Origin of the sequence: Streptomyces sp. NPDC051636 (assembly GCF_044453765.1) — a bacterium.
Classification (GTDB): domain Bacteria; phylum Actinomycetota; class Actinomycetes; order Streptomycetales; family Streptomycetaceae; genus Streptomyces.
Genome location: NZ_JBITDA010000010.1, coordinates 164,431 through 221,378, shown reverse-complemented (window position 1 = coordinate 221,378; position 56,948 = coordinate 164,431). Strand labels below are relative to the sequence as shown.

49 protein-coding genes, 1 tRNA gene, 2 pseudogenes and 1 riboswitch (2 of these 53 only partly in view) are annotated in these 56,948 nt (G+C 70.8%); of the genes and pseudogenes, 24 read left to right on the top strand and 28 right to left on the bottom strand.

Going from position 1 to position 56,948, the window contains the following annotated elements:
- From ACIBBH_RS20220 to ACIBBH_RS20165, 12 genes and pseudogenes are all read right to left on the bottom strand, one after another.
- Window positions 1-518, bottom strand: partial view of a DUF501 domain-containing protein gene (locus tag ACIBBH_RS20220; protein WP_399406407.1) — the 5' portion only. Its footprint begins 7 nt before the window's first position; the window shows 518 of its 525 coding nt (coding positions 1-518); it begins with the start codon at window positions 516-518; its stop codon lies beyond the left edge, outside the window.
- A gap of 26 nt (window positions 519-544) precedes the next feature.
- A complete protein-coding gene (locus ACIBBH_RS20215) occupies window positions 545-1,021 on the bottom strand; it encodes a septum formation initiator family protein (protein WP_399406405.1) in 477 nt (158 codons plus the stop codon).
- 119 nt (window positions 1,022-1,140) lie between these two features.
- Window positions 1,141-2,442, bottom strand: a complete 1,302-nt coding sequence (gene eno, locus ACIBBH_RS20210) for a phosphopyruvate hydratase (protein WP_399406403.1) — start codon at window positions 2,440-2,442, stop codon at window positions 1,141-1,143.
- Window positions 2,443-2,753: 311 nt separating this feature from the next.
- A complete protein-coding gene (locus tag ACIBBH_RS20205) occupies window positions 2,754-3,434 on the bottom strand; it encodes a transglycosylase family protein (protein WP_399406401.1) in 681 nt (226 codons plus the stop codon).
- A 4-nt stretch (window positions 3,435-3,438) separates the two neighbouring features.
- Window positions 3,439-3,623: riboswitch (cyclic di-AMP (ydaO/yuaA leader) on the bottom strand.
- 182 nt (window positions 3,624-3,805) lie between these two features.
- The gene (locus ACIBBH_RS20200; RefSeq protein ID WP_399406399.1) at window positions 3,806-4,822 is read right to left on the bottom strand and encodes a transglycosylase family protein; all 1,017 of its coding nucleotides are present in this window, start codon (window positions 4,820-4,822) and stop codon (window positions 3,806-3,808) included.
- Between the two features lie 180 nt (window positions 4,823-5,002).
- A complete protein-coding gene (locus tag ACIBBH_RS20195) occupies window positions 5,003-6,286 on the bottom strand; it encodes a cytochrome P450 (RefSeq protein WP_399406397.1) in 1,284 nt (427 codons plus the stop codon).
- Window positions 6,287-6,384: 98 nt separating this feature from the next.
- Complete coding sequence (locus ACIBBH_RS20190; protein ID WP_399406395.1) at window positions 6,385-7,404, bottom strand: nucleoside triphosphate pyrophosphohydrolase; 1,020 nt, start codon at window positions 7,402-7,404, stop codon at window positions 6,385-6,387.
- Between the two features lie 63 nt (window positions 7,405-7,467).
- Complete coding sequence (locus ACIBBH_RS20185; RefSeq protein ID WP_399406393.1) at window positions 7,468-8,115, bottom strand: SurA N-terminal domain-containing protein; 648 nt, start codon at window positions 8,113-8,115, stop codon at window positions 7,468-7,470.
- A 145-nt stretch (window positions 8,116-8,260) separates the two neighbouring features.
- Window positions 8,261-9,088: pseudogene (locus ACIBBH_RS20180) on the bottom strand (glycoside hydrolase domain-containing protein).
- A 136-nt stretch (window positions 9,089-9,224) separates the two neighbouring features.
- Complete coding sequence (locus ACIBBH_RS20175; protein ID WP_399406459.1) at window positions 9,225-10,718, bottom strand: protein kinase; 1,494 nt, start codon at window positions 10,716-10,718, stop codon at window positions 9,225-9,227.
- Between the two features lie 38 nt (window positions 10,719-10,756).
- On the bottom strand, window positions 10,757-11,368 hold the full coding sequence (locus ACIBBH_RS20170) for a hypothetical protein (protein ID WP_399406391.1): 612 nt from the start codon (window positions 11,366-11,368) through the stop codon (window positions 10,757-10,759).
- 191 nt (window positions 11,369-11,559) lie between these two features.
- The gene (locus tag ACIBBH_RS20165; protein ID WP_399406389.1) at window positions 11,560-13,740 is read right to left on the bottom strand and encodes an N-6 DNA methylase; all 2,181 of its coding nucleotides are present in this window, start codon (window positions 13,738-13,740) and stop codon (window positions 11,560-11,562) included.
- A gap of 192 nt (window positions 13,741-13,932) precedes the next feature.
- Here ACIBBH_RS20165 and ACIBBH_RS20160 point away from each other — a divergent pair, with 192 nt between their 5' ends.
- Together ACIBBH_RS20160 and ACIBBH_RS20155 are read left to right on the top strand one after the other, a co-directional pair.
- Entirely contained in the window at window positions 13,933-14,619 is a 687-nt protein-coding gene (locus ACIBBH_RS20160) for a hypothetical protein (RefSeq protein WP_399406387.1), read from the top strand.
- Between the two features lie 186 nt (window positions 14,620-14,805).
- Window positions 14,806-15,555 carry a hypothetical protein gene (locus ACIBBH_RS20155; protein WP_399406385.1) on the top strand — a complete coding sequence of 250 codons (750 nt, stop codon included), beginning with the start codon at window positions 14,806-14,808 and terminating at the stop codon, window positions 15,553-15,555.
- Window positions 15,556-15,573: 18 nt separating this feature from the next.
- Here ACIBBH_RS20155 and ACIBBH_RS20150 read toward each other — a convergent pair whose 3' ends face one another.
- The 3 genes from ACIBBH_RS20150 to mfd form a co-directional block, all read right to left on the bottom strand.
- Window positions 15,574-16,317: an N-acetyltransferase gene (locus ACIBBH_RS20150; RefSeq protein WP_399406383.1), complete on the bottom strand. Its 744-nt coding sequence runs from the start codon at window positions 16,315-16,317 to the stop codon at window positions 15,574-15,576.
- A gap of 95 nt (window positions 16,318-16,412) precedes the next feature.
- Window positions 16,413-17,129, bottom strand: coding sequence for an HNH endonuclease family protein (locus ACIBBH_RS20145; protein WP_399406381.1), 717 nt, complete (start codon window positions 17,127-17,129; stop codon window positions 16,413-16,415).
- 375 nt (window positions 17,130-17,504) lie between these two features.
- On the bottom strand, window positions 17,505-21,062 hold the full coding sequence (mfd, locus tag ACIBBH_RS20140; protein WP_399406379.1) for a transcription-repair coupling factor: 3,558 nt from the start codon (window positions 21,060-21,062) through the stop codon (window positions 17,505-17,507).
- Between the two features lie 187 nt (window positions 21,063-21,249).
- Here mfd and ACIBBH_RS20135 point away from each other — a divergent pair, with 187 nt between their 5' ends.
- Both ACIBBH_RS20135 and ACIBBH_RS20130 read left to right on the top strand, forming a co-directional pair.
- Complete coding sequence (locus ACIBBH_RS20135) at window positions 21,250-21,501, top strand: type II toxin-antitoxin system Phd/YefM family antitoxin (protein ID WP_399406377.1); 252 nt, start codon at window positions 21,250-21,252, stop codon at window positions 21,499-21,501.
- Between the two features lie 7 nt (window positions 21,502-21,508).
- On the top strand, window positions 21,509-21,883 hold the full coding sequence (locus ACIBBH_RS20130; protein WP_399406375.1) for a type II toxin-antitoxin system VapC family toxin: 375 nt from the start codon (window positions 21,509-21,511) through the stop codon (window positions 21,881-21,883).
- Window positions 21,884-21,968: 85 nt separating this feature from the next.
- Here ACIBBH_RS20130 and ACIBBH_RS20125 read toward each other — a convergent pair whose 3' ends face one another.
- Both ACIBBH_RS20125 and ACIBBH_RS20120 read right to left on the bottom strand, forming a co-directional pair.
- Complete coding sequence (locus ACIBBH_RS20125) at window positions 21,969-24,548, bottom strand: ABC transporter permease (protein ID WP_399406373.1); 2,580 nt, start codon at window positions 24,546-24,548, stop codon at window positions 21,969-21,971.
- Entirely contained in the window at window positions 24,545-25,333 is a 789-nt protein-coding gene (locus ACIBBH_RS20120) for an ABC transporter ATP-binding protein (RefSeq protein WP_399406371.1), read from the bottom strand. The genes ACIBBH_RS20125 and ACIBBH_RS20120 overlap by 4 nt, the downstream gene beginning before the upstream one ends.
- A gap of 445 nt (window positions 25,334-25,778) precedes the next feature.
- On the opposite strand from ACIBBH_RS20120, the gene ACIBBH_RS20115 reads away from it, so the two are divergent.
- From ACIBBH_RS20115 to ACIBBH_RS20105, 3 genes are all read left to right on the top strand, one after another.
- On the top strand, window positions 25,779-27,275 hold the full coding sequence (locus ACIBBH_RS20115; protein ID WP_399406369.1) for an MFS transporter: 1,497 nt from the start codon (window positions 25,779-25,781) through the stop codon (window positions 27,273-27,275).
- Window positions 27,276-27,605: 330 nt separating this feature from the next.
- Window positions 27,606-28,010, top strand: coding sequence for a DUF485 domain-containing protein (locus ACIBBH_RS20110; protein WP_399406367.1), 405 nt, complete (start codon window positions 27,606-27,608; stop codon window positions 28,008-28,010).
- Window positions 28,007-29,638, top strand: a complete 1,632-nt coding sequence (locus ACIBBH_RS20105) for a cation acetate symporter (protein WP_399406365.1) — start codon at window positions 28,007-28,009, stop codon at window positions 29,636-29,638. The genes ACIBBH_RS20110 and ACIBBH_RS20105 overlap by 4 nt, the downstream gene beginning before the upstream one ends.
- A 91-nt stretch (window positions 29,639-29,729) precedes the next feature.
- On the opposite strand, the gene ACIBBH_RS20100 is transcribed toward ACIBBH_RS20105, so the two are convergent.
- From ACIBBH_RS20100 to ACIBBH_RS20090, 3 genes are all read right to left on the bottom strand, one after another.
- Entirely contained in the window at window positions 29,730-30,614 is an 885-nt protein-coding gene (locus tag ACIBBH_RS20100) for a cellulose-binding protein (protein WP_399406363.1), read from the bottom strand.
- Between the two features lie 178 nt (window positions 30,615-30,792).
- Window positions 30,793-33,393: an SUKH-4 family immunity protein gene (locus tag ACIBBH_RS20095; protein WP_399406361.1), complete on the bottom strand. Its 2,601-nt coding sequence runs from the start codon at window positions 33,391-33,393 to the stop codon at window positions 30,793-30,795.
- Between the two features lie 9 nt (window positions 33,394-33,402).
- On the bottom strand, window positions 33,403-34,392 hold the full coding sequence (locus tag ACIBBH_RS20090) for an SMI1/KNR4 family protein (RefSeq protein ID WP_399406359.1): 990 nt from the start codon (window positions 34,390-34,392) through the stop codon (window positions 33,403-33,405).
- Window positions 34,393-34,619: 227 nt separating this feature from the next.
- On the opposite strand from ACIBBH_RS20090, the gene ACIBBH_RS20085 reads away from it, so the two are divergent.
- Together ACIBBH_RS20085 and ACIBBH_RS20080 are read left to right on the top strand one after the other, a co-directional pair.
- Window positions 34,620-35,147: a YwqJ-related putative deaminase gene (locus tag ACIBBH_RS20085; protein ID WP_399406356.1), complete on the top strand. Its 528-nt coding sequence runs from the start codon at window positions 34,620-34,622 to the stop codon at window positions 35,145-35,147.
- 59 nt (window positions 35,148-35,206) lie between these two features.
- A complete protein-coding gene (locus tag ACIBBH_RS20080; protein ID WP_399406354.1) occupies window positions 35,207-35,701 on the top strand; it encodes an SUKH-3 domain-containing protein in 495 nt (164 codons plus the stop codon).
- A 15-nt stretch (window positions 35,702-35,716) separates the two neighbouring features.
- On the opposite strand, the gene ACIBBH_RS20075 is transcribed toward ACIBBH_RS20080, so the two are convergent.
- Entirely contained in the window at window positions 35,717-37,018 is a 1,302-nt protein-coding gene (locus ACIBBH_RS20075; RefSeq protein ID WP_399406352.1) for a sensor histidine kinase, read from the bottom strand.
- 194 nt (window positions 37,019-37,212) lie between these two features.
- Between ACIBBH_RS20075 and ACIBBH_RS20070 the strand changes: the two are divergent.
- The 8 genes and pseudogenes from ACIBBH_RS20070 to ACIBBH_RS20035 all read left to right on the top strand — a co-directional run.
- Window positions 37,213-37,902: pseudogene (locus ACIBBH_RS20070) on the top strand (hypothetical protein); the annotation flags it as partial.
- A 29-nt stretch (window positions 37,903-37,931) separates the two neighbouring features.
- A tRNA-Gln gene (locus ACIBBH_RS20065) sits at window positions 37,932-38,002 on the top strand.
- A 115-nt stretch (window positions 38,003-38,117) separates the two neighbouring features.
- Window positions 38,118-39,566 (top strand): bifunctional UDP-N-acetylglucosamine diphosphorylase/glucosamine-1-phosphate N-acetyltransferase GlmU, encoded by a 1,449-nt coding sequence (gene glmU / locus ACIBBH_RS20060; RefSeq protein ID WP_399406350.1) that lies wholly within the window; start codon window positions 38,118-38,120, stop codon window positions 39,564-39,566.
- A gap of 86 nt (window positions 39,567-39,652) precedes the next feature.
- Window positions 39,653-40,633, top strand: a complete 981-nt coding sequence (locus tag ACIBBH_RS20055; RefSeq protein ID WP_399406348.1) for a ribose-phosphate diphosphokinase — start codon at window positions 39,653-39,655, stop codon at window positions 40,631-40,633.
- Window positions 40,634-40,829: 196 nt separating this feature from the next.
- On the top strand, window positions 40,830-41,426 hold the full coding sequence (locus ACIBBH_RS20050; RefSeq protein WP_399406346.1) for a 50S ribosomal protein L25/general stress protein Ctc: 597 nt from the start codon (window positions 40,830-40,832) through the stop codon (window positions 41,424-41,426).
- A 74-nt stretch (window positions 41,427-41,500) separates the two neighbouring features.
- Window positions 41,501-42,103, top strand: coding sequence for an aminoacyl-tRNA hydrolase (gene pth / locus ACIBBH_RS20045; RefSeq protein ID WP_399406344.1), 603 nt, complete (start codon window positions 41,501-41,503; stop codon window positions 42,101-42,103).
- A 52-nt stretch (window positions 42,104-42,155) separates the two neighbouring features.
- Window positions 42,156-42,659 (top strand): hypothetical protein, encoded by a 504-nt coding sequence (locus tag ACIBBH_RS20040; RefSeq protein ID WP_399406342.1) that lies wholly within the window; start codon window positions 42,156-42,158, stop codon window positions 42,657-42,659.
- Window positions 42,660-42,797: 138 nt separating this feature from the next.
- Complete coding sequence (locus tag ACIBBH_RS20035) at window positions 42,798-43,484, top strand: hypothetical protein (RefSeq protein ID WP_399406340.1); 687 nt, start codon at window positions 42,798-42,800, stop codon at window positions 43,482-43,484.
- A gap of 62 nt (window positions 43,485-43,546) precedes the next feature.
- Here ACIBBH_RS20035 and ppc read toward each other — a convergent pair whose 3' ends face one another.
- Window positions 43,547-46,288 carry a phosphoenolpyruvate carboxylase gene (ppc, locus tag ACIBBH_RS20030; RefSeq protein WP_399406338.1) on the bottom strand — a complete coding sequence of 914 codons (2,742 nt, stop codon included), beginning with the start codon at window positions 46,286-46,288 and terminating at the stop codon, window positions 43,547-43,549.
- Between the two features lie 308 nt (window positions 46,289-46,596).
- Between ppc and ACIBBH_RS20025 the strand changes: the two genes are divergently transcribed.
- Genes ACIBBH_RS20025 through ACIBBH_RS20010 form a run of 4 tightly spaced genes read left to right on the top strand, consistent with a single transcriptional unit; the run spans window position 46,597 to window position 48,833 of the window.
- Window positions 46,597-47,604, top strand: a complete 1,008-nt coding sequence (locus tag ACIBBH_RS20025) for an acyl-CoA desaturase (protein ID WP_399406336.1) — start codon at window positions 46,597-46,599, stop codon at window positions 47,602-47,604.
- The gene (locus ACIBBH_RS20020) at window positions 47,601-48,278 is read left to right on the top strand and encodes a TetR family transcriptional regulator (RefSeq protein ID WP_399406334.1); all 678 of its coding nucleotides are present in this window, start codon (window positions 47,601-47,603) and stop codon (window positions 48,276-48,278) included. Before ACIBBH_RS20025 ends, ACIBBH_RS20020 begins: the two co-directional genes overlap by 4 nt.
- Before the next feature lie 58 nt (window positions 48,279-48,336).
- Entirely contained in the window at window positions 48,337-48,588 is a 252-nt protein-coding gene (locus ACIBBH_RS20015; RefSeq protein ID WP_399406332.1) for a type II toxin-antitoxin system Phd/YefM family antitoxin, read from the top strand.
- Entirely contained in the window at window positions 48,585-48,833 is a 249-nt protein-coding gene (locus tag ACIBBH_RS20010) for a type II toxin-antitoxin system RelE/ParE family toxin (RefSeq protein ID WP_399406330.1), read from the top strand. Before ACIBBH_RS20015 ends, ACIBBH_RS20010 begins: the two co-directional genes overlap by 4 nt.
- Here the strand turns inward: ACIBBH_RS20010 and ACIBBH_RS20005 are convergent.
- Entirely contained in the window at window positions 48,808-49,212 is a 405-nt protein-coding gene (locus tag ACIBBH_RS20005) for a VOC family protein (RefSeq protein WP_399406328.1), read from the bottom strand. The two genes, ACIBBH_RS20010 and ACIBBH_RS20005, sit on opposite strands and share 26 nt — an antisense overlap.
- The gene (locus ACIBBH_RS20000; protein ID WP_399406326.1) at window positions 49,212-50,024 is read right to left on the bottom strand and encodes a trans-aconitate 2-methyltransferase; all 813 of its coding nucleotides are present in this window, start codon (window positions 50,022-50,024) and stop codon (window positions 49,212-49,214) included. Before ACIBBH_RS20000 ends, ACIBBH_RS20005 begins: the two co-directional genes overlap by 1 nt.
- 89 nt (window positions 50,025-50,113) lie before the next feature.
- Here ACIBBH_RS20000 and tamR point away from each other — a divergent pair, with 89 nt between their 5' ends.
- Complete coding sequence (tamR, locus tag ACIBBH_RS19995) at window positions 50,114-50,611, top strand: MarR family transcriptional regulator TamR (protein WP_399406324.1); 498 nt, start codon at window positions 50,114-50,116, stop codon at window positions 50,609-50,611.
- A 36-nt stretch (window positions 50,612-50,647) separates the two neighbouring features.
- On the opposite strand, the gene ACIBBH_RS19990 is transcribed toward tamR, so the two are convergent.
- Entirely contained in the window at window positions 50,648-51,421 is a 774-nt protein-coding gene (locus tag ACIBBH_RS19990; RefSeq protein WP_399406322.1) for a LuxR C-terminal-related transcriptional regulator, read from the bottom strand.
- A 232-nt stretch (window positions 51,422-51,653) separates the two neighbouring features.
- Between ACIBBH_RS19990 and ACIBBH_RS19985 the strand changes: the two genes are divergently transcribed.
- Window positions 51,654-52,109 carry a GNAT family N-acetyltransferase gene (locus tag ACIBBH_RS19985; protein WP_399406320.1) on the top strand — a complete coding sequence of 152 codons (456 nt, stop codon included), beginning with the start codon at window positions 51,654-51,656 and terminating at the stop codon, window positions 52,107-52,109.
- Between the two features lie 249 nt (window positions 52,110-52,358).
- Here the strand turns inward: ACIBBH_RS19985 and galK are convergent, their stop codons facing one another.
- Genes galK through galT form a run of 3 tightly spaced genes read right to left on the bottom strand, consistent with a single transcriptional unit; the run spans window position 52,359 to window position 55,539 of the window.
- Complete coding sequence (gene galK, locus ACIBBH_RS19980; RefSeq protein WP_399406318.1) at window positions 52,359-53,513, bottom strand: galactokinase; 1,155 nt, start codon at window positions 53,511-53,513, stop codon at window positions 52,359-52,361.
- On the bottom strand, window positions 53,513-54,481 hold the full coding sequence (gene galE / locus ACIBBH_RS19975; protein WP_399406316.1) for a UDP-glucose 4-epimerase GalE: 969 nt from the start codon (window positions 54,479-54,481) through the stop codon (window positions 53,513-53,515). The genes galK and galE overlap by 1 nt, the downstream gene beginning before the upstream one ends.
- Entirely contained in the window at window positions 54,478-55,539 is a 1,062-nt protein-coding gene (gene galT / locus ACIBBH_RS19970) for a galactose-1-phosphate uridylyltransferase (protein WP_399406314.1), read from the bottom strand. The genes galE and galT overlap by 4 nt, the downstream gene beginning before the upstream one ends.
- Before the next feature lie 121 nt (window positions 55,540-55,660).
- Between galT and ACIBBH_RS19965 the strand changes: the two genes are divergently transcribed.
- Window positions 55,661-56,948, top strand: the 5' portion of a protein-coding gene (locus ACIBBH_RS19965) for a sodium:solute symporter family protein (protein WP_399406312.1). It continues 392 nt past the right edge of the window; only the first 1,288 of its 1,680 coding nucleotides appear in the window; its start codon is at window positions 55,661-55,663; its stop codon lies off the right edge, out of view.

The window sequence follows — 56,948 nt, the reverse complement described above, 5'->3', positions numbered from 1 at the left end:
TCGGCGGCCGGAACGACGCACGGCCCCTTGCGCCACCACTCCGGCAGCATCGCCAGCGCCTCGTCGCCCAGCGGGTTGACGCCCGGGCCGGCGGCCAGTGAGTGGGCGACGAGGACGTGCAGGCACTTCACCCGGTCCGGCATGCCGCCCGCACTGGGGAAGCCCGTCAGCTCCTCGATCTCGTCCCGGCGCCGGATGTAGTCCTCGTGGGCGGCGCGGTAGGCGGCCGCGAGCTCCGGGTCGGTGGCCAGCCGCTCCGTCATCTCCTTCATCACGCCGTCGGCCTCGAGCGTGCCGATGGCCGACGCGGCGCGCGGGCACGTCAGGTAGTACAGCGTCGGGAAGGGCGTGCCGTCGGGCAGCCGGGGGGCCGTCTCGACGACGTCCGGCTGCCCGCAGGGGCACCGGTGCGCGATCGCGCGCAGTCCGCGCGGCGGCCTCCCGAGCTGCTGCTTGAAGGCCTCGACGTCCGCCTCGGTGGGTTCGGTGCGCGGGGTGTGGGGCGGGGGCGTTTCCATGCCTGTACGAAAGTCTCTCTGTGGGTTCACTGGTCGGAGGCGTCGGACTTGTCGACCCCGTCCCAGACGTTCGCGTACCAGGGGCGGTCGGCCGCCACCAGGTCGGCGCGCGCCTGCTTGGCCGCGTCCGGGTCGATCACGACGTATCCGGTCTCCCCCGGCATCACATAGTGCAGCCGCCGCCGGATCTGCTGCTCGGCGTACGCGTCGTCCCGCCAGCGTGCCTTGAGATCGCGCAGCTGCTCGACCCGTTCGCCGGCCTGCTTCTTCTGCCGCTCCAGGTCGGCGATCTGGGCGCGCTGGGAGACGTACTGCCGCATCGGGTAGGCCAGGGCCACCACCAGCGAGCAGACCACGAGGGCGAGCAGCGCGGCCCGGCTGGTGAGCCGGGAGCGGCGGGCCTGCCGTTTGGTCTGGGAGCGGTAGACCCGGGCCGCCGTCTGCTCGCCGAGCAGCCGGATCCTGGTCGCGGTGGAGAAACGGTCCCGTTCCTTCGCGGCCATCTGGCTCTCCGCCTCCCCTGCGTGCTTCCTACGTGCGTACGTCCCCGGACACGGTACGGGACCGGGTACGGGGACGTACGTACGACTGGCTAGGCCCTACTCGGGCCTGACCGGTTGGGTCAGCCCTTGGAGACCTCTTCGTAGCCCCTGAAGCGCGGGAAGGCGCTGCGGCCCGCGTACACCGCCGCGTCGTCGAGGATCTCCTCGATGCGCAGCAGCTGGTTGTACTTGGCGACGCGCTCGGAGCGGGCCGGGGCGCCGGTCTTGATCTGGCCGCAGTTGGTGGCGACGGCCAGGTCGGCGATGGTGACGTCCTCGGTCTCGCCGGAACGGTGCGACATCATGCACTTGTAGCCGTTGCGCTGGGCCAGCTCGACGGCGTCCAGGGTCTCGGTCAGCGAGCCGATCTGGTTGACCTTGACCAGCAGGGCGTTGGCGGCGCCGTCCTCGATGCCGCGCTGCAGGCGCTCGGGGTTGGTGACGAACAGGTCGTCCCCGACGAGCTGGACCTTGTCACCGAGCTTGGCGGTGATGGTCTTCCAGCCCTCCCAGTCGTCCTCGAACAGCGGGTCCTCGATGGAGACGAGCGGGTACGCCTCGACGAGCTCGGCGTAGTACTCCGTCATCTCGGCGGCGGAGCGCTCCTTGCCCTCGAAGACGTAGACGCCGTCCTTGTAGAACTCGGACGCGGCGACGTCGAGGGCGAGGGCGATCTGCTCGCCGGGGGCGTAACCGGCCTCCTTGATGGCCTCGAGGATGAGGTCGAGAGCCTCGCGGTTGGAGCCGAGGTTCGGGGCGAAGCCGCCCTCGTCGCCGAGGCCGGTGGCCAGGCCCTTGTTCTTCAGGACCTTCTTCAGGGTGTGGTAGACCTCGGCGCCCCAGCGCAGCGCCTCGGAGAAGGACTCCGCGCCGATCGGGGCGATCATGAACTCCTGGATGTCCACGTTGGAGTCGGCGTGCGAGCCGCCGTTCAGGATGTTCATCATCGGCACCGGCAGCAGGTGCGCGTTCGGGCCGCCCAGGTAGCGGAAGAGGGGGAGGTCGCTGGCCTCGGAGGCGGCGTGGGCGACGGCGAGGGAGACGCCGAGGATGGCGTTGGCGCCGAGGGAGCCCTTGTTGTCGGTGGCGTCCAGATCGAACATCGCCTGGTCGATCAGACGCTGCTCGGTGGCGTCGTAGCCGACCAGCTCCGGGCCGATCTGCTCGATGACGGCGAGGACGGCCTTCTCGACGCCCTTGCCCAGGTAGCGGTTCGGGTCACCGTCGCGGAGCTCGATGGCCTCGAAGGCGCCCGTCGAGGCGCCGGACGGAACGGCGGCACGCCCCGTGCTGCCGTCGTCGAGGCCGACCTCGACCTCGACCGTGGGGTTGCCTCGGGAGTCCAGGATTTCCCGGGCTACGACGACGTCGATGGACGGCACGAGCATCTCCTTCTTGGATGTGACGCTGAAAGTGCGGGGCTGTGTGCCTTACGGCTGTGCCCTGCGCCTAGAGCCTAACCGTCCCCGGGGCGTCGGCAGCCGACCGACCGTCCCGTGGACACGGTGACGACAGGCTGACGGTACACATTGTTCCCCGGCGGAACAAAGAGGGGAGAAAAAACCCCGCCCCGGTGCGTACGGGGGAACACGCACCGGAGCGGGGAGCCCGTGGGGACGGGGGTGACCCTCACGAGGCCTCCACTGGGGAGGCCCCGGGAAGAGGGCGCTGTGGTTCGGCTACGAGCCGGGGGTCACTTCAGGTGCAGCTGCTGGCCCGGGTAGATGACATCGGCATCGTCGATGATGTCCTTGTTCAGCTGGAACAGCTTCTGCCAGCCGCCGGCGACGTGGTGCTTCTCGGCGATCGAGCTGAGGGTGTCGCCCGTGACGACCTTGTACTCGCCGTCGCCCTTCTTGACCTTCTTGCCGGTCGGGGTGGTGACGGTCTTCTTGGCGGCCGGGCGCTCGGCGGAGCGGGAGGCCTGCTGCTCGGTGGTCGAACGGGTGCCGGTGCTGTTCGGCGAGGAGCTCGAGGAGCTGCTGGCGCCGCCGCTGTAGGTGGCGCTGGACAGGCCCTTGCCGCAGACCGGCCAGGCACCCTTGCCCTGAGAGGCGAGGACCTTCTCCGCCACGGCTATCTGCTGCGACTTACTGGCCAGGTCGGCGCGCGAGGCGTACTGGGTGCCGCCGTACGCGGCCCAGGTGGAGGCGGAGAACTGCAGGCCGCCGTAGTAGCCGTTGCCGGTGTTGATGGACCAGTTGCCGCCGGACTCGCACTGGGCGACGGCGTCCCACTCGGAGGCGGTGGCGGCGGAGGCGTTGCCGGCCGCCATCAGCGGGGCGGCGACGGCGACGCCGGTGACACCGGCGAGCGCGATGGCGCGAGTGGCCTTGGACGGACGACGGTGCTTGCCCTTGCCGGAAAACAGCATGGTTCGATCCCCTCACCGACGCCTGCGAGGTGAGCTGTCGGGTTCGGGCCGGTTGAGTTGCCCGGCCGCCCCTCACACGTGTCTCGTGCGAGGCGCGGCTTCACCCCCAGCCGGTCCCGGTCGTCTCTCAACTCCCGGTCACGGCACTTACCTTGGGTCCCCCGCTCCTGCCTACGGCGCTTGACGCGACGACTGTTCCCGGGCGGCCACTGGCAGGATTCGGCGTTGCGGCAGCCGGGGCTCGCATTGGCGAGCGGTCACGACCGTAGACACGCGCTCCGCCGAATTTCAAAGACGATCAGGGCTTCTGAGACTCATCCCACACTTTCACCGAACCGGACATCGGGCACAAAACAGGGCGTCAAGTACCGCTACTTTTCGCCCGTTTCGGTACCGACTTCCAGGGTCTGACCGGGGGTGATGTTGTTCGGGTCGGTGCCGATGGCGTCCTTGTTGGCGGTGTAGAGCGCCCGCCACCCGCCCTCGAGGTCAACAGAGTCGGCGATGGAGGCGAGGGTGTCACCGGCGCGGACGGTGTAGTCGCGTGAGGCGTGACGACCGGAAGCGCTGGCGGTCTGACCGTTTGTCACGCTTTCGTCCGCACTGTCACCCCGGTGGCGGCCACTGCTGATCGCTCCGGTGTCTACAAGGTTCCAAGAACCCCCGCTCTGCCATGAATCGTCCGAGTCGTCGACTTTGGGGGTCGTCGTGGACGAGCTGCCGCTCTCCTGGGAGTCTTTGGAGTCGGAAGATGCCGACTTGTCCGACTTCGCGGAGTCGGAGGAACCGTCCGTGACACCGCTGTCGGCGTCCGCGCTCGCACTCGGCGACGGGGAGGCGTCGGAGGACGGGCCGGACGACGAGGCGGAACCGGACCTGTCCGACGAGTGGGACGAGGAGTCCGAAGAATGGGAGGAACCGGAGGAATTGGATGAACCGGAGTAACCGGATGAGTCACCGGAGCCGGATGATCCGGGCTCCCCGACGCCGGTGTCCACATCGACCGAACCGGAGTTCGACGTAAGGCCGGAGAGCAGAGCGCAGGTGGCCCAGGGGGTGGTGCCCCGGTCGGCGAGGATCTTCTCGGCGACCGCGATCTGCTGCGAGCGGCTGGCCTGGTCGGGGCTGGAGGCGTAGTCGAGGCCTCCGTACTTGTCCCAGTCGTCCTGGGATATCTGCAGGCCGCCGTAGTACCCGTTGCCGGTGCTGGCGCTCCAGGAGCCGCCGCTTTCGCACTCGGCCACCTTGTCCCACGTGGTCCCGTCGGCCGCGTTGGCGGCGGTGGCGCCGAGGAGTGGGATGGCGATGGCGGAGCCGGTCACTCCGGCCGCGACGAGGAGGGCCGGAGCCTGGCGGGGGCGACGGTGGCGACCGTTCCCGGAGAGCATGCGGTGACCTTTCGCAAGACAGCAGTGACCGGCGCGGCGGCTGCGGTGAGGCGCCGCGCTGACGAGTGAACGTATCGGCAGACGATCACTTGTCACAAGTTAATGCCGCACAGATCACGTGAAGATCACAGAGTTGAGCGTGCGTCACTTTTGACCCTGCTTGTGCTCCCTTTCAGTTGATTACGGGACGGGTGTGAACTCCACGGGCAAGGTGCGCAGTCCACGCATGATGAGCCCCCCACGCCAGCGCAAATCGGCCGGATCCACCGCGAGTCGGAGGTCGGGAAGGCGGGTGAGGAGGGTGGCGAGCGCGGTCTGGCCCTCCAGCCGGGCGAGCGGGGCGCCCAGGCAGTAGTGGATGCCGTGGCCGTAACCGAGGTGCTGATTGTCACGTCGCCCCAGATCGAGGACGTCCGGATCGGCGAACCGCTGCGGATCCCGGTCCGCGGCGGCGAGTACGACGAGGACGGGGTCGCCGGGTGCGATGTCCTGCCCGCCGACGGTGACCGGCCGGGTGGCGAACCGCCAGGTGGCCAGCTCCACCGGGCCGTCGTAGCGCAGGAGTTCCTCGACGCCGGTCTCCAGCAGGTCCCGTTCGCCGCGGGCGAGGGACGCCTGGAGCCGCTGCCGCTGCCCGGGGTGGGTGAGGAGGGCGTACGTGCCGTTGCCGATGAGGTTGACCGTCGTCTCGAACCCGGCGAACAGCAGGATGAAGGCCATGGCGGCGGCCTCGTTCTCGGTGAGGTGCTCGCCGTGGTCGGAGGCGCGGATGAGCCCGGAGATGAGGTCCTCGCCGGGCGCGGGATCGGCCGACAGCGCCTCTCGCTTGCGGTGGATCAACTCCGCGAGATAGCCCCGCATCTTCTTCACCGACCGCGCGACCCCGCCGCGCGGCCCTCCCCCGTGCCGGATCATCATCCCCGCCCAGTCCCGGAAGTCGTCCTGGTCCTCACGCGGGACGCCGAGCATGTCGCAGATGGCGTAGATGGGCAGCGGGAAGGCGAACTCGTGGATGAGGTCGGCCGAGCCGCTCGCGGCGAACCGGTCGATGAGCTGATCGGTGAGCTGCTGCACCCGGGGCGCGAACTCGGCGACCCGGCGGGGCGTGAAGGCCTTGCTGACCAGCCGGCGCAGCCTGGTGTGGTCCGGCGGGTCGATGTTGAGCAGATGCGTCATCAGCTCCGCCTTGCGCTCCCCCGGGATCCCGGTCTTGCCCTTGGCGTGCGCGGGCTCGTCGTGGTGCGCCGGGTTCTTCGAGAGCCGCTGGTCGGCGAGCGCCTGCCGGGCGTCGGCGTACCGGGTGACCAGCCAGGCCTCCACCCCGCTGGGAAGCTTGGTGCGGTGCACGGGGGCGTGCTCACGCAGCCATGCGTAGGCGGGGTAGGGGTCGCTCGCGAACTCCCAGGTGAAGAGGTCGGGGGCGGGCGCGCCGGGGGTGGTCGGGGGGTGGGGCTGGTCGGTCACTCCTTGACGGTATCCGGCTTTCCGGCGCGTACCCCGCGGAGGGCGAGGAGGGCATGAGGGTGAGGAGGGCGGGAGGGCGGTGGCGTGGGCCGGCGGGGCTAACCCGCCACGCCCTCGGCGGCCCGCACCGCGTCCCGGTAAGCCCTGGCCGCCGCCCGCAGCGCCGCCTCCGGGTCCACGCCGTCCGCCTCGGCCCGTACCGCGAGGGCCAGCAGCTCGTAGCCGATGCCCTCGCCCTGGGGCAGGGGCACCTCCAGGCCAGCCGTGCGCACGCGGGAGTGGAGCTTCGCGGCGAGGGCGAGGCCGGGCTGGCCGAGGGGTATCCCCTCTGTCACCGACGTGCGCTGCTTCTCGACCGCCTTGGTGCGCAGCCAGTGCTCCTTGACCTCCTCGGGGGTCTCGGCCTTCTCGTCGCCGAAGACGTGCGGGTGGCGGTGGATGAGCTTGGCGACGATGCCGCCGGCCACGTCGTCGATGGAGAAGGGGGCCTGTGCGTCCTCCTCGGCTATGCGGGCGTGGAAGACGACCTGGAGCAGCACGTCGCCCAGTTCCTCCCGCAGTTCCTCGCGGTCACCGGCCTCGATCGCCTCGACGAGTTCGTACGCCTCCTCGATGCCGTACTTCGCCAGGCCCTCGTGGGTCTGCCGGGAGGACCAGGGGCACTCGGCGCGGATGCGGTCCATGACCTGGACGAGGTCGAGGAGGCGGGCGCCGGGCAGGTCGTAGGAGGCGGGGAGCAGCTCCAGCTCCGGCATGTGGACCCGGCCGGTGCCGGCGAGACGGGCCAGCCCGTCCGTGAGGGCCGGTTCGCCCTCGCCCGTCGCCACGACCACCACCGTGTGCCCGCCCGCGCAGGCCTCGACGAGTTCCTGGGCGGCCGGGGAGGCCTCGTCCACGGATATCCCGGCCTCGCGCAGATAGGGCAGCTGCGGATGCGCGCCGTCCGCGCACAGCACGCGGTCGGCGGCGTGCAGCGCCTGCCAGGCCGGCCAGGACAGCAGGCCGGGCGCGACACGGTGGCTGGTGGTGAGCAGGACGATCCGGCCGGGGGCCGCGTCCGGGCCCGGTGCCTGGGCGTCTTCGAGGCTGGTGGTGTTCACGCTTCGAACGTAACGCACGCCCGCCGCCGACCTCGCGCGTTGTCCACAGGGTGGGGATGCTGATCGGATCGTATGACCGACCTACGCCTTCTCCTGCGTCCCGCTCGCCGTGACCTCCCGTACCCACGGCGTCTTCGCGTCGACCCGGCTGCTCTTCTGCACGTCCCAGGTGCCGTAGCGCGGGTTGAGGTCGACGTGGAGTTCCTCGGACGCGGTGGACAGGGCCTTCCAGAACGCGGGCTGGGTGGTGTCCGTGCCCAGCTTGGTGGCGAGCTTCGTCGCCTCGACCTGGAGGCGCAGGTTGTCGTCGAGACGGCCCGGCGCGATGCCGTACTTCTGCAGCCAGGTCGCCTCCAGTCCCTTGGACCCGCCGGTCTGCTGCTCCAGGCGGGCGCGCATCCGCTGGATCTCCTGGCGGCTGACGGTGATGCCCTGGTCCCGGGCGGCCCGGTGCAGCACCCGGTCGAGGACCATGTTGTGCAGGGTGTCGCGGGTGAGACTGCTGGTGGAGGCGAGGACCTGCTGGTACTGCGTCTCGTCCGGCACCGCGGCCTTCTGCGCCTGGCGCACCTCGTTGACCCTGCTCTCCAGCTGGGCGACGGTGATCCGCTGTCCGCCGACGACGGCCGCCGCGCCGGGGTGCGCCTCGTTTCCGCAGGCGGTGAGCAGGGGGGCCGCGGCGGCGATCGCGGCGGACAGGACGAGCGCGGTGCGACGGCGGCGGTGCAAGGAAACCTCCCGAGGAGATTGTGCGACGGTGCACAAAGTCTTGCGGTGATCGATGGTAGGCAGTGGGCAGGCTCTGGCCAACCCATTCGACCAACGATTCGCGCGCGCTTCGGGCACCGCCGCGCCGCCGCCGGGAGGCGGACCCTCAGCCGGTGATCGCCACCGGGGCGTCCCACGCGTCGCGGTCCACGGTGATCGTGTAACCGCCGCGGGACTCCTTGCTGTTGACCATGTACTGGTGGGCCCGGCTGTGGCCGGTGTACTGGGCCGAGCCGAACGGCCAGTTTGCGGTCGTGGTGTTCTGCTTGTCCCACAGCGCGTACCAGAGGTTGCCCGGCAGATCCGTCTCGTCGGTGGCGTTCGCGACGGCCTTGGCGCTGGAGCCGGTGAAGCCGTAGAAACCGGCGCGGTACGTCTTGGCGCGCAGCTGCTTGCCGAAGGCGCGGACGTACGTCAGCACGGCGTCGTTGCACGCCTTGTTCCTGGTGTCGTACGGCTCCATGTCGAGGTAGATCGGGCTGCCCGCCTTCATGCCGAGCGCCGAGGCCTTGGCAACGGCGTCGGAGGCGTCACTCGTGCCCAGGGAGGCGGCCGTGGAGGCGGTCAGCTTCTCGGGGTTGGAGCTGGTCCGGCAGGGCGGCTGGGCGCCGACGTAGAGCGGGATGAGCTTCCAGCCGACGGTGCTGACGGACTACACCCAGGAGGCGGTGAGGTCGGGCTGGGAGCAGCCGCGGTTCTCGCCGCCGACGTAGACGGCGGCGGCGCCGTAGAAGCCGGTGTGCCAGGCCTTCATCGCGGCGAGGGAGGGCGCGGTGCAGGTGTCGAAGGCGCGGCCGGTGTACGTCTTCTGCGCGGGCCAGGTGGTGGTGGCCATGGAGGTCTGCGCGGCGATGCCCGCTCCGGCGACGACGACGGCGCCCACGACCGCCCACGTGATGTGTCTGCGCTTCTTCGACTGCCGACGGCCGGACATGAAGACCCCACCCCTGTTGTGCGTGCCTGGCGTGCGTGGCTGGCAAGAACGGACCGCAACCTGTCCGGTGCCGTCCTCGTGTTCGGAAAACTACGCCCCCGGGCGATCGCAATGATCTCTCAGGGAACGGCAAGAACTACCCGCGCACCTGCCCCAGCCACTGCAGGGTCCGCCGGATCTCGGCGGCCAGCGGGTGCCCCGGGCCGTGCACGCGCTCCACGTCCAGGAGCAGGCGCGCGAGCGTGTCGTGGGCGGCGGACCGGTCGCCGAGGGCGAGCAGCAGGTGGCCGATGCGGCGGCGGACGTCGTGGGCGAGCTGCGGGTCGCCGGAGACGTACTGGTTCTCGTAGTACGGCAGCAGCGCGCGGTACTCCGCGAGTGCCGCCGCCGGTTCGCCGAGCTGTTCCAGGCACTGGGCGGCGTCGTAGCGGAACCGCAGGGACTGCGGGTCTGCCCGGCCCGCCTCGGCGGCGCGCTCGTCGGCCAGGCGGCGCAGTTCGGGCAGCGCGCGCCGGTACTGGCCGTCGTCCATGAGCGTGGCCGCGTACTGCTTGCGCAGGGTGCGCACGACCGGGGAGTGCTCGCCGTGCTGTTCGGCCGCGGCGGGCAGGATCGTGCCGAGGATGTCGACGGCCTGGGTGATGCGGCCCTCGCCGAGCAGGCGCTTGACCTCGTCGACGGCCCGCGCGACATCGGGTTTCCCGGCGACGGGCGCGGCGGGTGTGACGGGGGCGGGCTGGGGCGCGGGCGTGCGCGCGCGGTCCGGCCACGGGGCATGCGGGCGCAGGAAGGGGCGCGTGGGATCCAGTGGCGCCCCTGACGGAGTGCCTCGCCCAGGCAGCAACAGCGCCAGGTGCTCGTACACCTCCTGCGCGGAGGCGGGACGGTGCTGCGGGTCCTTTGCCAGCAGGCGCAGCACGAGCGCCTCGAGCGCCTCGGGGACCTCGGGTCGGATCCGGCGCACGGGCAGCGGCGGCTCGTACAGGTGCCGGTGCAGCACGCCGAGCGCCGTGGAACCCGCGAAGGGCACGTCGCCGCTGAGCAGTTCGTGCAGCAGCACACCGAGCGCGTACAGGTCGGTGTACGGGCCCACCGCGCCGCCCATGGCCTGTTCCGGCGCCATGTAGGCGGGCGAGCCGATGGGCGAACCGGTGTGTGTCAGGCGCGTGGTGTCGGTGTCCATGACGGAGGCGACGCCGAGGTCGAGGACGGTGACCGTGCCGTCCTGCTTCACCATCACGTTGCGCGGCTTCAGGTCGCGGTGGACGATCGGCACGGCGTGCACGGCGCTCAGCACGGCGCACAGCTGCGCGGCCACCGCGACCGCCCACTGCCACGGGTACGGGTCGTGCTCGGCGAGGTGGTCGGAGAGGTCGGCGCCGTCGACGTACTGCATGACGAGGAACAGCTCCTCGCCCTCCCTGCCCGCGTCGTGCACGGTCACCAGCCCGGGGTGGTCGACCTGCGCGGTCACCCGGCACTCGCGCACGAACCGGCGGCGCAGCTCGTCGGCCTCCTGCCCGGCCACCTTGTCGGGGCGCAGCAGCTTCACCGCCACGCGCCGGTCCAGCCGCTGGTCGTACGCCGTCCACACCTGGCCCATGCCGCCCTGCCCGATGAGCGTGGACAGCTCGTAGCGGCCGGCGACGACGCGTCCCTGCGCCACGCTCACCTTCCGCCCTCGTGGTGGCCGTCGTGGTGGCCGTCCTGCTTGCGCAGGTAGTCACTGAGCTCGTCGAGTTCCGCGCGCACCTGGTCGATCCGGGCGGGTGCCGGGCGCTGCGGCGGGGCGGGTATCGGCGGCTGGGACAGCGGCGTGTGCGGCATCGGGGGCGGGGTGTGCGGCACGCTCGGCACGGTCGTCGCGGTGTAGGGGGAAGGCGCCGCCGGATAGCCGTACGCCGGCGCCATGGACCGGTGCGCGGTGAAGGCGTCGTGGAGCCGGTGGAAGTGGCGTATGTCGGCCGCGAGGTAGTAGGCGATGGCGGCCACCAGCGTGCCGAGGAGCAGGGTGATGCCGAGATTGCCCCCGGCGGTGTGGATCTCGTCGCCGGGTTCGGTGGCCAGCAGCACCAAGCTGAGGATGTTGGCCGCGAGGACCGCCACGAACACGCCCCAGTCCAGCGACTTGCGCGTCACGATGGCCAGGCGCAGCATCATCGCCCAGGTCAGGAAGCCGATGCTGAAGATCCCGATCACCACGAACAGCACGCGCAGGAAGACCAGCCACGCGATGTGCGGCGGCTGCTTCACCGGCTGTGCATAGCCGTGGCCTTGCATGGCTGCTCCTGTTGCCTGAAGAGGGCGTGCGGTTGTCGCTTCGAGCGTATAGGCCGACACGGACAAGCGGTCCCTGGTTGTACCGAACCGTTGTCGTGCTGATCACTTCGCTCCCCGGTGTACGACGTCGCAGGTGCCGCGGGGGATGCGCGGAGCCGGATGTTCCGGACGAGGCGGCTGGAACCGCCGCCTCAGCCGGGCGCCACCGTGCCGTCGGTCAGCCCGTCGTACATCCCGCGCACGAACCGCTCCCCGAGCCGGCCCGCGTGCCTGAGCGCCCGCTCGAACTCGTCGAGGGCGCGGAAGCGCGCGCCGTAGCGCCGCTGTTCGTCGAGCGGGAGCCGGGGCAGTTGGAGGCGGCGCACGTCGAGCCGGGTGGCGGTGGACGCGTAGCTGCTCGCCTGGCGGTTGTTGGCGGTGCCGCGCAGGAACCCGGCGAGGAACCACGGGTCGAGCGCGGTCGGATCGGGGCGCAGGAGCACGAGGTTGCGCCCCAGGGCGGCGCCTGCCGCGGCGTCGTCGATCACGCGCGCCACCGAGCCGCCGCCGAGCACCGGGACGACGACGTCACCCGGCTCGGCGAGCACGGCCTCCTCGTCGCTCTCGGGCAGCGTGCCCGAGGGCGCGGTGCCGGCGAGGACGTCGTGGTCGGTGAGGACGGGCACGCGCGCGTGGCCGCCGCTTCCGCCCGTACATATCACCAGGGCGCCGCCGCGCGCGAGTTCGCCGATGGTGGTGAGCGGCCGGCGCGCGGGCTGCGCGGAGTCGGCCGGGGCGACCGGGGGCGGGGTGAGGTCGGCGGTCAGGCGCAGGGTCTCGCCGAGGCGCTCGCGCACGGCCGTGAGCTGCTGCGCGCCGTCGGCCGCGGTGGGCGGCGGGAGGTGGCGGGCGGGGGCGAGGTCCACGTCGTCGTCGAGGAGTTCGATGACCGGCACGCATCGGGCCAGTCCCGGCCGCTCCTCGAACCGCCCGTCGCGCTCGAAGACCCGCCAGACGTCGAGGACGGCGTCCCGCACGGCCTGCCAGTCGGGTCCGCCGCGCCCCTCGGTGGCGAACCGCCCGGTGTCGGCGAGCAGCACCTCGGGCTGCCCGGGCGCCCGGTCCGGGCGGCGCAGCACCCACAGGTGCAGGGGGATGTTGTACGGGGGCGCCGCACCCACCGGCAGCGCGACGAGGGCACGCAGCGCGCCCCGGCGCAGCAGGTCGGCGCGGATACGGCGGCCGGAGCGGCGGGAGGCGGCGGCGGGCGGCATGAGCAGCACGGCGGTGCCGCCGTCCCGCAGCCGGGCGAGCGCGTGCTGCACCCAGGCCAGCTCGGACTCGGTGCGCGCCGGGAAGCCGTACTCCCAGCGCGGGTCGTAGGCGAGTTCGTCGTGCCCCCAGTTGCGCTCGTTGAACGGCGGATGGCACAGGACGGCGTCGGCGCGCAGCCCGGGGTGGGCGTCCGCGCGCAGGGTGTCACCGACGGCCGCGCGCACCGTCCCGCGCGCGTGCAGCGCGATCCGCAGCGCGGTCAGCGCGGCGAGCTCGGGGGCGCTGTCCTGGGCGTACAGCTCCTGGTCGGGGCGGGAGTCGACGGCGCGCAGCAGGGCGCCGGTGCCGCAGGTCGGGTCGAGCACGGTGCGGGCCGGGCCGGCGAGGCCGGCCATGAGCCGGGCGAGCTCGGCCGGGGTGAGCGTGTACTGGCGGGGGTTGGCGTCCAGGTGCCGCCCGAGCAGGAACTCGAAGGTCTGCCGCGCCCCCAGCTCGGCCGCCAGCCCGGCGGCGCCGCGCAGGAGGGGGGCGGAGGGGAGGAGTTCGGGGCCGGTGGGGGTGGGAACGGCGGGAGCGTGAACGGCAGGGGCGCTGTTCATGGGGAGCGGGGTGTTCACATCGGGTGGGCTGTGAACGGCCGGTGAGGTGGGCGCCGGGCCCGAAGTGTTCACAGCCACCGCCCCGCCAGTGCCCCGCCGGTTGTGGACACCTCGGTCGCGCGTCACGCCGAAGCGCGGAGTGAGGACCTCCTCCAGCGCGCCGGGCAGCATCGCTGCCAGGCGTGCGTCGGAGCCGGCGCTGATGTCCAGCCAGACGGTGGGACGTTCATGGATGAGCAGCAGGACACAGCCGGCGTGCACCAGGGCGGTGACCGGGCCCCCGGGGTGACCGGCGAGCTGTTGCCAGACGCGTTCCCGCAGCGGGACCTCGGCGAGCTTGCCCTGCTTGCGCAGCCAGGCCTCGACCTCGGCGAGCGCGAAGGAAGGGCTGGTGTCGGTTCCTCCGACGGGCTTGGGGAAGTCGGCGTGCCGGCGCCGCCAGTTGCTGACGGCGGCGCGGCCGACGCCGGCGAGCCGGGCGATTCCGGCGGCGGTCACTTCTGTCGCGTTGTCCTGCACCCGCCCCCGCTCCCCTCGTCCTGTGTGTGACGCCGAGCATACCGGCGTACACATGATCGACACCCTCACGAGCGTGTACCAACGCGATCCCGTGAACCGTGTTGACTCGGTTCACAAGCTCTGGTCTCATTGGCCCAGCGATCGAGCGATCGCCGAAAGGGAGGCGGTTGCCGCCTCGGGGAGGGGACCGTCATGGGCATGAAGGGCAAGCTCGCGCTGGGAGCCGTCGTGGGCATCGTGGTCATCGGGGCCGTGTCGGCGAACGCCGGCGGCGGCAAGGACGGCGGTTCCGGCAGCGACGGCAAGGGGCCCTCGGCCTCCGCCCAGCACAAGTCCGGCAACAAGAAGGACGCGGGCAGATCACAGGCCGCCGAGAACAAGGCCGCGTTCGCGGGGGACGGCGACTTCCAGGTCGGCAAGGACATCAAGCCCGGCACGTACCGCACCACCGGCAACACCGACGACATGTGCTACTGGGAGCGGGCCGAGGACGCCTCGGGCGAGACGGACTCGCTGCTGGCCGACGACAACGTCAGCGGCACGAGTTACGTCACCGTCAAGGCCACCGACAAGCTGTTCAAGTCCAGCGGCTGCAAGGACTGGGAGGCCGTCGGCCCGAAGGCGACGGGGTCGCCCGCCCCGACGATGGCCGGCAACGGCGGCATGTTCAAGGTGGGCACCGACATCGCCCCCGGGACGTACAAGTCCACCGGCAACGCCGACGACTCCTGCTACTGGGAGCGCACCAAGGACGCCGAGCACGGGCTCGACTCGATCATCGCCAACAACAACGTGACCGGCACGGCCGTCGTCACCATCCGCTCCACGGACGCCTACTTCAAGACCAACGGCTGCGGGGACTGGAAGAAGGCCGGCTGACCGGGCCGTCGCGGGGCCGGGGCCGCCCACGGCGCTCGGCACGACGGCCCGGCCACCCCGGCCCGCACCGCTCGGCCCCACACCACCCAATCCTCACCACCCAATCCACACCGCTCAACCCACACCACTGAGCCTCACACCGCTCGACCGCACACCGCTCACCACCTCTCTCACCAAGGAACTCCCATGCGTCGAACCGCACTTGCCGCCCTCTGCCTCGCCGCCGCGGCCACCGCGGGACTCACCGGCTGCCTGCCGGGACAGGACAAGGCGGACAGCAAGCCGAAGGGCCCGTTCGCCGGGCTGACCGGTGGCGAGATCGCCGACCGGGCGATGAAGGCCACCACCGGGGCCTCGTCGCTGCGGATGAAGGGCGACATCGCCGACGACGAGAGCGACGGCACCATCCGGATGGACATGGCCCTGAACAAGAAGGGCGAGTGCGCCGGCACGATGAGCATGGACGGCGAGGGCAAGGCCGAGCTGGTCAAGACCGGCAGCACCGTCTACATGAAGTACGACGAGGCGTTCCTGCGCGCGCAGAGCAAGGGCGAGTCCAAAGCGGACACCGACGCGGCCGTGGCGATGCTGGCCGGGAAGTGGACCAAGATGTCCGTGAAGGGTCAGGACGCCAAGGACATCGCGGGCTTCTGCGACCTGGACTCGGTGCTCGCCGGCGCCGAGGACGTCGACTCGGACGCCACCCGCGGCAAGACGACCACCGTCGACGGCACGCCCGCGATCGTGCTGCACGAGAAGGAAGGCAAGGACCGCTACACGCTGTACGTCGCCACGCAGGGCAAGCCGTACCTGCTGCGGGTCGACGGATCCTCCGCCAAGGACCCGGTGAACCTCGTCTTCAGCGACTACAACCAGCCGGTGCCGGCCGACAAGCCCGCCGGCAAGGTCATCGACCTGGACGCGCTGGGCGGCTGAGCCGGCGTCAGGCGCCGCTCAGAGGGGGTGCCGCAGCCACACGTTCGGCTCGACGTACACGGCGTATCCGCGCTCCGGTTCGCAGCGCACCGGCACCAGCGCGCCGGGCACCTCGATGTCGCCCTGCGTGTCGAAGGGCAGTCCGGTCCAGCGGCGCCACTGCTCCAGCGAGCCGGAGACGGTCATGGAGGCCGGGGCGATGGAGTCGATGGTGGCACCGGCCCGGGCGTGGACGCGCAGCCACGGGTCGTGCGGCAGCCCGTCGGCGCGCACCCGGTGGGCGTACTCGGCGATGGGCGTGTGCGGTTCCAGGTGCTTGGCGTTGGGACGGACCGGGGCGACGACCTCGCGGAAGCCGCGGTCGCGGGCGTTGTCCCGCATCGCCGTGAGCATCCGCGCGGACAGGCCGTGGCCCAGGGCGTGCGGGGCGATGACGACGGAGACGGCGCCGACCGTGTCGGGGCGGGTACCGCGGCGCAGGTCGGCGAAGGCCCACAGGAGCATCTCGTCCCAGCCACGGGCGGGCAGCGTCCCACGCCCCTCGGCGGCGAGGGCGACGGGCACGCTGAAGGCGTGTGCGACCACCTCGCCCCGCTCGTCCTCGGCGAAGAGCACGTACTCCGGCAGTTCGGTGGCGATACGGCCGTAATACGCCGCGCCCACGGGGTCGTTGATCACGAACTCGGGCCAGGTGTCGGCCATCCCGAGCACCGCCTCGGCCTTGTCGGGCCGCTCGGCGAGACTCGCGGTCTTCACGTCCATGCCGGTCACGGTAGGGGGTGGCGCGACGGCCGGAAAACAGTTTTCGCGCGCGTCACCGGCGGTACGAGGCCACGAAGGAGGTGCGCTCCGTCCGTTCAGTGGGCGCTGAAGCGTTCCGGTGCCTCGGTGGGGTTGCCGCCAGTGGGGAGTTTCTGGTTGGGGCAGGTCCTGAGGACCTTCTCCATCGCGGCCTTCTCCGCGGCGGTGACCCACAGCCCGTACTTCCTCTTCACCGCGACCTGGGCGGCGACGTAGGGACAGCGGTAGGCCTTGTTGGGCGGGAGCCAGGTCGCCGTGTCGCCGTCGCCCTTGCCGCGGTTGGTGCTCGCGTCGACGGCTATCAGGTTGAGGGGATCGTTGGCCAGGGCTATGCGCTTGCTGGGTTCCCAGTACTTGGCGCCCTTCTGCCAGGCGTCCGAGAGGGCGACGACGTGGTCGATGTCCACCTGGCTGCGGCCGCGCCGGTAGGTGACGTCCTTGCCGGAGTAGGGGTCGGGGTCGAGCAGGCCGTAGGACACCTTGCAGGTGCCGCGGGTGAACCTCACCTCCTCCAGGTCGCGTTTGAGTATGTCGTCGCGGGTGTCGCAGGAGTTGGAGTCGGTGTCGGCCCAGGCCGAGCCGAACCGCTCCCGGGAGTAACCGGTCTTCGGCGCACGTCCCTTGACGGTCAGTGACTCGGCGGCCGTCAGGGCCGCGCCCCCGCCCCCGGTCTGTGCGGGCCCGGAAGAGCCCTCGGTCTGCTGGATGGTGCACCCGGCCACGGCGAGCACGATGACGGCGGCGGTGACCGCCCCGCTCCTCAGACGCGTCACGTGCGTCCCCCCTTGCCTCCCCGGTCCCGCCCCCGCACGGGCGGCCCGTTCCTGGTCCCACCGTAACGGCCGGGAGGTCCCGGCGGAGAGCGCCCGGGGGGAGGACGACGGGCGCACGGAGCGCGTGAAAGGCCGAGTGCTTCGACCCCGCTCCTTCAAACCTCGCCGATGCCAGGGTCGAATCCGACGGCATCTCCGACGATCCCGGCATGAGCGACACGAACAGCAGCCCCCCGCACCGTCCTCGTCACCGGCACCGGTATCCGCTCTTAGTGCCGCAGGGCGCGCGGCAACGCCCCGGTCGCCGCCGCCGGCTCGCCGATCCGCGTGCGCGCCCTGTCCGACCACGACACCCTGTCCGACCGCCACACCCGGCTACGACCCGAGGATCGAGGCGAGGAACTCCCCCACCCAGCCCAGCAGTTCCCGCCCGACGAGCGGCTTCCCGCCGACCTTCGCGGTCTTGGGACGCGGCACCAGCACCTGGTGCACGGCCGGCTTGATGACGGTCCCGGGGTACAGCCGCTTGACCCGCAACTCCTGCGACTCGCGCAGTTCCACGGGCGCGAAGCGGATGTTGGTGCCCTGGAGCACGATCTCGCCGACGCCGCACGCGCGCGCGAGCATGCGCAGGCCCGCCACCAGCAACAGGTTCTCCACCGGCTCGGGCAGCTTGCCGTACCGGTCGACGAGTTCCTCCCGTACGGCCTTGATGTCCTCCTCGGTGTTGGCGGAGGCGATGGCCCGGTAGGCCTGGAGGCGCAGTCGCTCGCCCGGCGCGTAGTCGTGCGGGACGTGCGCGTCCACGGGCAGCTCGATCTTGACCTCGAGCGGCGGCTCCTCCTGGATCTCGCCGGTCTCCAGCTGGCGCCGGTAGTCCGCGACGGCCTCGCCGACCATGCGGACGTACAGGTCGAAGCCGACGCCCGCGATGTGCCCGGACTGCTCGCCGCCGAGGAGGTTTCCGGCGCCCCGGATCTCCAGGTCCTTCATGGCGACGTACATGCCGGCGCCCATCTCGGTGTGCTGGGCGATGGTCGCGAGCCGCTCGTGCGCGGTCTCCGTCAGGGGCTTCTCCGGCGGGTACAGGAAGTACGCGTACCCGCGTTCGCGGCCTCGGCCGACCCGGCCGCGCAGCTGGTGCAGCTGCGACAGGCCGAAGGTGTCCCCTCGTTCGACGATCAGCGTGTTGGCGTTGGAGATGTCGATGCCGGACTCGACGATCGTGGTCGAGACGAGCACGTCGAACTTCTTCTCCCAGAAGTCGACGACCACCTGTTCCAGGGCGGATTCCGACATCTGGCCGTGCGCGATGGCGATGCGGGCCTCGGGGACGATGTCGCGGAGTCTGGCGGCGGCGCGGTCGATGGACTCGACCCGGTTGTGGATGTAGAAGACCTGGCCCTCGCGCAGCAGTTCACGGCGGATGGCCGCGCCGATCTGCTTCTCCTCGTACGGGCCGACGAAGGTCAGCACCGGGTGCCGCTCCTCCGGCGGGGTGGTGATCGTCGACATCTCCCGGATGCCGGTGACCGCCATCTCCAGGGTGCGCGGGATGGGCGTGGCCGACATGGTCAGGACGTCCACGTTCGCCCGCAGCTTCTTCAGCTGTTCCTTGTGCTCGACACCGAAGCGCTGCTCCTCGTCGACGATGACCAGGCCGAGGTCCTTGAACTTCGTCTCGGACGAGAACAGCCGGTGGGTGCCGATGACGACGTCCACCGAGCCCTCGTGCAGGCCCTCCAGGACGGCCTTGGCCTCGGTGTCGGTCTGGAAGCGGGACAGGGCGCGGACGTTCACCGGGAACTGCGAGTACCGCTCGGAGAACGTCCCGAAGTGCTGCTGCACCAGCAGGGTCGTCGGCACCAGCACCGCGACCTGCTTGCCGTCCTGGACGGCCTTGAAGGCGGCGCGGACGGCGATCTCCGTCTTGCCGTAGCCGACGTCGCCGCAGATCAGGCGGTCCATGGGGACCGACTTCTCCATGTCGTCCTTGACCTCGGCGATGGTGGTGAGCTGGTCGGGCGTCTCGGCGTAGGGGAAGGCGTCCTCGAGCTCGCGCTGCCAGGGGGTGTCCCCGCCGAAGGCGTGCCCCGGGGCCGCCATCCGCGCGCTGTACAGCCTGATGAGGTCCGCGGCGATCTCCTTGACCGCCTTCTTCGCGCGGGCCTTGGTCTTCGTCCAGTCCGCGCCGCCCAGCCGGTGCAGGGTGGGGGCCTCGCCGCCGACGTACTTGGTGATCTGCTCCAGCTGGTCGGTGGGGATGTACAGGCGGTCGCCGGGCTGGCCGCGCTTGGCGGGGGCGTACTCGACGACGAGGTACTCGCGGGTGGCGCCCTGGACCGTCCGCTGCACCATCTCGACGTAGCGGCCGACGCCGTGCTGCTCGTGGACGATGTAGTCGCCGGGTTCGAGGGTGAGCGGGTCGATGGTCTTGCGGCGGCGGGCGGGCATGCGGGTGCCGTCCCGGCCGGCCGCCTTCTGGCCCGTCAGGTCGGTCTCGGTCAGGACGGCGAGCTTGAGCGCCGGGTCGACGAAGCCGTAGTCGATGGAGCCGCAGGAGACGTGCACGACGGAGGGGCTGAGCACGCCGAGGTCGGCGTCCAGGCGGGCCGGGACGCCCTCACCGCCGAGCACCTCGACGGTGCGGGCGGCCGGGCCGTGGCCCTCGGTGACGAAGACGGTGCGCCAGCCGTCGGCGAGCCAGCCCTTGGTGTCGGCGAGGGCCTTGGCTGTGTCACCGCGGTAGGCCTCCGGGGCGTGCATGCCCAGCTTCAGGGTGTCCCCCGCCGCGTCAGCGGCAAATGGATCCGTCAGTTCCTCGTCGGCCGCGAACGGCGAGACCGACCACCACATCATGTCCAGCTCGCGCGCGCGGTCGCGCACGTCCGCGATCGACCACAGGGAGGCCGCGCCGACGTCGATGGGCGCCTCGCCGCCACCGGCGGTGGCCGCCCAGGAGGCCTGCAGGAACTCCTGCGAGGTGGCGACGAGGTCGGCGGCACGCGTGCGTACCCGCTCCGGGTCGCACACGACGGCCATGGCGCCCTTGGGCAGCACGTCGAGCAGCAGCTCCATGTCGTCGACCAGGACCGGGGCCAGGGACTCCATGCCCTCGACCGCGATGCCCTCGGCGATCCTGCCCAGCAGCTCGCCCAGCTCCGGGTGCTGTTCGGCCAGGGCACGCGCACGCGTGCGGACGTCCTGCGTCAACAGGAGTTCACGGCAGGGGGGCGCCCACAGCCCGTGCCCGGCGACTTCGAGGGAGCGCTGGTCGGCGACTTTGAAGTAACGGATCTCCTCGACGTCGTCGCCCCAGAACTCGATGCGCAGGGGGTGTTCCTCGGTGGGCGGGAACACGTCGAGGATGCCGCCGCGCACGGCGAACTCGCCGCGCTTCTCCACCAGCTCCACGCGCGCGTACGCGGCCGCCGCGAGGGCGTCCACGATCGCGTTCAGGTCGGCGGTCTGCCCGGTCCTCAGGGCCACCGGTTCCAGGTCGCCGAGGCCTTTGACCTGCGGCTGGAGCACGGACCGTACGGGCGCGACGACGACGGAGACCGGGCCGGTCCCGGGGTCGTCGGGGCTGGGGTGGGCCAGGCGGCGCAGGACGGCGAGGCGGCGGCCGACGGTGTCGCTGCGCGGGCTGAGCCGCTCGTGGGGCAGCGTCTCCCAGGAGGGGTACTCCACGACGCCCTCCGGGGGCAGCAGCGAGCGCAGGGCGGCGGCCAGGTCCTCGGCCTCCCGTCCCGTCGCCGTGACCGCCAGCACGGGGCGGCCGGCCTCGCGGGCCAGGCCGGCGACCGCGAAGGGGCGGGCCGCGGGGGGGCCGACCAGGTCGACGTGCATGCGGTTGCCGTCCCCGGCGGCCTTGATCGCTTCGGCGAGGGCGGGGTCCTTGACGACGGCGTCGAGCAGACCGTGCAGGCTCATGGAGGGGCTTTCCGTCCTGGGTGGGCAACGCGAACCACCCGACACGCGGGGCGGGCCGGGGGTTTCCAGGGTACGTCGCCCGGGGGCGTGTCACCCGGAGGAGTGAACACGGTGGCCCGGACGGGGGAGGGCGGCTACGGTTGACCCGAGGCTAGCCCATACTTAGTCCACCGATCCGGGAGGCTTCATGAGCACGCAGCACGCCCAGCGGCAGTACAACGTCCACGAGGCCAAGACCAACTTCTCCCGGATCCTGCAACTGGTGGAGACAGGAGAAGAAGTCATCATCAGCCGGGCCGGGCAGCCGGTCGCCAAGGTCGTGCCACTGCGGCCCAAGGTCAACCGGACCGACTACGGAACCCTCCGTGGCCAGGTCCACATCCCGGAGGACTTCGACGAACTGCCCGACGACATCGCGGACGCGTTCGGGATGCGGTGACGACTCGGTGAAGTATCTGCTCGATACCCATGCCGTGCTCTGGTGGATGGACGCGTCACCGGAGTTGTCGGACGAGCTCAGGGAGCTGCTTCGTACGGAGCCCGAGGTCTACGTCAGTGCGGTGACCCCCTGGGAGATCGCCCTCAAACAGTCGCTGGGCAAGCTGCCTGGCCCTCCTGAGTTGGCCGAGCGTGCTCGCGACCTGCAGTTCAAGAACCTCCCGATCACCGCAGAGCACGGTGTCCGCACCGGTCACCTGCCATGGCACCACCGCGACCCGTTCGACCGCGTTCTCATCGCTCAGGCACAGCTCGAAGACCTGACACTCATCACCCGCGACACCTGGATCCCCAAGTACGACGTCCAAGTCCTGCGCGCATGAACGTGCGCCCGGTGCCGAAGAGTCCCGCAGAACTCCCCAGCACCGGGCGCTCCCCCGCAACCCCCGTCTGCGGTGGCCGTCCCCCCTACTCGGTCGCGATCGCGTTCAGTACGTTCATCCGCCCCGCCCGGAACGCCGGGACCAGCGCCGCGAACAGTCCCACGAAGGCCGAGCCGGCGAAGACGGCGACGATGGTCGGCCAGGGGATGTCCAGGACGTTCAGGCCCGCCAGGGCGAGCAGCTTCTGGGCGGTGGCGCCCCAGCCCATGCCCAGGCCCAGGCCGAGGAGGGCGCCGAAGAGGGCGATGACCACCGACTCCAGGCGGATCATGCGGCGCAGCTGGCGTCGGGAGAGGCCGATGGCCCGCATGAGGCCGATCTCCCGGGTGCGCTCCACCACCGACAGGGCGAGGGTGTTCACCACGCCCAGGATGGCCACGATGATCGCGAGCGCCAGCAGGCCGTAGATCATGTTCAGCAGCTGGCCGATCTGGTCCTTCAGCGCCTCCTTGTAGTCGGTCTGGTCGCGCACGGTGTACTGCGGGTAGTCGTGCAGGGCCGACTTCAGCGCCTTGTAGGCGGCGTCCTGCTGCCCTTTCCTGGCCGTGGCGAAGACCACCTGGTCGAGCGGCATCCTGTCGGCCGGCACGTACTTGGCGAGCGTGGCGATGGAGGTGTACTTGGCACCCTGGTCGATCACCTCGTCGCTGCTGGTGATGGCGCGCACCGTCAGGTGGGCGGTGGTGCCGTTCCTGAACGCGACGTCGATCTTGGAGCCGAGGCGGATGCCGTGGGCCTTGGCGAACTTCTCGTGGACGGACATCGAGTCGGGCAGGTAGGCGTCCTTGAGGTTCCCGGCGACGGTCTTCTTGCGCAGGTCGCTCGCGTACGTCGGGTCGGCCGCCGTGATGTCCGTGCCCTTGAGCGTCCGGCCGTCGGGGGTGGTGTAGTCGGCCTTGGTCGTCTTGTACTCGGTGACCCGCTCCAGGCCCGGCGTCGACTTCACGGCCTTCACCGCCTGCGGGACGATCGGCGCCTCCTTGTCGTCCTGGATGATGAAGTCGGTGCCGACGGTCTTGTCGAGCTGGTCGGTGGCGGAGGCCACCATCGAGGAGCCGACCACCGACAGGCAGGCGACCAGCGCCAGGCCGATCATCAGGGCCGCGCCGGTGGCGCCGGTGCGGCGCGGGTTGCGCAGGGCGTTGCGCTCGGCCATGCGGCCTACGGGGCCGAAGATCCGCAGCAGGACCGCACTGAGCACGCGCACCAGGCCGCCGGCGAGCAGCGGGCCGATGACGACGAAGCCGATCAGGGTGAGCACGATGCCCAGGCCCAGCCAGAGGGAGCCGTCCTTGGCCTTGTCGGCGCTGGCGGCGACGTACAGGCTCAGGCCGCCGGCGCCGGTGAGGAGGGAGCCGAGCAGGGCCCGTACCCGGCCGGCTTTGCCGTCGGCCGGGGTGCCCGCGTCACGCAGCGCGGCCATCGGGGAGACCTTGCCGGCCCGCCGGGCGGGCAGGTAGGCGGCCAGGACGGTGACCACGACACCGAGGAGCAGGCCGATCGCCGGGGTCGTCCAGGCGACCGTCAGGTCGTCGGTGGACAGGTGCATGCCCATCGTGCCCATGAGCTTCATCAGGCCGACCGCGATGCCGACGCCCGCGCCGACGCCGAGCACGGACCCGAACACGCCCAGCAGCAGCGCCTCGGCCAGCACCGAGCGGTTGACCTGCTTGCGGGAGGAGCCGATGGCCCGCATCAGGCCGATCTCCCGGGTGCGCTGGGCGACCAGCATGGAGAAGGTGTTGATGATCAGGAAGATGCCGACGAGGAAGGCGATCCCGGCGAAGCCGAGCATCGCGTACTTCATGACGTTCAGGAAGCTCTCGACGTCCTTCTGGTTGGCGTCGGCGACCTCCTTGGCCGTCTGCACCTTGTAGCCGCCGCCGAGTTCGGCCGTCACGTTCTTCTTCAGCCGGGCGTCGGTCACGCCCTTCGCCGCCGTGACGTTGACGTTCGTGTAGACGCCGGTCTCGCCGACGAGCGTCTCCTGCGCGGTGCGGGTGTCGAAGTAGAAGATCGCTGCGCCGGGGTTGGTGACGGTGAAGGTGGCGATGCCGGAGATCCGCGCGGTGTGCGTGCCGACCGCGGTGATCACGCCGATCTCGTCGCCGAGCCTGAGATGGTGCTTGTCGGCGGTGTCCGCGTCGACCATGATCTGGCCGGAGCCCTTGGGCGCCGTACCGGAGGTGATCTTCATGGTGCGGGCGTCGTTGCCGTTCCAGCTGCCGACGATGGTCGGCGCGCCGCTGCTGGGCGAGAGGTTGTCCTTGTCGGCGTCGATGACGGTGGCCTTGCTGGAGAACACCGTGCCCTCCGCCGACCTGACGCCCTGTGCCCCACGGACCTTGCCGAGCACCGAGGCGGGCATCACCGGCGGCTTGCCGGTGTCCGAGGTGGTCTCTCCGGTGTCGGAGGCCCCCTTGGCGCTGACCTGCACGTCGGAGGAGGTGGCCTGGAACAGATTGTCGAAGGTGGTGTTCATCGTGTCGGTGAACACCAGGGTCCCACTCACGAAACCCACCGACAGCAGCACCGCGATCGCCGACAGTGCCATGCGGCCCTTGTGCGCGAAGAAGTTGCGCATCGAGGTCTTCAGGACGGTCATGACGTACGCCCCCGGGCGTCGAAGTCCTTCATGCGGTCCAGGACGGCCTCGGCGGTCGGCTTGTACATCTCGTCGACGATCCGGCCGTCGGCGAGATACAGCACCCGGTCCGCGTACGACGCCGCCACCGGGTCGTGGGTGACCATCACGATGGTCTGGCCCAGCTCGTCCACGGACGTGCGCAGGAAGCCGAGCACCTCCGCGCCGGCGCGCGAGTCGAGGTTTCCGGTCGGCTCATCCCCGAAGATGATCTCGGGGCGGGCGGCCAGGGCGCGGGCCACGGCGACGCGCTGCTGCTGGCCGCCGGAGAGCTGGGTGGGCCGGTGCTTGAGCCGCCCGGCGAGCCCGACGGTCTCCACCACCCGGTCCAGCCACGCCTTGTCGGGCTTGCGTCCGGCGATGTCCATGGGCAGCGTGATGTTCTCGAGCGCGTTCAGCGTCGGCAGCAGGTTGAACGCCTGGAAGATGAACCCGATCCGGTCCCGGCGCAGTTGTGTGAGCTTCTTGTCCTTCAGGCCGGTGATCTCGGTCTCGTCCAGGTAGATCTGGCCGCTCGTCACCGTGTCCAGCCCGGCGAGGCAGTGCATCAGCGTGGACTTGCCGGACCCCGACGGGCCCATGATCGCGGTGAACTGGCCGCGAGCGATGTCCACGTCGACGTGGTCGAGGGCGACGACGCGGGTCTCCCCGGACCCGTACGCCTTCACGACCTGCCGCGCCCGCGCGGCAACGGCCGTACGCCCTCCAGTGCCCCCGTGCCTGGGAATGGTTACAGCCGATGTCACGGTAAGTCTCCTACGTCGGTCAGTGGATGAGTCGCGAAGTGGTGCGAAGTGGTACGTCGTGCGGTCGCCCAGCGGTGCGTCGTTCGGTCGCCAGGCGGTACGTCGATGAGTCTCGCGGTCGGCGGGGTGGTCCCGCGCTGGTGCGAAGCCCCCTCTTAGTGGGGGGATAACCCCACCCCCGCCGGTTCGGTCAACCGCCCCCCAGCGGCGTAAAGCCAGGTTAAGGACCACCCCCGTGCAGTCTCCTCCTCCGGCGGTACGAACCCTCCCCGAGCCGTTGTACGGAGGAACCCCTAGGGGCAGTCCACCTCCGGGTGGAGGCGGGCTAGGGGTCCGCCTCCACCCGGCGGCCCGGTCAGGCTGCACCCTCCCGCCACGTGAGGGTCAAGTGGGAAGCTGTCGTCCGGCAGATAGGTGCAAGGGGCAAGGGATCAGGGGGCTTCCGGTGGGCGGTACGACACCCGCGATACGCGACGGCGCGACACGGCACACCGGAACCCGCGGGCGGGGCGCGGTCGTCGCCGCCCTCATGCTCGCGATGGCGCTGGCCGCGCTCGACTCCACCATCGTCTCCACGGCCGTACCGCAGATCGTCGGCGACCTCGGCGGCTTCTCCGTCTTCTCGTGGCTGTTCTCCGGCTACCTGCTCGCCGTCACCGTCACCCTGCCCGTCTACGGCAAGCTCTCCGACACCTTCGGCCGTAAACCGGTCCTGGTCGCGGGCGCGTCTCTCTTCCTGCTCGGCTCGCTGCTGTGCGCCGCCGCCTGGAACATGGCCGCGCTGATCGCGTTCCGGATCGTGCAGGGCCTGGGCGGCGGGGCGTTGCAGGGCACGGTGCAGACCCTCGCCGCCGACCTGTACCCGCTCGCCGAGCGCCCGAAGATCCAGTCCAAGCTGTCCACGGTGTGGGCGGTCTCGGCGGTCGCGGGTCCGGGGCTCGGCGGGGTGCTCGCCGCGTACGCGGACTGGCGGTGGATCTTCCTGGTCAACCTGCCCACCGGGGCCGCCGCGCTGTGGCTGATCGTCCGTCATCTGCACGAACCCGCCCGGGAGACGGCGGCCCGCCCGCGGGTGGACTGGGCGGGCGCGCTGGCGGTGTTCGCGTGCGGCGGCGTGCTGCTGACGGCGCTGGTGCAGGGCGGGGTGGCCTGGGCGTGGCTGTCGGCGCCGTCGCTGGCCCTGTTCGGTACGGGACTCGCCCTCGTCGGGGTCGTGGTGGGGGTGGAGCGGCGGGCGGCGGAGCCGATCATCCCCGGGTGGGTGTGGCGGCGCCGGACGATCGCGGCGGTCAACCTGGCGCTGGGTGCGCTGGGCCTGCTGATGGTGGCGCCGGCGGTGTTCCTGCCGACGTACGCGCAGGCGGTGCTGGGCCTGGCCCCCGTGGCCGCCGGGTTCGTGCTGTCGGTGTGGACGGTGAGCTGGCCGGTGTCGGCCGCGCTCAGCCAGCACGTCTACCGGCGCATCGGCTTCCGCAACACGGCGATGCTGGGCATCGGCACGGCCGCGCTGATCCTGCTCGCCTTCCCCTTCCTGCCCTACCCGGGAGCGGCCTGGCAGCCGACGCTGCTGATGCTGCTGCTGGGCGGCGCGCTGGGCCTGTTCCAGCTGCCGCTGATCGTGGGGGTGCAGTCGACGGTCGGCTGGGCGGAGCGCGGCACCACCACCGCGTCGGTGCTCTTCTGCCGCCAGACCGGGCAGACCATCGGCGCGTCCGTGTTCGGCGCGGTGGCCAACGGGGTGCTGGCCGCCCGGCTGGGCGGCGCGGGCGACCTGGACTCCGTCACCAGCGCCCTGGACGCCGGCACCGCGCCGGAGCCGACCCGGCGCGCGATCGCCGACGCGGTGCACGCGGTCTACCTGGGCGCCTCGTGCGCGGCGGTACTGGCGTTCCTGGTGCTGCTGTTCCTGGCGCCGCGGCGCTTCCCGGTGCTCAAGGAGTGAGCGCGTCCGGGCCGGCCGGGGCAGCCGGACGGAGACCTCGGGGCCGCGCGGTGACGGCCCGTCGAGCAGGGGCTGCTGGATGCCCTTCAGGCGCAGCCCGAAGAAGGCCGCCACGTACTGCTGTGACCGGAAAGGTCTCCGGTAGCACTCGGCGGGTTAACGCGGGTAACACCCCAGGTCAGGCCACGTGTCGCGCAGTAAGCGCATACCGACCGTCCAGTTTGGTGAAAACGCCGCGCGAGCCGTAGGCCCGCGAGTAGCGTGCGTGACTCGCTCCCCCACCTCCCTGCGGTCCGCCGCCACGGACCCGAGCCACGCAAGGAGCACGGGATGTCCCACGACCCGTCCCCGCACCGCCCCGCGCACCTCACCTACCCCTGGCAGCCGCCGCCACCGCCCCCACCCCGGCGCCCGATGGCCCGCTCGCCCCTCGGCAACCACAGCGACCTGCGGATCCTGCGCAGCGCCTACCGCTTGCAGCGCCGCACCGCAACCCTCACCGCGCTCGGTTACTTCACGCTGTTCCTGCTGCTGTCGGCGTTCGCGCCGGGCTTCATGACGACCCCCGTCACCGACGGCCTCCCCACCGGCCTGCTGCTCGCCCTGCTCCAACTGCCGGTCATCTGGCTGGCGATCGCTCTGTACGAGCACACCGCGCGCCACCGCGTCGACCCGCTCGCCGACCGCATCCGCAAGCAGGCCGAACTGGACGCCAGGCGGGGTGCCGCGCGATGACCGCAGCCCCCGGCGGCACCGGGTTCACCGGCTTCAGCGACTCCGCGCAGGCGATGTCCCTGGTCGCCTTCAGCGTCGCCGCCGCCATCACCCTGCTGCTGTGCGTGATGACGGGCCCGGACCGGGACGACCTCGACGGGTTCTACACCGGCTACGGCTCCCTGTCCCCCCTGCGCAACGGCCTCGCCATCGCCGGCGACTACATCTCGGCGGCGACCGTGCTCGGCACCGGCGGCGTGATCGCCCTGTGCGGCTACGACGGCATCGTCCTCGCCCTCAGTACGGCCCTGTCGCTGATGCTGCTGATGTTCCTGTTGGCCGAACCCCTGCGGAACGCGGGCCGGTTCACCATGGGCGACGCGCTGGCCCGCCGCATGCCCGGACGCTGCGTACGGATCGCGGCGTGCGCGGTGACCATCGCCGCGCTGCTGCCGATGATGCTGGTCCAACTGGCCGGTGCCGGGCAGCTGGTGGCGTTCCTGCTCGGCTTCTCGGGCGAGTCGCTGAAGACCGGCTGTGTGATCGGCCTCGGCACCCTGATGATCAGTTACGCGGTGATCGGCGGGATGAAGGGCACCGCCCTCATCCAGATCCTGAAGATCGTGATGCTGCTCGGTTCGGGCGCCGTGGTCGCCGTACTCGTCCTGCACCGCTTCGACTGGGACCCGGGCGCCCTGTTCAACGCGGCGGCCGGGCAGAGCGGCGCCGGAGAGGCCTTCCTCCACTCCGGCCTGCAGTTCGCGGGCGGCCCCGCATCCCGCCTGGACATGATCAGCTCCGAGCTGACGATCGTGCTGGGCGGCGCCTGCCTGCCCCACATCACCATGCGCATGTACACCGCCTCCAGCGCCCGCCAGGTCCGCCGCTCGATGTCCTGGGCGGTGTCCTGCGTGGCCCTGTTCGTACTGGTCGTCACCGTCGTGGCGGTCGGCGCGACGGCCCTGGTCGGCCGTACGGCGATCACGGGAGCCGACCCGCAGGGCAACACCGCCTACCTGCTGGGGGCACGGGCCGCCTTCGGCCCCGGCCTCTCCACGGCCGAGAGCCTGCTGTTCACCACGGTCACGGCCGCGATCTTCCTGACCCTCCTGGCCTCCGTCGCGGGAATGATCCTCGCCTGCGCCAACTCCCTGGCCCACGACGTCTTCGCCGCCCGCGTCCAGGAGATGTCCGCCCCCCGTGAGATGGCCCTGGCCCGGCTGTCCGCCCTGGCGATCGGCATCCCCACGATCCTGCTGGCCACCCTGGTCCAGCACCACAGCCTGCAACCCCTGGTGACCCTCTCCTTCTGCCTCGGCGCCTCCGCCATCGCGCCCGCCCTGGTGTACGGCCTCTTCTGGCGCCGCTACACCCGAGCCGGCCTGCTGTGCACGCTCATCGGCGGCTCCCTCACCGTCCTGGCGCTGATGCCGGGCACCAACCTGGTCTCCGGCTCCCCCGTCGCCGCCTTCCCCCACGCCGACTTCAACTGGTTCCCGTTCACCACGACCGGCCTGCTGTCCATCCCGGCCGGCTTCGCCTTCGGCTGGCTGGGCACGGTGGCCTGCGACCGGCGGACGACGCAGGAGCAGCGGCGGGAGTACGAGGCGATGGAGGGGCGGATCCTGGCAGGGGTGGTACGGCGGTAGGCAACGGCCGCGGGCCGGGCGGCACGCGGGCCCGCGGCCGGGAGAGATTCACCGGCTCGCGGGCGCCCGGCACGGCACCAGACGGCGCCGCCTACTCCACCGCCCGCCCCGTCAACGACATGAGACTGCTGCGCACGTGATCCATCTGCGCCTGCATGTCGTCCCACGTCTCCCCGTGCTCGCGCAGCACCCGCTCCGTCTCCCGGGCGATCAGGTCCTCCCGCACCCGCGCCCGAGCGAGGATCTCGGCCGCACGCGCGCGTGCCTCCTCCTGGCAGCGCGGCCCCGCCTCCTGCGCCTCGGCGAGCTCCCGCTCCGCCTCGGACACCGCGGCCTCCGCCCGCGCCACCAGTTCGGCGTGGTGCGCGTCGAGGGCGGCCGACCGCTCGGCCTCCTCCCGCTCCACCGCCACCAACCGCTCGGCGTGTTCCCGGGCCTGCTCGGCCAGCATCCCCGAGGTCCGCTGCCGTACCTCCCTGAGCGCCGCCAGCGCCTCGCCGCGCCCCTCCTTGATCTCACGCCGGGTGCCGATCCGGATGTTGTCGGCCTCGGCGCGCGCCGCCAGGAGCCGCTGACGGCCGCGTTCCTCGACCTCCGCGAGGAGCGCCTCCGCATACTCCTCGGCCGCCCGGCGCACGCTCTCGGCGTGCTCTTCCGCCCGCGCCAGTTCCTCCCGCGCCGCGCGCCACGCGGACTCCCGTACCGCCTGCGCCTCTTCCACCCCGAGCTGGAAGAGACGCCGGGCCCGCTCCCCGAGCGTCTCGTACGTCTGCGGTGCGAGCTGCGCCACCGCCTCGCGCAACCGTGCCGCCTCCGCCTCCATGTCCTTGGCGAGCACGGTGAGCCGGGCGGCCCGCTCCCAGGCGGCGTCCCGGTCCCGCGAGAGCGCCTCGGCGAACGCGTCGACCTGGTCCGGCCGGTAACCGCGCCCCCGCACGGCGACGAAGCCGTGCGGCGACACCGGTGCGCTGCTCATCCTGTGAACCCCTCTCCGCCAGACACACACGAAATGATGATTTCGCGCACATCTTGATGTATCGGGCGTAAGTGTTCATAACGCGACACTCCGCAGACACGGCACGACCAGGTTCCGGCAACGCGAAGGGGCCGGACCCGGTCACCCGGGTCCGGCCCCACCGACTACGGGACAGCCGCTACAACAGCCCGTCCCACATCTGCTCCAGCAGCACCGACCACCAGCTCTCCGGCGAACCCAGCGCCGCCGGGTCCAGCGAGGCCAACTGCGCCTGGAAGTCCACCGTCCAGCGACCCGCCTGCTCCGGGTTCAACCCGAACCGCAGCCGCCACATCCGGCCCAGCAACGCCAGGCAGCGTGCGAACTCCGGCAGACCGGTGTTCACGAACTGCGGCGGCACAGGCCCGCCACCCGGCCCCGCCTCCACCGGAACCGCGACGATGTTCGCCGTCCCGTACTGCACACACATCGCCTTGCCGAAATCGGTCCCCATGACGAGGTACGACCCCGCGTCCGGGGCCGGCTGCACCCCGCGCTCGGCCGCCAGCTCCGCCAGCGTCGGCACCGGACGGCCCGGCTGGGCCTGCGCCCAGAAGAACGGACCCATGTCCAGCGGCAGCCCGGCCACCACCAGCGTGTGCGCCACGACCGGCGGCACCCCCTGACGCGACACCGCAGCCTGGTCGAACCGGAAGACACCCGGCCCGAACGCCGCCGCCAGCTCCTGCGCGATCCCCTCCGGGGGAATCGGCGGCGCCGGCTGCACCGGCGGCAGCGGCGCACGGACGGGAGCCGGACGGGCCGGCCCGTCGGCGACCTGGTGCAACTCACCCTGGTGCGCCAGCAACTGCTGCATGCCCTGCTGCCGGCTCGCGTGATCCGTGCCGTACGGCGCGATGCTCGCGATCCGCGCCTGCGGCCACTGCTCCCGGATCATCCGCGCACAGTACGCACCCGGCAGCTCACACGACTCCAACTCCGTGTGCAGCTCCAGCACCTGGTCCGGCGGCACGTTCATCACCCGCAGCTCGTGGAAGATCTGCCACTCCGGATGCGGGGTGCCCGGCGCCGATCGCCGGATCAGCTGCTGCTCCGAACCGTCCTGCGCGCGGTAGCGCAGCACGGCCTGATACCCCGGGCCGACCATCGGCTGCCCCTGCTGCGGGTAGCCGTACGCCGGAGGCTGCCCGGGCGGCGGCATCGCACCCGGCGGCGGCATCGCACCGGGCGGCATCACACCGGGCGGCGGCATCGGCTGCCGGGCACCCGGCACTCCGGGCACGCCAGGGGCCTGCGGAGGCGGAGGCGCGCCGGGGCCGGCCACCGGGGGCCCCGCCAGCACGGTCTCCGCGTGATGCACAGCCCCACGCCCACCCGGACCACCCTGTGCACCAGGCGCGTTGGGCACACCTGGCGCACCCGGGGCGCCCGCGGGAGGCTGCGGCGCGCCCCCGCCCATCCGGCTGGGGTCCGCCAGCATCGTCGCCGCGTGATGCACACCAGCGGGAGGCATACCACCCGGCGCACCCGGCGGCTGCGGATCACCCGGCGGCTTCGGCGCACCGGGCGCCGACGGACCCTCGGGCCCGTTCGGACCGAGCGCCGACACAAGCTGCGTCGGCACATACCCGCCCGCCGGCGCACCCGGCGCACCCGGGGCCCCCGGCGGAGGCGGAGGCGGCGGCGCACCCACGCCACCGCGCGCCCGGCGCGGCGGCGGCGCGGCCTTGCTGGTCGCGGCGTCCGCGATGTCCCCGGCGTTCGACGCCAGCGGCCGCCCCGGCCCACCGGGACCGCCCACCGGAGGCTGAGGCGCACCCGGAGCACCCCCCGGGGCCTGCGGATAGCCGTAACCGGGGGCACCCTGCGGACCGCCCGGCGGCGGGGGCGGAGGCGGCACACTCCCCTGCGGACCGCCCGCAACCGGCGGCGGCGTACTCCCCTGCGGCGCTCCCGGAACCGGCGGCGCGGGCGGCATACCCGGCGCACCACCAGGCGCGTACTGACCGCCCTGTGCCCCCGGCGCACCGCCCGTCGCGGTCGAGCCGTCCACCGCCGGTGCGACCGCCGTGGGCGGCAACTGGCTGCCTCCCGAGAGCAGCGCCGTCTTGGCATCCGGCGGCGTCGGCGGACCCGCGTCGGAGTCACTCAGCGGCGGCGCGAACACGGTCGCCGGCAACGGCACGGAACGGTCCTCGCCCGCGTCCGCGTTGGTGTCCGTCCCCGCCCAGGGAGTAGCCCCGGCAGGCACCGCATCGGAAGGCTCGGGACCAGAAGGAACTGAAGGGACAGAAGAACCCGAAGAGCCCGATGGACCGGAAGACCCCGAAGAACCGGAAGCCTCCGGCACCGGCACCCCGGCCTGCGTCTGCGGCAGCGCGCCACCCTCCGACCGCCGATCCGGGATCCCCAGCTTGTCCGCCGCCTCCTGCAACCACTCCGGCGGACTCAACAGGAACGACGTCTGGTTCAGATCCACCCGAGCCGCAGGCGCCGGCACCGCGTCCGCCACCTCGTCCTCACGGCCGTACTCCTCCTCGTACCGGCGGATCACCTCACCCACCGGCAACCCCGGCCACAACGTCGCCTCACCGCTGTCCCGAGCGATCACCAGCCGCTGCGCACCCGCGTCCGACCGCGGACCCTCCGCACGGTCCTCGCCCCACACCACGAACCCGAGCTCGAACTCCCGCACCCGCACCTCACGGTGCTGGTACACCGGCACATCCCCGTTGATCCACTCTTCCGCACGCTCCTGCGCCTGCGCGAACGTCACCATCGCCGAAGCTCACTCCCCCACGGAAGAAACCGGAACGGCACGCGCGAACCCGCCGTCCACCATCAGGTTCGCCACCGTCTCCAACTCCGGCGGACTGCCCGCCAGCCGCGACAGGAAGGCATCGAAGTCATCACCACACGGCAACAGCAGCCGCTCCACCCGCTCGGCCGGCGACCACGCCGGATCCACATCCCGCACATCGTCGTACGCGCAGAACCACACCGAACCGGCCCGCTCGCCCCGCACCTTCACCGCCAGCAACCCACCCTGCACGAAGGCCACCCCGAGGTAATCCTTCGTCAGATGGTCACGCAGGCACTTGTTCACATACACCAGGTCATTGACCGCCGCCTCGTCCCGCACCGTGAAGAACGGCTGGTCCACCAGCAACCCCAACTCGGCATCCAACGCCGTACCCACCGGCGCACACCCACCCGCCGCCTTCAGAAACGACCGGTAGGCACCCGGCAGCCGGTACCCGAGATCCTCCTCGACCCCCTGCACCTGCTGCTCCGACACCGCCACACCCGACTTCGGCAGACCGAAATGCGCCGGACGCGTCTCCTGCAACGGCCGCGTCCCCCGCTTGGCCTGGTCCACCCGCGCCGTCGCCACCCCACCGTGATGCCTGAGCAACGCCTTCACCTCGACCGGAACCAACTCCAGCCGCCGCGAACCCACCACGTGATGCCACGTCCACCCATGCGGCGTCGCCACATCCGGCACCGTGTCCCACAACTCATGCCCCGTAGCCGCCAACGCCGCGTTCGCCGACACATAATCCGTCAGCCGCAACTCATCCACCCCGAAACCCTCCGGCGGATCGGCGATCTCCGCCGCCGCACGCGCATAGGGCGAGAAGTCGGGGTACCCGCGCTCATCCACACGTACCCCTCTCGGGTGACGTGCCGCCCGGACCGGATCCGGGAAATGCACGACCTGCCCGGCGTAGGCCGCGTTCGGCGGCGCGGCTTGCTGCCCGAGCCGACCTGTCGTCATGGCGGTAGCCCCCTGCGGCGTTCTCTCAGGCCTGTACGGCGGTATCGATCGCGGATGCCGACAGCCTAAGCGGTAGCCCGACCCCGGTCACCGGGCCTCCACCTCCGTGACCACCCGTCACCCTTCCGTGACAGCGTGCCCCTACCAGGGCGTGTCGCACCGCCCCAGCTTCCGCACCAGCCACACGATTTGGCACTCTGTGACCTTCGGGGGAAGCCCGGGAGGGAATGATGACCATGAACACCATGCAGGCCGGAGGCGGTGGAGACGTACGTGCGGGCGACCCCCGCATCGGCTGGAGCAGCACCGAAACACCCCACGCCCCCACCCTCCTGCACCGCCGCGACGGCATCCTGCCCACCATCGCCGCCGCCCTCTCCGTCCGCGGCACCACCCTCACCGGCACCGCCGCCCGCGGCGACCAGCCCCCACCCCTGCACCCCCTCGTCCAGGACTTCCTCGACACCCTCACCAGCGCCCAACGCGACCGCTTCACCGGCCGCTGCGCCGAAGCCATCCTCATCTCCCGCCACATCGCCGCCGCCGACGCCACCCGCAGCAAGCGCGCCGCACGCAGACCCATGACCAACGGCGAAGCCCGCAAAGCCCTCAAGCAGGCCAAACTCACCGCCCGCCGCATACGCGAGGACGGCGACCCCCTGCACGGCAGCTTCGCCACCCCCTGCCGCGCCTGCACCGCCCTCAGCGCCCACTTCGGCGTCCGCATCGTCGACCCCGCAGCGGCCAACGGCTGACCCCACCACCGGAACACCCCGCACACGCACGCCGTACAAGCACGACGAACGAAGGGCAGATGCACGCCGATCGCACCTCCACCACGCGCTTCTCCGTACCCGTCGACGCCGCCCTGCGCGCCGCCGGCTGGCAACCCGGACGCTGGGACATAAAGCAGGCCGAATACTGGGCCGACGCCCTCCGCGACCACACCTCACCCGCCGGACACCGCCACACCGTCTTCCCCGCCGCCGTCGAGGCCTGGGCGGAATTCGGCGGCCTCCACATCACCCCCACCGGCCCCGGCCGCCAGGTCGCCCCCGCCACCCTCCACCTCGACCCCCTGCACGGCCTCCACCTCGCCCGCACCCTCGGCGACCTCGGCCGCGCCCTCGACACCGAGGTCTGCCCCCTCGGCGAGGAAACCGACACCCACTCCCTCCTCGCCATCGACACCGAAGGCCGCGTCTACGCCCTCGACCACACCGGCGACTGGTACCTCGGCCCCGACATCGACCACGCCCTCACCGCACTCATCTCCGGAACCGAACCCGTACGACTGACCGCGGGCTGACCCCCACCAGCCCCCTCACGCCGCCGGAATCACCGCCGACACCCGGAACCCCCCCGCATCCGTCGGCCCCGACACAAACACACCGCCCAGCCCGACAACCCGCTCCCGCATCCCGAGCAGACCATTGCCACCGGACGGCAACCCCGCCGCCGACGCCGACGCCGGCTCCGGCGGCGGCTCGTTCTCCACCTGCATCGCGATCTCCGACACCCGATGCGCCAGCCGCACGTGCGTCTTCGCACCCGCCGCATGCTTGTGGACGTTCGTCAGCGCCTCCTGCACCACCCGGTACGCCGTCTGCTCGATCTCCGGCGCGTACGACCGCACATCCCCCTCCACCGACAGATCCACCACCATCCCCGCGGCGGCCGACTGCCCCACCAACTCATCCAATTCCGACAGACACGGCCCTTCCTCATCCACCACCCGGGAAGCCACCCTGGCCGCCGCCACGTCCACCGCGGCCAACCGCGCCTGCGCGGCCCGCCGCTCCACACCCTCCCCCGACCGCAACACCCCGAGCATCTCCCGCAACTCGGTCAACGCCTGACGCCCCATGTCCCCCACCAGCGCCGCATTCCGCACCGCCTTCTCCGGGTCCTTCCGCGCGACGGCCTGCAACGCGGCAGCATGCACCACCATCAGGCTCACCCGATGCGCCACCACGTCGTGCATCTCCCGAGCGATCCGCGTCCGCTCCTCACCCCGCGCCCACTCGGCCCGCTCCTCGGCCCGCTCCGCGAGCAACTGAAGCTCCCGCTCCAGACTGTCCGCCCGTTCCCTCAGGCTCTCCATCAGACGGCGCCGGGCACCCACGTACAGACCGAGCAGAAGCGGGGGCGCGGTCAACCCGAGGGACGTGGTGATGGAGGCAAACGGGACGAACCAGTCCCCCAGCGTCAGATCCCCCCGCGCCATGTCCTGCCGCACCCGCACGAACGTCACGAGCATCGTCCCCACGAGAGACATCCCGGCCAGGGCCACGATGATCCGGCGCGGCAGCTCACACGCGGCCAGCGTGTACAGACCCACGATGCCCATCAGGAAGCCCATCTGGGCCGGCGTGATCGCGATCGCCACCAGCACGACGGCGATCGGCCACTTACGGCGGATCAGCAACACCGATCCGGCGATCAACCCGAACACAACGCCGACAGCCACCGGGATCCCCGCGTCCCGAGCGAACGGGATCCCCTCCGCACCGCACTCCACGGCCGACACCAGCGCGAGACACCCGTCGAGCACCGCGCTACGCCATCTCGCCCACCACCATGGGCCGGTCAGGGCCCTGGTGTCCTCTTCCCCCGTCATGGTCATGCGTCCAGCCTACGGGCGGCAGGTACCGCTTTTCCGGTGAGTTTCGCGGACTGGCCTACACCACACTCCGTAATCGAACAGCAACGAAACCGGCTGGTATCCCTCGAACGGCCGAACCTTGCCTGTTCGAGGCCGGAACCATACATTCCGGCCGGACGGTACGCGTGTGGCACATTCACCTGGCATGAACGGGGACGAAGCGACCGAACGCGAAGGACGACCTGAGGGACAAAGCGAGGGAGCTGCGGCTCCAGGGGTGGACGTACGACCAGATCCAGGTGGAGCTGGGCTGCTCGAAGAGTTCGATCTCATTGTGGGTGCGGAATCTTCCGAAACCGGAGCGCCGGGACCCGACGGAGCAGGCAAAGCCGGCGCCACGCAAGCGCTGGGAGCACGAGCTGACGGTGCCGGACGAGAAGCGCCAACGAACAAAGGCCGCCGCAGCCGCCGAAGTCGGCAAGCTGACCGATCGCGAGCTGTTCTTCTTGGGCGTCGGCCTGTACTGGGCTGAGGGCGGCAAGGACAAGCCGTACGACCGTCGAGAGAACGTCGCGTTCGTCAATAGCGACCCTGGCATGATGGAAGTCTTCCTGGCTCGGCTCGACCTCCTCGGGGTGGAGCGCACCCGCCTCCGCTACGCGGTGATGATTCACGAGACGGCAGACGTGGCAGCCGCCGAGCAGTACTGGGCCGGCCTGGTAGGCGCCGCCCCCGCCACCTTCACCAGGACGACCATCAAGAAGCACAACCCAAAGACAGTCCGCGGGAATGTCGGCGATTCCCACCGGGGCTGCTTGGTCATCAAAGTCCTGAAGGGTGCCGAGTTGTACCGTCGCATCGAGGGCTCTTGGTACGGCATAGTGGTGTCCGTGCGCGAGGCCGATCAAGCAAATCGGACACGGCGCGCAAGCTATCCCGGATCGTCTAAAGGTAGGACAAACGGTTTTGGTCCGTTGAATGAGGGTTCGAGTCCTTCTCCGGGAGCCTCTTGAAAGGTGGGCCCTGACAGCACCGTCAGGGCCCACTCGCATGTCCCCCGAGAAACGCCCCGGTATCCTGCGGATGTCACCCCCACCCATCAGAGCCGAAGGGCAACCCCGTGAGCGCCATTCGCCCGGCAGCCGTCGTCGTTCTCGCAGCGGGTGAGGGCACCCGTATGAAGTCGGCCACACCGAAGGTCCTGCACGAGATCTGTGGCCGTTCCCTCGTGGGCCATGTGCTGGCCGCCGCCCGTGAGTTGGACCCGCAGAACCTGGTCGTCGTGGTCGGCCACGCCCGTGAGCAGGTCACCGCGCACCTCGGCGAGATCGACCCGGACGTACGCACTGCGGTGCAGGCGCAGCAGAAGGGGACCGGGCACGCCGTGCGGATGGGTCTGGAGGAGCTCGGTGGAGGAGTGGACGGCACTGTTGTCGTCGTCTGCGGGGACACGCCTCTCCTGACCGGGGAGACCCTCCGGCGGCTCGCCGGGACGCATCACGCCGACGGCAATGCCGTCACCGTCCTGACCGCCGAGGTCCCGGACGCGACCGGTTACGGCCGGATCGTCCGCGACGACGCCACCGGTGCGGTCACCGCGATCGTCGAGCACAAGGACGCGACCGAGGCGCAGCGGGCGATCCGGGAGATCAACTCGGGTGTGTTCGCGTTTGACGGGCAGCTTCTCGCGGAGGCGTTGAAGAAGGTGCGGACGGACAACAGTCAGGGTGAGGAGTACCTGACCGATGTCCTCGGGATTCTCCGTGAGGCGGGTCATCGGGTCGGTGCCTCAGTGGCGGGCGATCATCGGGAGATCGCCGGTATCAACAACCGGGTGCAGCTCGCGGAGGCGCGTCGCATTCTCAACGACCGGCTGCTCGAGCGCGCGATGCTCGCCGGTGTGACCGTGGTGGACCCGGCGACGACGTGGGTCGATGTGACGGTGACCTTCGAGCAGGACGCGGTCGTTCACCCGGGCACGCAGTTGCAGGGTTCCACGCACCTGGGTGAGGGTGCGGAGGTGGGTCCCAACAGCCGTCTCAGGGACACGCAGGTGGGTGCGGGGGCCCGGGTCGACAACACGGTGTCCGACGGGGCCCGTATCGGGGCGCAGGCGAGTGTGGGGCCGTACGCGTATCTGCGTCCCGGGACCCGGCTCGGTGTGAAGGGCAAGATCGGTACCTACGTGGAGACGAAGAACGCCTCCATCGGCGAGGGGACGAAGGTGCCGCATCTCTCCTACGTGGGTGACGCGACGATCGGTGAGTACAGCAACATCGGTGCGGCGAGCGTGTTCGTGAACTATGACGGTCAGGAGAAGCACCACTCCACCATCGGCTCTCACTGTCGTACGGGTTCGGACAACATGTTTGTGGCGCCTGTCACGGTGGGGGACGGTGCGTACACCGCTGCGGGGTCTGTGATCACGAAGGACGTGCCGCCTGGTTCGCTGGCTGTGGCCCGTGGTCAGCAGCGGAATATCGAGGGTTGGGTGGCTCGTAAGCGTCCGGGGAGTGCGGCTGCGAAGGCGGCTGAGGCGGCTTCGGGGCGGGGTGCGAGCGAGGGCTGACCGGAAACAGGTGCGTCGAACACGGCGTACCGTGATAAGTGCAACCCGCACGCCACCAGCTGAGATACCTCTGAGGAGACAGTGCTGTGACCGGGATCAAGACGACCGGCGAGAAGAAGTTGATGTTCTTCTCCGGCCGCGCCCACCCCGAGCTTGCCGAGGAGGTCGCCCAGCAGCTGGGTGTCGGGGTTGTCCCGACGAAGGCCTTCGACTTCGCCAATGGCGAGATCTATGTGCGTTATCAGGAGTCGGCGCGTGGTGCGGACTGTTTCCTGATCCAGAGCCACACGGCTCCGATCAACAAGTGGATCATGGAGCAGTTGATCATGATCGACGCGTTGAAGCGTGCGTCGGCTCGGTCGATCACCGTGATCGTGCCGTTCTACGGTTACGCGCGGCAGGACAAGAAGCACCGTGGGCGTGAACCGATTTCGGCGCGTCTGATCGCGGACATGATGAAGACGGCGGGTGCGGACCGGATCCTGACCGTGGATCTGCACACGGATCAGATCCAGGGTTTCTTCGACGGGCCGGTGGATCATCTCTTCGCGTTGCCGCTGCTGGCGGACTATGTGGGCAGGAAGGTGGACCGGGACAAGCTGACCGTGGTGTCGCCGGACGCCGGGCGTGTGCGGGTGGCGGACCGTTGGTGTGACCGGCTGGCTGCGCCCCTCGCCATCGTGCACAAGCGGCGTGACAAGGACGTGGCGAATCAGGTGACCGTCCATGAGGTCGTGGGTGAGGTCAAGGGCCGGGTGTGTGTGCTGGTCGATGACATGATCGACACGGGTGGCACGATCTGTGCGGCCGCCGACGCGTTGTTCGCGCATGGTGCGGAGGACGTGATCGTGACGGCGACGCATGGTGTGCTGTCGGGTCCGGCGGCGGACCGGCTGAAGAACTCGCGGGTGAGTGAGTTCGTGTTCACGAACACGTTGCCGACGCCGGGTGAGCTGAACCGGGAACTGGACAAGATCACGGTGTTGTCGATCGCGCCGACGATCGCGAGTGCGGTGCGTGAGGTGTTCGAGGACGGTTCGGTGACGAGCCTGTTCGACGAGCAGTGAGGTTTCCTCGCTAGGGCTCTGAAGATCGTTTTGGGTACGGCCTCCCTCTCCGAGTAGACTGCTGCAGTTGCTCGGCGAGGGAGGCCGTACCCCGTTTTCGGGGATGTACGGCGGTCCGTTATCGACGCGCTCTTCGTAGCAGGCCGTTCGTGGCCGGGTGACCACGTCCGTTTCCTACGTTCTACGAGGAGTGATCATGTCCGAGGTGAAGCTCACCGCCGAGACGCGTACCGAGTTCGGCAAGGGTGCCGCCCGTCGTATCCGTCGTGACAACAAGGTCCCGGGTGTCCTGTACGGGCATGGTTCGGACCCGCTGCACCTGACGCTGCCGGGTCACGACCTGCTGCTGGCGCTGCGTACGCCGAACGTTCTGATCTCGCTGGACATCGACGGCAAGACCAGCGAGCTGGCGATCCCGAAGTCCGTGCAGCGTGACCCGATCAAGGGTTTCCTGGAGCACGTGGACCTGCAGCTGGTGAAGCGTGGCGAGAAGGTCAACGTGGAGATCCCGGTGCACACCGAGGGCGAGCTGGCCCCGGGTGGCAACCTGCTGGAGCACGTGCTGAACGCGCTGCCGGTCGAGGCCGAGGCGACGCACATCCCCGAGGCCGTCACGGTGTCCGTGGAGGGTCTGGAGGCCGGTGCCTCGATCCACGCCAAGGACATCGCGCTGCCGGACGGTGTGACGCTGGCCGTCGAGGAGGACGCGGTCGTCATCCAGGTTCTGGCCGCGCAGGCCGAGGAGGCCCCGGAGGGCGAGGAGACCGAGGGCGAAGAGGCCGCCGAGGCCTGATCCTCGCTTCTCGTCGTCGTTTTCGTCAGCCGCTGTTCCCGTGAGGGGCAGCGGCTGGCGCGTATCAAGGAGAGATGGACGTGACCACTCCCGCGAATGCCCCCTGGCTCGTCGTGGGGCTCGGTAATCCGGGGCCCGAGTACGCGATGAACCGGCACAACGTGGGCTTCATGGTGGCCGATCTGCTGGCCGAGCGGATCGGCGGGAGGTTCAAGCGGGCGGGCAAGGCGCAGGCGCAGGTGGTGGAGGGGCGGATCGGTCCGCCGGGGCCGGGGAGCCGGCGGGTGATCCTGGCGAAGCCGATGTCGTACATGAATCTTTCGGGTGGTCCGGTGAACGCGTTGCGGGACTTCTACAAGGTGCCGCTCGCGAATGTCGTGGCGGTGCACGACGAGTTGGACATCGATTACGGGACGCTGCGGTTGAAGCTGGGGGGTGGAGACAACGGGCACAACGGTCTGAAGTCGATGACGAAGGCGATGGGTGCGGACTATCACCGGGTGCGGTTCGGGATCGGTCGGCCGCCGGGGCGGATGCAGGTGGCGGACTTCGTGCTGAAGGACTTCTCCTCCGGCGAGCGCAAGGAGCTGGACTATTTCGTGGACCGGGCGGCGGATGCGGTGGAGTGTCTGGTGATCGACGGGTTGGAGCGGGCGCAGGGTACGTACAACTCCTGATTTGTCGCCCGCCGTGCGGCGCCGGAGTTGACCGGTCGCAGGGGTATGGCCAATGATCCCGGCCATGCCTGCCACTGCCGCCCGTTCCCGTCAGGCCTCGTACGTCGCGCTCCGGTTCGGGCGGGTCGCGGTGATGGGTACGGTGGCGGCGCTGATCCTGATCGCGGGCGTGTGGGCGTCGTGGGGTACGGCGCAGCACGTGATGCTGACGAAGGGGCGGGAGCGCGGGACGATCACGGTGACGGGGTGCGGTGACGACACGTGCAACGGGCGGTATGCGCCTGTATCACCGGGGTCGACGGCCCGGGAGCGGGTGGTGATCGCGCAGACGGTGGCGGTGCGCAAGGGCGGGACGTACTCCGTGGTCGTCAAGCCGGGTTCGGACGAGGTCGTGCGTTCGGGTCCCGCGGGGATCCTGTACGCGTGGGTTCCGCTGGGCGGTGCGCTGTTGCTGGCGTCGGTGGTGGTGGCGGGTGGTCTGCGGCGGACGCGGGCCGCGTGGGTGCTGGCGGGGTCGGGGGTCGCGCTGCTCACGGTGGCCTTCGTGACCCTCTGAGGGGTTGGGGCGTTCTTCACGTCTGTGGGGGGCCTGAGTGTTGCCTGTTCGTGATTGACCGGCTGCCTGGCGGGGCTCGAAGCTGAACCGCCCCCTCCACATCTTCCCGTCCGTATCTCGAAGATGGATCACTGCCTCATGCGTACCCTCACTCGCGTCGGCGCTCTGTCCGCCGTCGCATCGGCCGCGCTTGCCCTCGCCCCGGCCGTCGCCCACGCAACCGCTCCCGGGGACAACGGGACCGTGAAGATCCACGACGCCACCACCGGCGAGGACCTGCGCCGCAACGAGCCGCACGTGTGCTCGTTCTACCTGGACGCCTTCGGTTTTGACTCCGTGCAGCGGGTCCACTGGCACATCGAGGCGTGGGCGCCGACCGCCGCCACGAAGGGCGAGACCGTGAAGTCCGGCGCGATCACTCTGGACGCCGGCGGTCATGGCCGTACGGAGGACCTGTCGCTGCCCGACGGGCACTACAAGCTGTTCTGGAACTTCGAGGGGGAGAAGGGGGCGGCCAAGCACAAGGTGTTCTGGGTGGACTGCGCGGACGACAAGGGCTCCGGGGGCGGCACTCCTTACAGCAGCCCCTCCGGCTCGCCCGCCGTCTCCGGCTCGCCGGCGGGGTCCGCGTCCCCGACGGCCCGTCCCTCCGAGGAGCCTGCCGGGTCCACCGCCGCCCCGTCCTCTTCTCCCTCCACTCAGGGCGGCGAGGGCGGCGATCTGGCCGAGACCGGTAACGGTGCCCCGGTCGGTCTGCTGGGGGGCGTCGCGGCGGCGCTGGTCGCGGCGGGCGGCTGCCTGGTGGTCCGGCGGCGCCGGGCCTGACGTACGGCATGAGGGTGCCCCCGGGCTTCGTCCGAAGCCCGGGGGCACCCTCATGTCCGGTGTCAGCCGGTGTTGCGCAGGCCCGCCGCCACGCCGTTGACGGTCAGCAGCAGGGCGCGGGCAAGCAGCGGGTCGGGCTGCTCGCCGGCGGCCGCGGCGTCGCGCTGGCGCTTGAGGAGGGTGACCTGGAGGTAGGAGATGGGGTCGAGGTAGGCGTCGCGGATGGCGAAGGTCTGCTTGAGGACGGGTGTGGCGTCGAGCAGTTCCTTCTCGCCGGTGACCTTCAGGACCTCGGTGACGGTGAGCTCGTGTTCGGCCTTGATGGTGTCGAAGACGTGCTTGAGGTCGTCGGGGACGAGGGTGTCGACGTAGTGCTGGGCGATGCGGAGGTCGGTCTTCGCGAGCGTCATCTCGACGTTGGAGATGAAGTTGCGGAAGAAGTGCCACTGTCCGTGCATCTCTTCGAGCACGGTGTCGAGGCCGGCCTCGCGCAGGGCCTTCAGGCCGGAGCCGACGCCGAACCAGCCGGGGACGATCTGCCGGGACTGGGTCCAGCCGAACACCCAGGGGATGGCCCGCAGGCCGTCCAGTCCGGCGCCCGAGTCGGGCCTCCTCGAAGGCCTGGAGCCGAGGTGGAGGTCGGCGAGCTGGTCGACGGGGGTGGCGGCGAAGAAGTACGCCGGCAGGTCCGGGTCCTCCACGAGCCTGCGGTAGGCGGCATGGGCGGCGTCGGAGACGACGTCCATGGCGGCGTCCCAGCGGGCGAGGGCCTCGTCGGACTGGCGGGGCGCGGTGTGCAGGGCGGAGGCCTGCAGGGTGGCGGCGACGGTCAGTTCGAGGTTCTCGCGGGCCAGGGACGGGATGAGGTACTTGTCGGAGATGACCTCGCCCTGTTCGGTGACCTTGATCTCGCCTTCGAGGGTGCCCCACGGCTGGGCGAGGATCGCGTCGTGGGAGGGGCCGCCGCCGCGGCCGACGGTGCCGCCGCGGCCGTGGAAGAGGCGCAGGCGGACGCCGTAGCGGTGGGCGACGTCGCGCAGGCGGCGCTGGGCGCGGTGGATCTCCCACTGGCTGGTGGTGATGCCGCCGAACTTGGAGGAGTCGCTGTAGCCGAGCATGACCTCCTGGACGTCGCCGCGCAGGGCGACGAGGCGCCGGTAGGAGGGGTCGGAGAGCATGTCCTCCAGGATGGTGTCGGCGGCCTTGAGCTCGTCGGTGGTCTCCAGGAGGGGGACGATGCCGATCTTCGCCCAGCCGGCGTGCAGGTCGAGGAGGCCGGCCTCGCGGGCGAGGACGGTGGCGGCGAAGACGTCGTCGGCGCCCTGGCACATGGAGATGATGTAGGACTCGATGACCTCGGGACCGAAGACCTCCAGGGCCTTCTTGATGGTCTGGAAGACGCCGAGGGTCTTCCGGCCGGCCGCGTCGACGGGGGCCGGGGTGGGCGCGAGGGGCCTTCTGGAGCGCAGTTCCTTGGCGAGGAGCTTGGCGCGGTAGTCGCGGGGCATGTCGGCGTAGCGCCAGGATTCCTCGCCAAGTCGGTCGAAGAGCTGACCGAGGGCGTGGTGGTGGGCGTCCGCGTGTTCGCGTACGTCCATGGTGGCGAGCTGGAGACCGAAGGCGGCGAGGGTGCGGATGGTGCGGGAGAGGCGGCCGTCGGCGAACAGGCCGCCGCGGTGCGCGCGCAGTGAGGTCTGGATGAGCCGCAGGTCCTGCAGGAGCTCGGCGGTGCCGAGGTAGTCGCGGCCCGCCTCGTGGGGGGTGCCCTTGGCGAGGCGCTGCTTGGTGTTGACGAGCTTCTGCCGGATGCAGGTGGCCTTGAGCCGGTAGGGCTCCTCGGCGTTGAGGCGCTTGTAGCGGGGGCTGATCTCGGGCAGGCGTTCGAGGTCGGCCTGGAGGGATTCGAGGAGCTCTTCGGTGGCGCCGGCGTAGCGGATGGAGTTGGACAGCAGGCCGCGCAGTTCGTCGATGGTGTCCAGGGCGTCGTTGATGCCGTGTTCGTGCTGGAGGATGAGGACGTCCCAGGTCACCTGGGGGGTGACGTTGGGGTTGCCGTCGCGGTCGCCGCCGATCCAGGTGCCGAAGGTGAGCGGCCGCGTGTCGTCCGGCAGCTTCACCCCGACCCGTTCCAGTTCGGCGGTGAGGTCCTCCAGGACGTCGCCGACCGCGCCGGCGTGCAGCTCGTCCAGGTAGTAGATGGCGTTGCGGGCCTCGTCGGCGGGTTCGGGGCGTACGACGCGCAGCTCATCGGTCTGCCAGACGAGGTCGATGTTCTCGGCCAGCCGGGTGTCGTGGCGGCGGCGGTCGGACTCGATGACCGGGGTCTCCAGGAGCGCGGCGATGCGCCGGAGCTTGTTGAGGACCGACCGCCGGGCGGCCTCGGTGGGGTGTGCCGTGAACACCGGACGGACGTTGAGGTGGGTGACGGTCTCGCGGACGTGCTCGGGGTCGGCGTCCTTGAGGCGGTCGGCGGTGCGGGCGAGGAGGCCGCCCTCGGCGGCGCGCCTGGCGCGCAGTTCGCGGCCGCGGTGGACCTGTTCGGTGACGTTGGCCAGGTGGAAGTAGGTGGAGAAGGCGCGGACCAGCTTGGCCGCGGTGTCCAGTTCGGTGCCGCGCAGCAGCTCGGCGGCGGCCTCGCCGTCCTCGCGGGTGAGGCGGCGGACCTTCTCGACGAGTTCGAGCAGCTCGGGGCCCTCCTGCCGGACGAGGGTCTCGCCGAGGAGGTCACCCAGTCGCCGGATGTCGGCGCGCAGCGCGCTGCTGGTTGTCGTGGTCCGGGGAGTCAGGTCGTCGGCACTGCTCACAGGTGCGGCTCCTTGCAGTGTTGAAGCTCATCTGGGAGGGGACCCGTAAGTCTGGGCCGTCTGCCACGCGGCGGGCGCCGCATACGGGCCGGACATCCGGGAAGAAAAGAGCGGACCGCGCTGTCCGACCGACATCAAGGATAGGTGTCCACAAGGACGCGCAGGTCGTCGGGCTCTTGCCGCCGGACGACACGCTGCCATACTTACGACGCCGTAGGTTACGGGACCGTAGGGAAGTACCGCTCGAGCCCTGCTCGGTCCCGCGGCCCCGGCATCTGTTTCGACCCTCGACCCCACAGGGGACGCGCATGACCTCAAGTTCCGATCTGATGGAAAACGCCCCGCAGTCGCCCGACTCCCCGAGCACCTCCGCCACGCTGGGTGGCGAGCAGAAGCGTTCGATCGAGCAGATCACGCTGCTGCTGTTCATCACCGTCCCGTTCCTGGCGCTGCTGGCGGCGGTGCCGCTGGCCTGGGGGTGGGGCGTGAGCTGGCTCGACCTCGGTCTGCTGGTGTTCTTCTACTTCCTGGGCTGCCACGGCATCACGATCGGGTTCCACCGGTACTTCACGCATGGTTCGTTCAAGGCCAAGCGGCCCCTGAGGATCGCTCTGGCGATCATGGGTTCGCTGGCGGTCGAGGGGCCCCTGGTGCGCTGGGTGGCCGATCATCGCAAGCACCACAGGTTCTCCGACGCGGAGGGGGACCCGCATTCGCCGTGGCGGTTCGGGGAGACGGTTCCGGCGCTGGTCAAGGGCCTGTGGTGGGCACACATCGCCTGGATGTTCGACGAGGAACAGACGCCGCAGGACAAGTACGCGCCGGACCTGATCAAGGACCCGATGATCCGGGCGATCTCCCGCCAGTTCGTGCTGTGGACGGCGGTGTCGCTGGCGTTGCCGGCGGTGATCGGCGGGCTGGTCACCATGTCGTGGTGGGGCGCGTTCACCGGGTTCTTCTGGGGCTCACTCGTGCGGGTGGCTCTGCTGCACCATGTGACGTGGTCGATCAACTCGATCTGTCACGCGGTCGGCAAGCGCCCCTTCAAGTCCCGGGACCGCTCCGGGAACGTGTGGTGGCTGGCGGTCCTGTCCTGCGGCGAGTCCTGGCACAACCTGCACCACGCCGACCCGACCTCGGCGCGGCACGGTGTGATGCGCGGCCAGCTGGACTCCTCGGCCCGCTTCATCCGCTGGTTCGAGAAGCTCGGCTGGGCGTACGACGTGCGCTGGCCGTCACGCTCGCGTATCGATTCGCGCCGTAACACCCAGGAAGGCGGCTCCCGGCGCCGGAGGGAGACTGCCGAGGCGGCATGATTGACGCCGTGGCGACCGACTCCAGCAGCACCCCGAGCAATGACAAGCCGCGGCGTGCGCGTCGCACCCGGATGACCGGTGCAGAGCGCCGCCAGCAGCTGCTGGAGATCGGTCGCACCCTCTTCGCGGCGAAAGGTTTCGAGGGCACGTCGGTGGAGGAGATCGCCGCGAAGGCCGGGGTGTCGAAGCCGGTGGTGTACGAGCACTTCGGCGGCAAGGAAGGGCTGTACGCGGTGGTGGTGGACCGCGAGATGAGGCGCCTGCTGGACATGGTGACGAGTTCCCTCACGGCCGGTCACCCGCGTGAACTGTGCGAACAGGCCGCCTTCGCGTTGCTGGACTACATCGAGGAGTACACGGACGGCTTCCGCATCCTGGTCCGCGACTCCCCCATCCCCCAGTCCACGGGCTCCTTCGCGTCCTTGATCTCCGACATCGCCACCCAGGTGGAGGACATCCTGGGCCGCGAGTTCAAGAGCCGCGGGTTCGACCCGAAGCTGGCTCCGCTGTACGCGCAGGCGCTGGTCGGCATGGTGGCGCTGACCGGGCAGTGGTGGCTGGACGTGCGCCGGCCCAAGAAGGCGGAGGTCGCCGCCCACCTGGTGAATCTGGCCTGGCACGGGCTGGACGGGCTTGAGCCGAAGCCGCGGCTCATTGGGCACCGGAGGAGCTGAGCCCCCTGAAGCTGACACCAATAGACCGGTAGATGCATCTTGTGGAACGATGGAGGGCATGACTGAGATCGCGATCAGCGCAGCCCGTTCCCAGCTCGGTGACCTGGTCCGCCGTGCGGCTCACGGCCGCGAGACCATCGCCCTCACCGACCACGGGCACGTAGCCGCGCTCCTGGTCTCGCCGCAGGTGATAGAGGATCTCGAAGATGCCCTGGCCGTCGCCGACTACCAGCGGCGCAAGGCCGAGGGCACGCTGGGAGAGGGCATCCCCCACGAGGAGGTCGGACGCATCCTGGGTCTGCGTCCGTGACCTACCGCATCATCTGGGAGCCGGGCGCCACCAACCAGGCCGTACGGTTCCTCAAGGACGACCCTCCCGGGCTCGCCTCCGTCTACGAAGCGGTCGACACACTCGCCGAGACACCGCGTCCCGCCAACTCCACGGCTTACGGCCCCAATGTGCGCCGCCTGCGCGTGGGTGTGTACCGCGTCCTCTATGTGCTCGAAGACGACGTGGTTCGCATCCTCGTCACGCACCTGGGCCGGACGACCTGAGCCGCTCCAGGAACTCCAGCCGGTTCCCCACCGGATCCTCGGAGTAGAAGCGCCGGTGGCCCGGGAGGTCGTCGTCCCAGGTGACCGGCGCACCTCGCGCGGTCAGCCGGGCCGCGTAGGCCTCGATGTCCGTCACCCGCAGCCCCGGATGGGCCTTCCTCGCGGGCCGACAGTCACACTTCCCGCCTCCGGCGGGGGCCGCCTCGATCCCCAGATGCAGACGCACGGCACCCGCCTGGAACCAGCAGCCTCCGCGCGCCGCAAGAACCGGCGGCTTGGGGACCTCCGTCATGCCGAGGACGTCCACGTAGTACGCCCGCAGCAGGTCCTCGCTGCCAGGCGGTGCCGCCAGCTGGACGTGGTCGACCGCGCTGAGCATCACGCTTCCTTCCTCGCGACCGCGAAGATGCGGCGGAACGGGAACGGCGTGCCGTGCGGGCCCGCCGGGTAGGCCTCGCGCAGGGCGGCCCGGTACTCGGCCAGGAATTCCTCCAGGGCCTCCGGGTCGTCGGCGAGCGCGGTGAGGACCGGGCGCAGGACCGTGCCCTTCACCCAGTCCAGGACCGGGTCCTCGCCCTGGAGCAGGTGGATGTACGTCGTCTCCCACACGTCCGCCGCGCAGCCGAGGCCGGTCAGCCGGTCCAGATACACCTCGGGCGTGAGCACGGCGTCCTCGTGGCGCAGGACATCCGCGAGGCGGTCCCGCCAGCGGGCGGAGCGGACCAGGGAGCGCATCAGCCGGTGGCTGGGGGCAGCGAAGTTGCCGGGTACCTGGAAGGCGAAGGTGCCGCCCGGCTTCAGGGCCGCGGTCCAGTCGGCGAAGCGGTCGACGTGCCCCGGCACCCACTGGAGGGTGGCGTTGCTGATGATCAGGTCGTACGGCTCGCCGGGTGCCCAGACGCGGGCGTCGGCGTGCGCGAAGTCGAGGCAGCCGCCGCCTGCCGTGGGGCCCTCGTGCTCCACCCGGGCCTTGTCGAGCATCGCGGGTGAATTGTCGTACCCGGTGATGTGCGCGACCGGCCAGCGCTCGGCGAGGAGCGCGGTGACGTTGCCGGGGCCGCAGCCGAGGTCGGCGATGCGGGGCGCGTCGCCGGGGAGGTCGGGGACGCGGGCGAGGAGATCGGCGAAGGGGCGGGCACGGTGGCCGGCGTGGCGGAGGTACTGGGCGGGGTCCCAGGAGGGAGTGGTCATGTCTCCCACCTTCCCGACCCATCTATCTTGATGTCAAGAGGCTTTACGTCAAGAGACTTCACGTCGACACAACCACTACACTGATCGTCATGGAGGACGAGGTCGATCGGCTGGTCGCTGCGTGGCGCCGGGAGCGCCCGGACCTCGACGTGGAACCGCTCGAGGTGCTCAGCCGGGTGAGCAGACTGGCCCGGCACCTGGACCGGGCACGCCGGCTGGCCTTCGCCGAGCACCAGCTGGAGCCGTGGGAGTTCGACGTGCTGACCGCGCTCAGGCGCGCGGGGACGCCGTACCAGCTCTCGCCGGGGCAGCTGCTGACCCAGACGCTGGTCACGTCGGGCACAATGACCAACCGCATCGACCGGCTGGCCAAGAAGGGCCTGGTGGAGCGGCTGCCCGACCCCAGCGACCGGCGGGGCGTGCTGGTCCGGCTGACCGCCGAGGGCCGGGACCGCGCGGACCAGGCCCTGGCGGGCCTGCTGGACCAGGAGCGGGCGATCCTCGGTGAGCTCACCCACGCCCAGCGCAGCGAACTGGCCGGACTCCTACGCCAGTTGACCGCCCCGTTCGACAACATCCCCGGCTGAGGGCCTGCCGGGCGGATCCTGCCGCAAACGCGGGGATCAGGCGCTGTTGGTTGCCTCCGGCATGATCCGCCCGGCAGGCCCCAGGTCGACCGGCCCCACCCCGGCCCGCCGCGCGAGCGCGACGGCGGCGAGGGTGGAGTGGACGCCCAGCTTGCCCAGGACGTTCTGCATGTGGGTGCGGACGGTGTGCGGGGAGAGGAACAGGCGTTCGGCAACTGCCTTGCGGCCGAGGCCGGCGACCATGCAGCGCAGCACCTCGCGCTCGCGCGGGGTGAGGGACTCCACCAGCCGCTCGCTCTCGGTGCGGTGCTTGCGCGCGGCGGTCAGTTCCCGCAGCACCCCGGTGAGCAGGGCGGGCGGCAGATGGGTCTCGTCGCGCAGGACGCCGCGGATGACGTTCAGCAGCCGGGACAGCGAGCAGTCCTTGGCGACCCACCCCGAGGCGCCGGCCTGCAGCGCGAGAGCGGCCCGGCGCGGGTCGTCCTTCTCGGCGAGGACGACCGTCCGTACACCCGGCTGCGCCGACCGTACGCCCGCGACCAGCGATATCCCGTCGACGAGGCCGTCCTCGCCGACCTCCTGCACCGGCACGGCCGGACGTATGCCGGGCACATGACCGCCCAGGTCGGCGTCGACGAGCAGCACGTCGTACCGGCGGCCCTCGGCGGCGGCCCGCTCCAGGCAGCGCAGCGCGGCCGGGCCACTGCCTGCCGCGGAGACGTCGACGTCGGGCTCGGCGGCCAGGGCGGCGGCGAGCGACTCGGCGAAGATGCGGTGGTCGTCGACGACCAGGACTCGGATGCGAACCACTGAAACCCCCCACTGGTCCGGTGAACGACGACCTTGCGGGTACGACCCCACGGCTGACGGAACGCAAACCGCACGGCCGCCGCCGTGCGAACACTGCTACCCCCACCGCGGGCGTCGTACCCGCCTGTCTCGCCCCCTGATCAGCACCGGCCCCCACCGGTGCTGCACATCAGGGTACGGACCGGGGCGGGCGGCGGAAGGCTATTTGCAGAACTGGCCGCCCAGCGCGTTTATGGTGTGCCGCATGTTTCGTATTGAGGCGGAAGTCGACAAGGCCCGACGTGATCTGCTCCGCTCCCGCCTGTGGGACACCAACACGGCCGTGTCCCCGGTCCTGGCCGCCCTGCGCGGCACCCCGGACGAACGGCAACATCCGCTCCACGTCTGGGCGTCGGACGAATCGGGCGAGCTCGCGGGCGGACTGGTCGGTCACACCTGGGCGACCTGGCTGCACGTGACGTACCTGTGGGTCGACAACCGCCACCGCGGCACGGGCCTGGGCTCCCGGCTGCTCGCGGAGGCCGAGCGCATCGCCCGCACCGACCGCGCCTGCCGCCACGCCCGCCTGGAGACCTGGGACTTCCAGGCCCCGGACTTCTACCGCAGGCACGGCTACGAGGTGGTGTGCGTGATCCCCGGCTATCCGCCGGGGATCACGGAGTACACGCTGACGAAGCGGCTGGGGTGAGCTGCCGGACGCCAAGCGGGGGCCGCCGGTCGGCACAGATCGCCGGCGGCTGCCACGGAACAGGCGCTGTCTCAAACGGCCGGTGGGACGGGGGCGGTGGTGGAGGAGGGGGCGGACAGGAGGGCCGGGGCGGGATCCGGGGCCGGGCCGGCCCCGCGGCGGGGGGCGGCGGCGACGCCATATGTGGCCGCCCCGTGTCTCCTGGTGCACCGCCAGATGCTGCGGCGACAGGCGTGGGAATCGATGCCGTCAGTTCACCCGCCGAGCGCCCGCCGCCGGCACCGCCTCGAACACCCGCGGCGCCGTGCAGCCGGCCGCCGCGAAGGCCTCCTCGACGGCCTTGCCGATCGTGTCGACGTCGGTGGCCTCCGCCAGGACGATCGCCGAGCCGCCGAAGCCGCCGCCGGTCATGCGGGCGCCCAGGGCGCCGACGGCCAGCGCGGTGTCGACCACCAGGTCCAGTTCCCGGCAGGAGATGCGGAAGTCGTCGCGCAGGGAGGCGTGGCCCGCGGTGAGGACCGGGCCGATGGCGCGGGTCTCGCCGGACCGGAGGAGTTCGACGACCCGCTCGACCCGCTGGTCCTCGGTGACGACGTGCCGGACCAGGCGGATGACCTCCTCCTCGTCGCCGAGGCGGGCCAGGGCCGCGTCCAGGCCGGCGTACGGAATGTCCCGCAGGGCGTCCACCCCGAGCAGGGCCGCGCCCTTCTCGCAGCCCGCCCGCCGCTTGCCGTACTCGCCGCCGCTGTGGGCGTGCTTGACCCGGGTGTCGACCACCAGCAGACGCAGGCCCTCGGCCGCGAGGTCGAAGGGGATCTGCTGCTGGGACAGGTCGCGGGTGTCGAGGAACAGGGCATGCCCGGACTCGCAGCAGGCCGACGCCGTCTGGTCCATGATGCCGGTCGGCACGCCGACGTAGACGTTCTCGGCGCGCTGGCACAGGCGGGCCAGCTGCCAGCGCTGCAGGCCCAGTTCGTACAGGTCGCCCAGGGCGAGGGCGATCACGACCTCCAGGGCCGCCGAGGAGGACAGGCCCGCGCCGGTCGGGACGGTCGAGGACAGGTGGACGTCGGCGCCGGTGACCGGATGCCCGGCCTCGCGCAGCGCCCAGACCACACCCGCGGGGTACGCCGTCCACTCGGGGTCGCTCTCCGGCGCGAGGGCGTCCAGCGACAGCTCCACGACGCCGCCCTCGATGTCGGCCGAGTGCAGCCGCAGACGGCCGTCCGTACGCCGCGAGACCGCCGCCGTCGCCACGTGCGGCAGGGCGAACGGCATGACGAAGCCGTCGTTGTAGTCGGTGTGTTCGCCGATCAGGTTGACCCGGCCCGGCGCCGACCAGACGCCCTCCGGATCGGCCCCGTACAGCTCGACGAAGTCCTCGCGGACCTGCTGTGCCCCCACTACTGCTCCCTTGCGATGTGCTGGGCGAACTCCCAGGCGTCCGCGACGATACCGGCGAGGTCCGCGCGGGACGGCTGCCAGCCGAGGCGCTCGCGGGCGGTCTCGGCGGACGCGACCAGGACGGCCGGGTCGCCGTCCCGGCGCGGGGCCACGACCTCGGGGATCGGGTGGCCGGTGACCTTGCGGACGGTCTCGATGACCTCGCGGACGGAGAAGCCCTCACCGTTGCCGAGGTTGCAGATCAGGTGCTCGCCGGGCTTCGCGGCCTTCAGGGCCAGCAGGTGGGCCTCGGCCAGGTCCGCCACGTGGATGTAGTCGCGGACGCAGGTGCCGTCCGGGGTCGGGTAGTCGTCGCCGAAGACCGAGATGGCCTCCCGGCGGCCCTGGGCGACCTGGAGGACCAGGGGGATGAGGTGCGACTCGGGGTCGTGCCGCTCGCCCTGCGCGCCGTACGCGCCGGCCACGTTGAAGTAGCGCAGGGAGACCGCGCCCAGGCCGTGGGCGGCCGCCTCGCCGGTGATCATGTGGTCGACGGCGAGCTTGGAGGCGCCGTAGGGGTTGGTGGGCTTCGCCGGCGCGGTCTCGACGATCGGGACCTGCTCCGGCTCGCCGTAGGTGGCCGCCGTGGAGGAGAACACCAGGGTGCGCACACCCGCCCCGCGCATCGCGCCGAGCAGGGCCATGGTGCCGCCGACGTTGTTGTCCCAGTACTTCTCCGGCTTCACCACGGACTCGCCGACCTGCGAGAACGCGGCGAAGTGCAGGACGCCGTCGTAGGAGGCGTCGAGCCACTTGCCCGCCTCGCGGATGTCGCCCTCGACGAACGCGGCCCCCGCGGGCACGCCCTCGCGGAAGCCGGTGGAGAGGTTGTCCAGGACGGTGACCTCGTGGCCGGCCTCCAGCAGGTGCTGGGCGACCACGCTGCCGACGTAACCCGCGCCACCCGTCACCAGGTACTTCCCGCTCATGAACTCGCTACCTCTCGCAGTCGCTCGGCCGCGCGCTCCGGCGGCACGTCGTTGATGAACACGCTCATGCCGGATTCGGAACCCGCGAGGAACTTCAGCTTGCCGGAGGTGCGGCGGATGGTGAAAAGCTCGAGGTGCAGCGCGAAGTCGTCCCGCGTCACGCCCTCGAAGTCCTCCAGCTGGCCGAACGGTGCCTGGTGCCAGGCCGCGATGTAGGGCGTCGGAGGCTCACCTTCGCCGAAGATCCGGTCGAAGCGCCTCAAGAGTTCCAGATAGACCTTGGGGAACTCTGTGCGTGCCGCCTCGTCGAGCGCGAGCAGGTCGGGGACGCGGCGCTTGGGATACAGGTGGACCTCGTACGGCCAGTGCGCGGCGTACGGCACGAAGGCGACCCAGTGTTCACCCTCAAGGACGATCCGCTCATCGGCGAGTTCCCGCTCCAGGACGGCGTCGAAGACGTTTCCGCCGCCGGTGGCGTCCTTGTGGGTTGCCAGTGAACGCAGCATCAGGGCGGTGCGCGGCGTGGTGAAGGGGTAGGCGTAGATCTGCCCGTGCGGATGCCCGAGCGTCACACCGATCTCGGCCCCACGGTTCTCGAAGCAGAACACCTGCTCGACGGAGGGGAGGTGCGACAGCTCGGAGGTGCGGTCGGTCCAGGCGTCCAGGACCAGTCGCGCCTGCTCCTCGGTGAGGTCGGCGAAGGAGGCGTGATGGTCGGAGGTGAAGCAGACGACCTCGCAGCGCCCGGAGTCGCCGGCCAGCGAGGGGAAGCGGTTCTCGAAGACGACGACGTCGTACGACGAGTCCGGGATCTCGCTCAGGCGCTCTCCCTGCGAGGGGCACAGGGGGCACTCGTCGGCCGGCGGGTGGTAGGTACGGCCCTGCCGGTGCGAGGCGACGGCCACCGCGTCACCGAGCAGCCGGTCGTGGCGTACCTCCGAAGTGGTGACCGTGCGCTCCAGCGGGCGCCGGTCCACCGCGTCGCGCACCGCGTCGTCCCGCAGGTCGTAGTAGATGAGCTCACGACCGTCGGCCAACCGGGTCGAGGTCTTCTTCACCGCGACTCTCCATCCGTACACCCAGCAAGGCACCAAGCAGAACCGCACACATCAAACCACAAACCCCCACGCCCGTCACCACCACAATCAAACAAAGAACACCAAGCAAGGTGAACGCCGCATGCGAACCCCCACGTACCTGGCCGCCGGGCTCCGGCTCCCCACCAACTGGCTCGACTACACGATCCTCGCGATCTACTTCGTCGTCGTTCTGGGCATCGGCTTCGCCGCCCGCCGCTCGGTGAAGACCAGCCTCGACTTCTTCCTCTCCGGGCGCTCCCTGCCCGCCTGGATCACCGGCCTCGCCTTCATCTCGGCCAACCTGGCCGCCACCGAGATCCTGGGCATGGCGGCCAACAGTGCCCAGTACGGCGCCTACACCGTCCACTGGTACTGGATCGGTGCCATCCCCGCCATGGTCTTCCTCGGCCTGGTGATGATGCCCTTCTACTACGGCAGCAAGGTCCGCTCGGTCCCCGAGTTCCTGCTGCTCCGCTTCGACAAGTGGGCCCACCTGCTCAGTTCGACCCTGTTCGCGTTCGCCGCCATCCTGATCTCCGGGGTGAACCTCTACGCCCTGGCGATCGTCGTCGAGGCGCTGCTGGGCTGGCCGCAGTGGGTGGCGATCGTGGTCGCCGGCTTCTTCGTCCTCGCCTACATCACCCTCGGCGGCCTGTCCTCGGCGATCTACAACGAGGTGCTCCAGTTCTTCGTGATCCTGGCGGCCCTCATCCCGCTCTCCATTCTCGGCCTGAAGAGGGTCGGCGGCTGGGGCGGCCTGACCGACAGGCTCACCGCGCTGCACGGCCACGACTTCACCACCGCGTGGGGCGGCACCGGCATCGGCAGCGTCAACCCGCTCGGCGCCAACTGGCTGACCATCGTCCTCGGCCTCGGGTTCGTGCTCTCCTTCGGCTACTGGACGACGAACTTCGCCGAGGTGCAGCGCGCCCTGTCCGCCCGGAACCTCTCCGCCTCCCAGCGCACCCCGCTGATCGCCGCGTACCCGAAGATCTTCATCGTCTTCCTGGTGATGATCCCGGGCCTGGTCGTGGCGGCACTCGTGCCGAACATCGGCACCTCCGGCTCGGACCTGCAGTACAACGACGCGATCCCGTACCTGATGCAGGAGCTGCTGCCCAACGGCGTGCTCGGCATCGCCGTGACCGGTCTGCTCGCCGCCTTCATGGCGGGCATGGCGGCCAACGTGTCGTCCTTCAACACCGTCTTCACCAACGACATCTGGGCGCGGTACGTGGTCCGGCACCGCGAGGACGCGTACTACGTGCGCTTCGGCCGCCTGATCACGGCGATCGGCGTGCTGGCGTCGATCGGCACGGCGTTCCTGGCGTCGTCGTTCTCGAACATCATGAGCTATCTGCAGACGCTGTTCTCCTTCTTCAACGTGC

Excerpts from the sequence above, each read along its gene's own strand:
- ACIBBH_RS20005 (WP_399406328.1), bottom strand. The coding sequence starts at position 49,212 with ATGCTCAGCGCGGTCGACCACGTCCAGCTGGCGGCACCGCCTGGCAGC.
- ACIBBH_RS20205 (WP_399406401.1), bottom strand. The coding sequence starts at position 3,434 with ATGCTGTTTTCCGGCAAGGGCAAGCACCGTCGTCCGTCCAAGGCCACT.
- ACIBBH_RS20075 (WP_399406352.1), bottom strand. The coding sequence starts at position 37,018 with ATGACCATGACGGGGGAAGAGGACACCAGGGCCCTGACCGGCCCATGG.
- ACIBBH_RS20015 (WP_399406332.1), top strand. The coding sequence starts at position 48,337 with ATGACTGAGATCGCGATCAGCGCAGCCCGTTCCCAGCTCGGTGACCTG.
- ACIBBH_RS20085 (WP_399406356.1), top strand. The coding sequence starts at position 34,620 with ATGATGACCATGAACACCATGCAGGCCGGAGGCGGTGGAGACGTACGT.
- ACIBBH_RS20155 (WP_399406385.1), top strand. The coding sequence starts at position 14,806 with ATGCGTCGAACCGCACTTGCCGCCCTCTGCCTCGCCGCCGCGGCCACC.
- ACIBBH_RS20170 (WP_399406391.1), bottom strand. The coding sequence starts at position 11,368 with ATGCAAGGCCACGGCTATGCACAGCCGGTGAAGCAGCCGCCGCACATC.
- ACIBBH_RS20000 (WP_399406326.1), bottom strand. The coding sequence starts at position 50,024 with ATGACCACTCCCTCCTGGGACCCCGCCCAGTACCTCCGCCACGCCGGC.
- ACIBBH_RS20100 (WP_399406363.1), bottom strand. The coding sequence starts at position 30,614 with ATGAGCAGCGCACCGGTGTCGCCGCACGGCTTCGTCGCCGTGCGGGGG.
- ACIBBH_RS20090 (WP_399406359.1), bottom strand. The coding sequence starts at position 34,392 with ATGACGACAGGTCGGCTCGGGCAGCAAGCCGCGCCGCCGAACGCGGCC.
- ACIBBH_RS20215 (WP_399406405.1), bottom strand. The coding sequence starts at position 1,021 with ATGGCCGCGAAGGAACGGGACCGTTTCTCCACCGCGACCAGGATCCGG.
- ACIBBH_RS20200 (WP_399406399.1), bottom strand. The coding sequence starts at position 4,822 with ATGCTCTCCGGGAACGGTCGCCACCGTCGCCCCCGCCAGGCTCCGGCC.
- ACIBBH_RS20020 (WP_399406334.1), top strand. The coding sequence starts at position 47,601 with ATGATTGACGCCGTGGCGACCGACTCCAGCAGCACCCCGAGCAATGAC.
- ACIBBH_RS20050 (WP_399406346.1), top strand. The coding sequence starts at position 40,830 with ATGTCCGAGGTGAAGCTCACCGCCGAGACGCGTACCGAGTTCGGCAAG.
- ACIBBH_RS20080 (WP_399406354.1), top strand. The coding sequence starts at position 35,207 with ATGCACGCCGATCGCACCTCCACCACGCGCTTCTCCGTACCCGTCGAC.
- ACIBBH_RS20160 (WP_399406387.1), top strand. The coding sequence starts at position 13,933 with ATGGGCATGAAGGGCAAGCTCGCGCTGGGAGCCGTCGTGGGCATCGTG.
- ACIBBH_RS20025 (WP_399406336.1), top strand. The coding sequence starts at position 46,597 with ATGACCTCAAGTTCCGATCTGATGGAAAACGCCCCGCAGTCGCCCGAC.
- mfd (WP_399406379.1), bottom strand. The coding sequence starts at position 21,062 with ATGAGCCTGCACGGTCTGCTCGACGCCGTCGTCAAGGACCCCGCCCTC.
- ACIBBH_RS20040 (WP_399406342.1), top strand. The coding sequence starts at position 42,156 with ATGATCCCGGCCATGCCTGCCACTGCCGCCCGTTCCCGTCAGGCCTCG.
- ACIBBH_RS20105 (WP_399406365.1), top strand. The coding sequence starts at position 28,007 with ATGACCGCAGCCCCCGGCGGCACCGGGTTCACCGGCTTCAGCGACTCC.
- ACIBBH_RS20125 (WP_399406373.1), bottom strand. The coding sequence starts at position 24,548 with ATGACCGTCCTGAAGACCTCGATGCGCAACTTCTTCGCGCACAAGGGC.
- ACIBBH_RS19985 (WP_399406320.1), top strand. The coding sequence starts at position 51,654 with ATGGTGTGCCGCATGTTTCGTATTGAGGCGGAAGTCGACAAGGCCCGA.
- ACIBBH_RS20135 (WP_399406377.1), top strand. The coding sequence starts at position 21,250 with ATGAGCACGCAGCACGCCCAGCGGCAGTACAACGTCCACGAGGCCAAG.
- galE (WP_399406316.1), bottom strand. The coding sequence starts at position 54,481 with ATGAGCGGGAAGTACCTGGTGACGGGTGGCGCGGGTTACGTCGGCAGC.
- tamR (WP_399406324.1), top strand. The coding sequence starts at position 50,114 with ATGGAGGACGAGGTCGATCGGCTGGTCGCTGCGTGGCGCCGGGAGCGC.
- pth (WP_399406344.1), top strand. The coding sequence starts at position 41,501 with ATGGACGTGACCACTCCCGCGAATGCCCCCTGGCTCGTCGTGGGGCTC.
- ACIBBH_RS20150 (WP_399406383.1), bottom strand. The coding sequence starts at position 16,317 with ATGGACGTGAAGACCGCGAGTCTCGCCGAGCGGCCCGACAAGGCCGAG.
- ACIBBH_RS20110 (WP_399406367.1), top strand. The coding sequence starts at position 27,606 with ATGTCCCACGACCCGTCCCCGCACCGCCCCGCGCACCTCACCTACCCC.
- ACIBBH_RS20035 (WP_399406340.1), top strand. The coding sequence starts at position 42,798 with ATGCGTACCCTCACTCGCGTCGGCGCTCTGTCCGCCGTCGCATCGGCC.
- ACIBBH_RS20095 (WP_399406361.1), bottom strand. The coding sequence starts at position 33,393 with ATGGTGACGTTCGCGCAGGCGCAGGAGCGTGCGGAAGAGTGGATCAAC.